The sequence below is a fragment of the Komagataeibacter xylinus NBRC 15237 genome (assembly GCF_001571345.1).
GTDB lineage: Bacteria > Pseudomonadota > Alphaproteobacteria > Acetobacterales > Acetobacteraceae > Komagataeibacter > Komagataeibacter xylinus.
On the sequence record NZ_BCTP01000013.1, the window covers coordinates 1 to 56500 of the forward strand.

51 protein-coding genes, 2 tRNA genes and 1 pseudogene are annotated in these 56500 nt (G+C 63.4%); 27 read left to right on the forward strand and 27 right to left on the reverse strand.

Going from position 1 to position 56500, the window contains the following annotated elements; all coding sequences use genetic code 11:
- The first annotated feature begins 266 nt into the window (after positions 1-266).
- Positions 267-2421, forward strand: a pseudogene (locus tag GXY01S_RS07210) (FUSC family protein).
- Here the strand turns inward: GXY01S_RS07210 and GXY01S_RS07215 are convergent.
- Positions 2402-2992, reverse strand: coding sequence for a preprotein translocase subunit YajC (locus GXY01S_RS07215; protein ID WP_061273590.1), 591 nt, complete (start codon positions 2990-2992; stop codon positions 2402-2404). The pseudogene GXY01S_RS07210 and the gene GXY01S_RS07215 overlap by 20 nt on opposite strands.
- 249 nt (positions 2993-3241) lie before the next feature.
- Between GXY01S_RS07215 and GXY01S_RS18510 the strand changes: the two genes are divergently transcribed.
- Entirely contained in the window at positions 3242-3418 is a 177-nt protein-coding gene (locus GXY01S_RS18510; RefSeq protein WP_165165649.1) for a hypothetical protein, read from the forward strand.
- Between the two features lie 266 nt (positions 3419-3684).
- Here the strand turns inward: GXY01S_RS18510 and GXY01S_RS07220 are convergent, their stop codons facing one another.
- A complete protein-coding gene (locus GXY01S_RS07220) occupies positions 3685-4959 on the reverse strand; it encodes a chloride channel protein (protein ID WP_061273592.1) in 1275 nt (424 codons plus the stop codon).
- Positions 4960-5356: 397 nt separating this feature from the next.
- On the opposite strand from GXY01S_RS07220, the gene GXY01S_RS07225 reads away from it, so the two are divergent.
- Entirely contained in the window at positions 5357-5695 is a 339-nt protein-coding gene (locus GXY01S_RS07225; RefSeq protein WP_061273594.1) for a P-II family nitrogen regulator, read from the forward strand.
- Complete coding sequence (locus GXY01S_RS07230; RefSeq protein ID WP_061273596.1) at positions 5692-7068, forward strand: ammonium transporter; 1377 nt, start codon at positions 5692-5694, stop codon at positions 7066-7068. The genes GXY01S_RS07225 and GXY01S_RS07230 overlap by 4 nt, the downstream gene beginning before the upstream one ends.
- Before the next feature lie 97 nt (positions 7069-7165).
- Here GXY01S_RS07230 and GXY01S_RS07235 read toward each other — a convergent pair whose 3' ends face one another.
- The 3 genes from GXY01S_RS07235 to GXY01S_RS07245 form a co-directional block, all read right to left on the reverse strand.
- Entirely contained in the window at positions 7166-7702 is a 537-nt protein-coding gene (locus tag GXY01S_RS07235; protein ID WP_061273601.1) for a GNAT family N-acetyltransferase, read from the reverse strand.
- Positions 7699-8715 (reverse strand): hypothetical protein, encoded by a 1017-nt coding sequence (locus tag GXY01S_RS07240; protein ID WP_061273604.1) that lies wholly within the window; start codon positions 8713-8715, stop codon positions 7699-7701. Before GXY01S_RS07240 ends, GXY01S_RS07235 begins: the two co-directional genes overlap by 4 nt.
- 297 nt (positions 8716-9012) lie before the next feature.
- Positions 9013-11229 carry a TonB-dependent receptor gene (locus GXY01S_RS07245; RefSeq protein WP_061273607.1) on the reverse strand — a complete coding sequence of 739 codons (2217 nt, stop codon included), beginning with the start codon at positions 11227-11229 and terminating at the stop codon, positions 9013-9015.
- A 399-nt stretch (positions 11230-11628) separates the two neighbouring features.
- On the opposite strand from GXY01S_RS07245, the gene GXY01S_RS07250 reads away from it, so the two are divergent.
- The gene (locus GXY01S_RS07250; RefSeq protein WP_061273611.1) at positions 11629-12681 is read left to right on the forward strand and encodes a DUF1963 domain-containing protein; all 1053 of its coding nucleotides are present in this window, start codon (positions 11629-11631) and stop codon (positions 12679-12681) included.
- A 468-nt stretch (positions 12682-13149) separates the two neighbouring features.
- Here the strand turns inward: GXY01S_RS07250 and GXY01S_RS07255 are convergent, their stop codons facing one another.
- The gene (locus GXY01S_RS07255) at positions 13150-13839 is read right to left on the reverse strand and encodes a TetR/AcrR family transcriptional regulator (RefSeq protein ID WP_082770768.1); all 690 of its coding nucleotides are present in this window, start codon (positions 13837-13839) and stop codon (positions 13150-13152) included.
- A 167-nt stretch (positions 13840-14006) separates the two neighbouring features.
- Between GXY01S_RS07255 and GXY01S_RS07260 the strand changes: the two genes are divergently transcribed.
- The 4 genes from GXY01S_RS07260 (at position 14007) to GXY01S_RS07275 (ending at position 17519) form a co-directional block, all read left to right on the forward strand.
- Positions 14007-15638 (forward strand): efflux transporter outer membrane subunit, encoded by a 1632-nt coding sequence (locus GXY01S_RS07260; protein WP_255210382.1) that lies wholly within the window; start codon positions 14007-14009, stop codon positions 15636-15638.
- Positions 15639-15750: 112 nt separating this feature from the next.
- Positions 15751-16164, forward strand: a complete 414-nt coding sequence (gene dksA, locus GXY01S_RS07265; protein ID WP_061273614.1) for an RNA polymerase-binding protein DksA — start codon at positions 15751-15753, stop codon at positions 16162-16164.
- Between the two features lie 97 nt (positions 16165-16261).
- Positions 16262-16336 (forward strand) — tRNA-Thr (locus GXY01S_RS07270).
- A gap of 589 nt (positions 16337-16925) precedes the next feature.
- Positions 16926-17519 carry a hypothetical protein gene (locus GXY01S_RS07275; protein ID WP_242501161.1) on the forward strand — a complete coding sequence of 198 codons (594 nt, stop codon included), beginning with the start codon at positions 16926-16928 and terminating at the stop codon, positions 17517-17519.
- An 83-nt stretch (positions 17520-17602) separates the two neighbouring features.
- Here the strand turns inward: GXY01S_RS07275 and GXY01S_RS07280 are convergent, their stop codons facing one another.
- The 4 genes from GXY01S_RS07280 to GXY01S_RS07295 all read right to left on the reverse strand — a co-directional run bounded on the left by GXY01S_RS07280 (position 17603) and on the right by GXY01S_RS07295 (position 23412).
- Positions 17603-18052: a hypothetical protein gene (locus GXY01S_RS07280; protein ID WP_061273616.1), complete on the reverse strand. Its 450-nt coding sequence runs from the start codon at positions 18050-18052 to the stop codon at positions 17603-17605.
- Positions 18049-19773 carry a putative bifunctional diguanylate cyclase/phosphodiesterase gene (locus tag GXY01S_RS07285; protein WP_061273618.1) on the reverse strand — a complete coding sequence of 575 codons (1725 nt, stop codon included), beginning with the start codon at positions 19771-19773 and terminating at the stop codon, positions 18049-18051. Before GXY01S_RS07285 ends, GXY01S_RS07280 begins: the two co-directional genes overlap by 4 nt.
- A gap of 108 nt (positions 19774-19881) precedes the next feature.
- Entirely contained in the window at positions 19882-22119 is a 2238-nt protein-coding gene (locus GXY01S_RS07290; RefSeq protein WP_061273620.1) for an EAL domain-containing protein, read from the reverse strand.
- A 171-nt stretch (positions 22120-22290) separates the two neighbouring features.
- Complete coding sequence (locus tag GXY01S_RS07295; RefSeq protein WP_242501162.1) at positions 22291-23412, reverse strand: lysophospholipid acyltransferase family protein; 1122 nt, start codon at positions 23410-23412, stop codon at positions 22291-22293.
- Positions 23413-23618: 206 nt separating this feature from the next.
- Between GXY01S_RS07295 and GXY01S_RS07300 the strand changes: the two genes are divergently transcribed.
- Positions 23619-24821 carry an ABC transporter substrate-binding protein gene (locus tag GXY01S_RS07300; protein ID WP_082770769.1) on the forward strand — a complete coding sequence of 401 codons (1203 nt, stop codon included), beginning with the start codon at positions 23619-23621 and terminating at the stop codon, positions 24819-24821.
- Here the strand turns inward: GXY01S_RS07300 and GXY01S_RS07305 are convergent.
- From GXY01S_RS07305 to GXY01S_RS07315, 3 genes are all read right to left on the reverse strand, one after another.
- Positions 24812-25543 carry a CbtA family protein gene (locus GXY01S_RS07305; RefSeq protein ID WP_061273704.1) on the reverse strand — a complete coding sequence of 244 codons (732 nt, stop codon included), beginning with the start codon at positions 25541-25543 and terminating at the stop codon, positions 24812-24814. The genes GXY01S_RS07300 and GXY01S_RS07305 overlap by 10 nt on opposite strands.
- Positions 25544-25907: 364 nt before the next feature.
- Positions 25908-26531: a peroxiredoxin gene (locus GXY01S_RS07310; RefSeq protein ID WP_061273622.1), complete on the reverse strand. Its 624-nt coding sequence runs from the start codon at positions 26529-26531 to the stop codon at positions 25908-25910.
- Positions 26532-26565: 34 nt separating this feature from the next.
- Positions 26566-27699 (reverse strand): lytic transglycosylase domain-containing protein, encoded by a 1134-nt coding sequence (locus GXY01S_RS07315; protein ID WP_061273624.1) that lies wholly within the window; start codon positions 27697-27699, stop codon positions 26566-26568.
- Positions 27700-27751: 52 nt separating this feature from the next.
- Here GXY01S_RS07315 and GXY01S_RS18895 point away from each other — a divergent pair, with 52 nt between their 5' ends.
- Complete coding sequence (locus GXY01S_RS18895) at positions 27752-27880, forward strand: hypothetical protein (RefSeq protein WP_255210383.1); 129 nt, start codon at positions 27752-27754, stop codon at positions 27878-27880.
- Here the strand turns inward: GXY01S_RS18895 and GXY01S_RS07320 are convergent.
- Positions 27865-28698: an aldo/keto reductase gene (locus GXY01S_RS07320; RefSeq protein WP_061273626.1), complete on the reverse strand. Its 834-nt coding sequence runs from the start codon at positions 28696-28698 to the stop codon at positions 27865-27867. The genes GXY01S_RS18895 and GXY01S_RS07320 overlap by 16 nt on opposite strands.
- A gap of 188 nt (positions 28699-28886) precedes the next feature.
- Here GXY01S_RS07320 and GXY01S_RS07325 point away from each other — a divergent pair, with 188 nt between their 5' ends.
- The 4 genes from GXY01S_RS07325 (at position 28887) to GXY01S_RS07340 (ending at position 32946) form a co-directional block, all read left to right on the forward strand.
- Positions 28887-29912 (forward strand): dipeptidase, encoded by a 1026-nt coding sequence (locus tag GXY01S_RS07325; RefSeq protein ID WP_061273628.1) that lies wholly within the window; start codon positions 28887-28889, stop codon positions 29910-29912.
- 79 nt (positions 29913-29991) lie between these two features.
- The gene (ahcY, locus tag GXY01S_RS07330) at positions 29992-31290 is read left to right on the forward strand and encodes an adenosylhomocysteinase (protein ID WP_061273630.1); all 1299 of its coding nucleotides are present in this window, start codon (positions 29992-29994) and stop codon (positions 31288-31290) included.
- 80 nt (positions 31291-31370) lie between these two features.
- On the forward strand, positions 31371-31766 hold the full coding sequence (locus GXY01S_RS07335; RefSeq protein WP_061273632.1) for a DUF3597 domain-containing protein: 396 nt from the start codon (positions 31371-31373) through the stop codon (positions 31764-31766).
- Between the two features lie 118 nt (positions 31767-31884).
- Positions 31885-32946 (forward strand): transporter, encoded by a 1062-nt coding sequence (locus tag GXY01S_RS07340; RefSeq protein WP_061273634.1) that lies wholly within the window; start codon positions 31885-31887, stop codon positions 32944-32946.
- Between the two features lie 14 nt (positions 32947-32960).
- Here the strand turns inward: GXY01S_RS07340 and GXY01S_RS07345 are convergent, their stop codons facing one another.
- The 3 genes from GXY01S_RS07345 to GXY01S_RS07350 all read right to left on the reverse strand — a co-directional run bounded on the left by GXY01S_RS07345 (position 32961) and on the right by GXY01S_RS07350 (position 33450).
- Complete coding sequence (locus GXY01S_RS07345) at positions 32961-33185, reverse strand: hypothetical protein (RefSeq protein WP_255210384.1); 225 nt, start codon at positions 33183-33185, stop codon at positions 32961-32963.
- Positions 33185-33403, reverse strand: a complete 219-nt coding sequence (locus GXY01S_RS18035; protein WP_129551437.1) for a hypothetical protein — start codon at positions 33401-33403, stop codon at positions 33185-33187. The genes GXY01S_RS07345 and GXY01S_RS18035 overlap by 1 nt, the downstream gene beginning before the upstream one ends.
- Positions 33376-33450 (reverse strand) — tRNA-Gly (locus GXY01S_RS07350). Before GXY01S_RS07350 ends, GXY01S_RS18035 begins: the two co-directional genes overlap by 28 nt.
- Before the next feature lie 212 nt (positions 33451-33662).
- Here GXY01S_RS07350 and GXY01S_RS07355 point away from each other — a divergent pair.
- Genes GXY01S_RS07355 through GXY01S_RS07365 form a run of 3 tightly spaced genes read left to right on the forward strand, consistent with a single transcriptional unit; the run spans position 33663 to position 35626 of the window.
- Positions 33663-34628 carry a tetratricopeptide repeat protein gene (locus GXY01S_RS07355; protein ID WP_061273710.1) on the forward strand — a complete coding sequence of 322 codons (966 nt, stop codon included), beginning with the start codon at positions 33663-33665 and terminating at the stop codon, positions 34626-34628.
- Entirely contained in the window at positions 34625-35395 is a 771-nt protein-coding gene (locus GXY01S_RS07360) for an LON peptidase substrate-binding domain-containing protein (protein WP_061273637.1), read from the forward strand. The genes GXY01S_RS07355 and GXY01S_RS07360 overlap by 4 nt, the downstream gene beginning before the upstream one ends.
- A 36-nt stretch (positions 35396-35431) precedes the next feature.
- Complete coding sequence (locus GXY01S_RS07365) at positions 35432-35626, forward strand: Trm112 family protein (protein WP_061273711.1); 195 nt, start codon at positions 35432-35434, stop codon at positions 35624-35626.
- 95 nt (positions 35627-35721) lie between these two features.
- On the opposite strand, the gene panC is transcribed toward GXY01S_RS07365, so the two are convergent.
- Complete coding sequence (panC, locus tag GXY01S_RS07370) at positions 35722-36579, reverse strand: pantoate--beta-alanine ligase (RefSeq protein ID WP_061273639.1); 858 nt, start codon at positions 36577-36579, stop codon at positions 35722-35724.
- A gap of 177 nt (positions 36580-36756) precedes the next feature.
- Here panC and GXY01S_RS18515 point away from each other — a divergent pair, with 177 nt between their 5' ends.
- The 5 genes from GXY01S_RS18515 to GXY01S_RS07390 all read left to right on the forward strand — a co-directional run bounded on the left by GXY01S_RS18515 (position 36757) and on the right by GXY01S_RS07390 (position 41715).
- Positions 36757-36906, forward strand: coding sequence for a hypothetical protein (locus tag GXY01S_RS18515; protein WP_165165651.1), 150 nt, complete (start codon positions 36757-36759; stop codon positions 36904-36906).
- 86 nt (positions 36907-36992) lie between these two features.
- Positions 36993-38390 (forward strand): siroheme synthase CysG, encoded by a 1398-nt coding sequence (gene cysG / locus GXY01S_RS07375; RefSeq protein ID WP_061273641.1) that lies wholly within the window; start codon positions 36993-36995, stop codon positions 38388-38390.
- 98 nt (positions 38391-38488) lie between these two features.
- On the forward strand, positions 38489-40558 hold the full coding sequence (locus GXY01S_RS07380) for an FUSC family protein (protein WP_061273642.1): 2070 nt from the start codon (positions 38489-38491) through the stop codon (positions 40556-40558).
- Entirely contained in the window at positions 40558-40752 is a 195-nt protein-coding gene (locus tag GXY01S_RS07385; protein ID WP_061273645.1) for a DUF1656 domain-containing protein, read from the forward strand. The genes GXY01S_RS07380 and GXY01S_RS07385 overlap by 1 nt, the downstream gene beginning before the upstream one ends.
- 12 nt (positions 40753-40764) lie before the next feature.
- A complete protein-coding gene (locus GXY01S_RS07390; protein ID WP_061273647.1) occupies positions 40765-41715 on the forward strand; it encodes an efflux RND transporter periplasmic adaptor subunit in 951 nt (316 codons plus the stop codon).
- A 241-nt stretch (positions 41716-41956) separates the two neighbouring features.
- Here GXY01S_RS07390 and GXY01S_RS07395 read toward each other — a convergent pair whose 3' ends face one another.
- Positions 41957-42226: a hypothetical protein gene (locus GXY01S_RS07395; RefSeq protein ID WP_255210385.1), complete on the reverse strand. Its 270-nt coding sequence runs from the start codon at positions 42224-42226 to the stop codon at positions 41957-41959.
- A 167-nt stretch (positions 42227-42393) separates the two neighbouring features.
- Between GXY01S_RS07395 and GXY01S_RS07400 the strand changes: the two genes are divergently transcribed.
- Positions 42394-42891, forward strand: coding sequence for a hypothetical protein (locus GXY01S_RS07400; RefSeq protein WP_255210386.1), 498 nt, complete (start codon positions 42394-42396; stop codon positions 42889-42891).
- Positions 42892-43119: 228 nt separating this feature from the next.
- Here GXY01S_RS07400 and GXY01S_RS07405 read toward each other — a convergent pair whose 3' ends face one another.
- The 5 genes from GXY01S_RS07405 to GXY01S_RS07425 form a co-directional block, all read right to left on the reverse strand.
- Complete coding sequence (locus GXY01S_RS07405) at positions 43120-45540, reverse strand: TonB-dependent receptor (protein WP_061273650.1); 2421 nt, start codon at positions 45538-45540, stop codon at positions 43120-43122.
- Between the two features lie 257 nt (positions 45541-45797).
- Positions 45798-47849 (reverse strand): M1 family metallopeptidase, encoded by a 2052-nt coding sequence (locus tag GXY01S_RS07410; protein WP_255210387.1) that lies wholly within the window; start codon positions 47847-47849, stop codon positions 45798-45800.
- A gap of 111 nt (positions 47850-47960) precedes the next feature.
- Complete coding sequence (locus GXY01S_RS07415) at positions 47961-50069, reverse strand: penicillin acylase family protein (protein ID WP_082770771.1); 2109 nt, start codon at positions 50067-50069, stop codon at positions 47961-47963.
- A gap of 207 nt (positions 50070-50276) precedes the next feature.
- Positions 50277-50789: a nucleoside deaminase gene (locus GXY01S_RS07420; protein ID WP_174520927.1), complete on the reverse strand. Its 513-nt coding sequence runs from the start codon at positions 50787-50789 to the stop codon at positions 50277-50279.
- Between the two features lie 63 nt (positions 50790-50852).
- Positions 50853-51104, reverse strand: coding sequence for a hypothetical protein (locus GXY01S_RS07425; RefSeq protein WP_061273654.1), 252 nt, complete (start codon positions 51102-51104; stop codon positions 50853-50855).
- Between the two features lie 118 nt (positions 51105-51222).
- Here GXY01S_RS07425 and GXY01S_RS07430 point away from each other — a divergent pair, with 118 nt between their 5' ends.
- Together GXY01S_RS07430 and GXY01S_RS07435 are read left to right on the forward strand one after the other, a co-directional pair.
- On the forward strand, positions 51223-51549 hold the full coding sequence (locus GXY01S_RS07430; protein ID WP_061273656.1) for a helix-turn-helix domain-containing protein: 327 nt from the start codon (positions 51223-51225) through the stop codon (positions 51547-51549).
- Between the two features lie 85 nt (positions 51550-51634).
- Positions 51635-51946, forward strand: coding sequence for a hypothetical protein (locus GXY01S_RS07435; RefSeq protein WP_061273659.1), 312 nt, complete (start codon positions 51635-51637; stop codon positions 51944-51946).
- A gap of 115 nt (positions 51947-52061) precedes the next feature.
- Here the strand turns inward: GXY01S_RS07435 and GXY01S_RS07440 are convergent, their stop codons facing one another.
- From GXY01S_RS07440 to GXY01S_RS07450, 3 genes are all read right to left on the reverse strand, one after another.
- Positions 52062-52772: a M15 family metallopeptidase gene (locus GXY01S_RS07440; RefSeq protein WP_061273662.1), complete on the reverse strand. Its 711-nt coding sequence runs from the start codon at positions 52770-52772 to the stop codon at positions 52062-52064.
- A 33-nt stretch (positions 52773-52805) separates the two neighbouring features.
- Complete coding sequence (locus GXY01S_RS07445) at positions 52806-53039, reverse strand: DUF2171 domain-containing protein (protein WP_061273716.1); 234 nt, start codon at positions 53037-53039, stop codon at positions 52806-52808.
- A 217-nt stretch (positions 53040-53256) separates the two neighbouring features.
- Positions 53257-53703 (reverse strand): hypothetical protein, encoded by a 447-nt coding sequence (locus GXY01S_RS07450; protein WP_061273664.1) that lies wholly within the window; start codon positions 53701-53703, stop codon positions 53257-53259.
- A gap of 227 nt (positions 53704-53930) precedes the next feature.
- On the opposite strand from GXY01S_RS07450, the gene GXY01S_RS07455 reads away from it, so the two are divergent.
- Entirely contained in the window at positions 53931-56471 is a 2541-nt protein-coding gene (locus tag GXY01S_RS07455) for an excinuclease ABC subunit UvrA (RefSeq protein ID WP_061273667.1), read from the forward strand.
- Positions 56472-56500 lie beyond the last annotated feature (29 nt).

Consider the following 56500-nt stretch of genomic DNA (forward strand, 5'->3'; position numbering starts at 1 on the left):
CGATATCGGGCAGTGGCGAACGGTCGGTCATGAGCATTCCCTGTGCTGGTTGGTCAGGCCACGGCGCCTGCCGCGCGATAGCACGCAGGGGGCGCGGAATCATGACCGTTTATGGAGATGGCTGCCCGGCGGCAGAACCGGTAGCATCAATATAATTGACATAGCACTAATTGTCATACAATAAATTCCGGCTTCGTACGCCTTTCTCTTCCCACCGCCGGGTTTATCAGGTAGCCCCTACGCCGCCGCCGGGAGTTTTTCGCCCAATGTTGTCCAGCCTGAAGCGCATTTTCTCCGATGATGCCCAATGGGCCGCCACCCGCACCACGGCGGCGTTCAGCGCGCGCGCTGCTTTCGGTGGGCATTGCGCTGTTCCTGGCCTTCTCGTTCCAGCTCCAGTCGCCCATGAGTTCGGTCACCACGGTCATGATCGTGGCCAACCCCACGGTGGGGGCGCTGGTTTCAAAAAGCGTGTGGCGCATCATCGGCACCATCATCGGGGCCACGATCAGCGTGGGGCTGATGGCGGTGTTCGTGCAGTCGCCGGTGCTGTATTTCATGGGGCTGTCGGTCGTGGTGGGGCTGGCCTGCATGGCCGCCACCTTCCTGCGGCTGTTCCGGGCCTATGCCGCGGTGCTGACGGGCTACACCATCGTCATCATTTCCGCCCCGGCGTTTGACAACCCCGATGGCATCTTCCTCTCCGCCATGTCGCGCCTTGCGGCCGTGGTGGTGGGCATCGTCACCACGGCGGCGGTGTTCATGGTCACCTCGCCACGCCGGTCGGACACGCTGTTCACCCAGATCCACGCCCTGTTCCGTGACACGGTCAGCTATATCCTGGCCTTCCACCAGGGCTACAGCAACGTGCCCGCGCAGAACCCCGATGCCCTGCCCGGCAGCACGTTCCGCGCGCTCCCCACCACGTTTCATGACAGCCGCGCCACCATGCTCACCCGCATCGCCCGCCTGTCGGACGCGGTGGAATACGCGGCAGCCGACAATTACGACATCAGCGTGCGCCAGCGCGAGATCAGGGCCGGGCTTGCGCGGCTTTCGGGCATCGTGGCCTCGTACCACCCCCACACCATCACCCCCGCCGATACCGGGCAGGACCGCGCCGTGCATGGCGAGATCGAGGCCATGCTGCACACCCTGCTCGACCTGACACAGGACCAGACGCTCGAAGCGGTGTGGACGCAGGGCTGCGCGCGCATCCAGCACACGCGGACCATCATGATCAATGAGGCGCGCGCCACCCATTCGCCCCGCTCGCTGCTGTTCCTTGATGACATCCAGGACCTGCTCGGCCAGATCGACACCGCCCTGCAGGATCTCTCGCGCCGGGGCAGTGCCGGGCGCAAACTGCGGCTGCAACCCTATCTGGAATGGCCCACCGCGCTGCGCAACGCCGCCCGCGGGTCACTGACCACGCTGCTGACAACCCTGATCTGGTACGTGCTGCACTGGACGGCGGGGCCGACCATGATGCTGTACGTGGTGGCGGCGGCGAGCCTGCTCTCCACCCTGCCCTCCGCCTCACGCGCGGCGGGGATGATGGCGGCGGGCACGGCGCTGGGCATACCGGCGGGGCTGTTGTGCCATATCTTCCTGCTGCCACAGATCGATGGCTACCCGCTGCTGTGGCTCTCGCTGTGCATCATGCTGCTACCCGGCGTGTGGTTGCAGTTCCACCCCAAATTCGGCGTGGGGGGGTTTGGTTACGGCGTGTTCGCCACCGTGATGCTGCAGGTCAACAACCCGATCCATTATTATAACGACATCAGCCTGTTCAATGGCTGGATGGCGCTGTTCATGGGGTGCATCATGCTGGTGCTGTCCTTCCGCGTGATCCTGCCGCCCAACCACCGGCTTGATGCCGCCCGCCTGGTCATGTCGCTCACGCGCAGCCTGCGCAGGCTGGCGCTGTCGGGCCGCAGGCAGGGCAAGGAATGGCTGGTATGGGAGAACCTGCAACTGCAGAAGGTCACCCGCCTGGCCATGCGGCTGTCATTTTTCGCCCGGCCCGCCAGCATGCATGAATATATCGATGCGGCACTGGCCACACTTTCACTGGGGCGGCTGATCGAGCGCATCCGCACCATCGCGGGCAGCCCCGACATCATGGGCGCGCAGCAGGCGGCGATCTATGATGCGCTGGGCACCTTTAGCGAACTGACGCACAACCCGCTGCTCACGGCGGCCAGCCTGCGGCGGGCGGCGACCATACTCTGCCCGCCCGATGCCCTGACCCTGCGCCCCGCAGCCCAGGTCGAGGCCATGGCCTGCCTTGAGCAGGCGGCGCGGATCATCGAGGACATACCCGGCTTCCTGGACCAGCGCGGCCCGCTGCAATGGGCGGAGGACTATCCCGCCGCCCACAGGCCGCCGCTGGCTGCCGTCAGGACGGAAGTCGGCTGAGCACCGAGAACGACACCGCATCCATCACCGTGGTGTCGACTTCATCGCCGGGCTTGAGGGTTTTGAGGAAGTCCTGCATCGCCTTCTGGCGCACCAGCACCACGCGGGTGATGTCATCGGGGTCGACAAACACGACCTGGTTGCGCGTGGTGTCCACGCCGGTCACCTTCACGCGCTCGCGCTTGAAGGACACCATCATGCCATGCGGGTGCGGGCCGGTGCGGGTGCCGGCGGCATTCTCGGTCGATTCCGGCAGCGGTGCGCCCGGCGGCGCGATGGCCGCGTCGATGGTGCGGACAATGCGCAGGCCGATCTTGTCACCGGGGTTGAGCACCGGCAGCTTGGCGCGCAGGTCGGGATCGACGCGCACGGTGTCGAGGTTGCCCGCCTTGTCGCGCAGCAGGATCATGCCCGCCTCGTGGTCCACGCTCTCGACCGTGGCGGTCGCCGTCTGGTTGCCCACGATGACCGGGGCCTGCGCCATGGCGGGCAGTGCGGCAGCGCACGCGCCCCCAACCACGCAGGCCAGCGCCAGCGCCACGCGGCGGGATGCAAACAGCTTCACGTTCATATGTGTCGTTCTTCCCTAAAATCTCTTGACGGATGTCAGTCCGGGCGGGCGGAAATGCGCCCGTGCCAGCGCCCTTATCCCATAACGCGCAGAGGCGGTCACGTATCCTACGATGTATGGCGCAAAGCGCATAATCGCCTCCAACACCTGCGCCCAGTGCATTACCCCCTTCCGCCATGCGGGGCTGCGGGGAGCAACCGCATGGTGTAAGCCTGCCACATTGCCAGGCACACAAGTCAGGAACCCGACATGACCGACCAGACCCCGCCCGACGCCTTTGCACAGGGCAAGGCAGCCGCCACCAGGGGCGAGCCGCTGATCGAAAACCCGTTTGATGAAACCCTGCCCGCCTATGAGGACTGGAACAAAGGCTGGTGGAGCGTGCGCGAGAACGATGGCGACTTCGACCCGTTTGCCGAGAAATAGGCCCGCAGGCCACGATGGCGTGAGATCAGCCAGACGTGAAGGCGTGCCAGTTGTGGCAGGCCCCCGCGCATGGAATGAAGGATGCTGACGGTTCGTTAAAACAGCGACTGTTCTCAGAAAAAGAAGGCGGCATCGGCAACGGTGCCGCCTTTTTTGCGGCCCTTGATGCAGTTAGAAATTTTTGGCGAAGCTTTTTTCAAAAAGCTTCGAAAGAAGCCGCCCTGTTGAAAAAAGACGGCGCCCGAAACTTTTCGTCCTTCCGTCTTTCACGACCGTGCCGACATGCTGCCCGGCGCACCGGGCTGGGTCTGGGCAACAGGCGGCTGGCCCATTTCAGCGCACACCCGGAAGGCCAGCAGCGCCCCTGCCAGCGTAAGGAAGGCCGGGATCCACATGTCATGCCCCACATGGGTGAACTCGAGGCCCAGCGCCAGCGCGGTGAGCGGCATGGACATGAACGTGCCCAGAAAGGCGATGCCACCCAGCAGCGCCACCGTGCCCACATCCACCATGGGCAGGCAGGCGTTCCACCCCCCCGCCAGCACGGTGGCCAGCAGCGCGCCCATGGTCAGGCTGGGCGTAAGCAGGCCGCCCGCGGCCCCGGCCCGCAACGCCCCCATGATGACCACGATCTTGAGCACCAGCACGGTGGCGGCAAGCTGCGTGCCCAGTTGCGCCGCCAGCGCAAGCTGCATTGGCCCGCGCCCGTTGCCCGGCAGTTGCGGGTAGAAGCATGACAGCACGCCCAGCAGCGGAAACACCACAAGGCACCACGCAATGCGCGCCCCGCCCCTTGCTGCGCGGTTCTGCACCACGGCCATCAGCCGCCTGGCCAGTTGCGCGCCCACGCCAATGACCGGCCCCGCGCACAGCGCCCACAGCACCACGGGGGCCGTGACCGCCATCGGCCCGATGTCATACTGGTGCAGGTTGCCCAGCACCGCCCACGGCACGAATGCCCCGATGGCCGAAGCACCCACCGCGCACAGCACCGCGCGCTGCCCCACCGTGCCCAGCAGCACCTCGAGTATGAACAGCGCGCCGCCCAGCGGCACGTTATAGACGGCGGAAAGCCCGGCCCCCGCCCCGCAGGCGATGATGATGCGCCGGTCCTCAGGTGCAAGGCCCAGCACGCGACCGGTGTCGGTGGCCAGCACCGCGCCGAGTTCACGCGGGGCAACCTCGCGGCCAAGCGGCGAGCCAAGGGCCACCGTCACGATCTGGAGCAGCACATGCACCGTGGTGGACAAAGCGGGCATGGGCCTGCCCGGCCCCGTCTTGCCCACGGCCGCCGCAATGCTGACCAGCGGCCTGCCAAAACGGCCCAGCGCCCACCAGCCCACGCCCGCCACCACGCCAGCAGCGCACAGGGCGGCCACCCGGCGCCACGGTGGCGCGGCACTCACGCCCTGCACGAAGGTATGCGGCCCGCCGGGCTGGCCATAGCCATAGGCGACATGCTGGATCATGTGCAGCAGCACGGACAGCACCGTGCCCCCCACACCCGACAGGAAACCGGTGGCAATGACCGCCATGGCCATGACCGGCCATGCGGTGGGCGCGCCACGGGGCGCTGGAGCGGAAGCAGGTTGGGTCATGATGGCATGGGATATGCCGGATAAGGCAGGGCGCGCCAAGCCGGTTTAACACGCACGCACGCCAGGGCCCGCGCGGTGGCGCAGGGCGGGATCATGCGCGCCGCCATGCTGCTGGCCTGTTGCCACGGGTTGGCCCAAGGTATTGACGGCCCTGTACCACCGCCTGTGCGCCACAGGTCAGAAATGGCGAACACGCCACACTGATAATGGCAACACCCACCCCCTGCACAACGATGCTGAAAGGCGCTAGCAACTGCACATTGCTTTGCGATATGGTTGCCTGTACGGAACAGTAGCCATAGCAGGTGGTGTTTCAGGGGCAAGCCAGGAAGGGGACGAGATGAAATTCGTTATTGCCATCATCAAGCCGTTCAAGCTCGATGAGGTACGCGAAGGGTTGCATTCCATCGGGGTCGATGCCCTGACCGCAACCGAGGTGAAGGGATATGGCCGCCAGAAAGGCCAGACCGAAATCTATCGCGGCGCCGAATACAACATCCAGTTCCTGCCCAAGATCAAGCTCGAAATCGCGGTACCCGACGCGCAGTGCGACAAGGTGGTGGAAGTCATCCAGTCCGCCTCGTGCACGGGCAAGATCGGTGATGGCAAGATTTTCGTTCTCGACCTGCAGCAGGCCATACGGATCAGGACACAGGAAACCGGAGAAAACGCGCTGTGATCACGAAGATTGGCAAAAGCGCCCGCCATGCCGGGCTGGCGGCGGCAGCTTTTGGCGCGTCGATGGCCAGCATGCCCGCCATGGCAGCCGATGCCCCGCCCGCCATCGATACGGGCGATACCGCCTGGATGCTGGTCAGCACCGCACTCGTGCTGATGATGACCATCCCCGGCCTTGCGCTGTTCTACGCGGGCATGGTGCGCAAGAAGAACGTGCTCGCCACCCTCATGCAGTCCTTTGCCATCTGCTGCATCATGACCGTGGTGTGGATGGTGCTGGGCTACAGCCTGACCTTCACCTCGGGCAACGCCTTCATTGGCGGGCTGTCGCGCGTCATGCTCAACGGGCTGGGCGCGGGCATCAGCAAGGGCAGTGACGTGGCCTTCACCATGGCCGCGGGCACGTCGGCCGCCACGACCATGACCATTCCCGAAAGTGTCTGGATGACCTTCCAGATGACCTTCGCCATCATTACGCCCGCGCTGATTACCGGCGCGTTTGCCGAACGCATGAAGTTCAGCGCGCTGTGCGTGTTCACCATCGTCTGGGGGCTGCTCGTTTACGTGCCCGTCGCCCACTGGGTGTGGGGGCCGGATGGCTGGGTGGCCAGCAAGATCGGCGCGATCGACTTCGCCGGTGGCACGGTGGTGCATATCAACGCGGGCATCGCGGGTCTGGTCGCGGCCCTGGTGATGGGACGGCGCAAGGGCTTTGGGGAGGAAGACCTCTCGCCCTACAACCTGACCTATGCCGTCATTGGCGCTTCCCTGCTGTGGGTGGGCTGGTTCGGCTTCAACGCAGGCTCCGCAGGCGGCGCCAACGGGCGCGCGGGCATGGCCATGGCCACAACCCAGATTGCCGCCGCCGCCGCTGGCGTGTCGTGGATGTGCGCTGAATGGATGAAGACCGGCAAGCCAACCGTGCTGGGCATCATCTCGGGTGCGGTGGGTGGCCTGGTGGCCATTACGCCCGCGGCAGGCTTCGTGCTGCCGGGCGGGGCGCTGGTCATCGGTCTGCTCGCGGGCGTGATCTGCTTCTGGGGCGCCACGGGGCTCAAGCACATGATGGGCTATGATGACAGCCTCGACGCCTTTGGCGTGCATGGCATTGGCGGCATCGTGGGCGCGCTGCTGACCGGCGTGTTCGCCTATGGCCCGCTTTCTGCCACCGATGCCAGCCCCGAGGGCGTGAGCGGGTCGTTCCACCAGTTCATCGCCCAGGCGGAATCGGTCGGCATTACCATCGTGTGGTGCGCGGTGCTGACCTTTATCCTGCTCAAGGCCATTGACCTGACCATCGGCCTGCGCGTGACGCGCGATGAGGAAATGGAAGGTCTCGACATGAGCCTGCATGGCGAGCGGATCAATTCCTGACCTGACTGCCTGCATGCAACATGACGGAAAAGGGCGGCCTTGTGGGGCCGCCCTTTTTTTCTGGTCCGTGCGCACGGCCAGTGCCCCAAACCGGTTTTCAGGTCCCGCCCGCAAGGATCACGTCACGCACCATGGCGCAGCGGGAACCAGGGGGAAAACCACCAGCTTCCTCATCACGCAACAGGCCTGCCAGACGTGCATCCTGTGCAGCAGGCGGGAGCAGCCGGAAGCCTGCCCGCGCATAAAAGGGCCCGTTCCATCCAACAGTGCGGAATGTGGTCAGTGTGATGCGGGCAAGACCCGGCAGGCGTGCCGCACCCTCATGGGCGGCCGCCAGCAGGCTGCGCCCCAGCCCCCTGCCCTGCGCCGGATGTGCGACCGATATTTCAAGCACATGCAGGTCAGCGCCATATTGCCGCGCGCTTAAGAAACCAACGGGCTGATCCCGACCATCCACTGCAACCCAGCACAGGCCGTGGGCAATGCAGCCTACATGCACGGCAGGAGGCAACCCGTCAGCCTGTGCCAACCAGGCCAGTGCGGGCACGGCCAGGAAGGCTTTTGCGGCAGAGCGCTCGATAGCGGGCAGGAGACCTGCCTCTTCAGGCCGGGCCGGGCGGATGGAAAAGGTCATGGCAAACTCCCCTCGATCATGATGCCCTGCGCATCAATCCGCACCCTTGCCATGGGCTGTGCCTTTATCTGGCGCAGGTAGTTTACAAACAGAAATACAATACTGAGAACGACACTACCCGCATTGATGCAGAGGGTCTGTGGATCAAGGCCAAGGAGCAGGCGTACCCTGTCAATCATGTCCGTTGCACCGAACAGAACTGTCCTGCGATCCGTTAGCGAGAACATTAAAACCAGATGCAGCATGAGCATCAGCCCCAAAGTCATGAGCGCGGCATAGGGAACAAGTTTTAAAAAGATAGAAAACCGCTCCCCCTTGGTGAGCGACAGGGGAACGGTCACTTCATCCCCTTCCGCATCCAACCGTGCCGGGAGGGCCGTGGTGCCAGCAGGGGGCCATGCGGCAACCGGGGCCGCCTTATGCATGCGCACCATGTGGACGAGCGCCTTCGCCCGGGGCACGTCCTGCGGGGCGAAACTGTTCCAGGTGATGACAAGCCGCTTGTTCCGGCCCCGCATGTGCAGGACCAGAAGGCGTCGTGTCGGACGTATTATCCTGAAATCATCCCACGCAATGTCGGCATATATTCCATTGGCATCCCGGGCTGAAATGCTCCTGGCAGAGAGGACGTAGATCGTACCACGCCGGACATTGCGCCGACAGTACAAAACAAGACACCGCCAGAACCACCCCGAGGCGACAAGAACAATAAACGTCAGCGCTGCAGGCTGGAGTGCGCCAAGGGCAATCAGTTCCATCACCACCCCCCATTCCGTCTGGCCTACGGCATGATCGAAAGGAGGATACTCATGCGCCTGCAAACTGATGGACCAGAGCAGGCCCAGCAATATTCCATTTGCCAGCAGTTGTTTCCAGCCCAGCAGGATTTCGGCCAGTACATCGAGTGGGGTTGCCCTGAGCCTGCCCGTGATGGGCTGCAAACCGGTCCCGGCCTGCGGTTCGGTTGTGGCATCATCCGTTACGGGGCCGGGCGGAGGCGCATCATCGTGCATGACGGCTTACACCCCTGCCTGCAGCGTGCATGGCAGGCGGAACGGGAAATGAAAAAAAGCGGTTCCAAACCCAAAAATACTGCAATTAATATTCAATAAAAATTCCCGGTCTTTAAAAATGAAACAGAAGATTCATTTTTATATCAAATACCTGAACCGGGAAAGGTAAATGGATTTTGCCTCATTGTTTCAGACAACAAATCTGACCCTGCCTGCGCGCATGAGAGTTTTTTCAACCGTTTTAAAGGAATGCCGCCTTTTTGAAAAAAGGCGACACTCAAAAACTTTTATTTTCTATTAGAAGTTCTGTGAAATACCGGTCAGGATCGTGCGCCGCAGCCCGTATTGCGGGGCGCCCACGCCAATGCCCGTGCCGCTGCGCAGCATGTAGGGGTGATCGAACAGGTTGGTCACGTCCAGCCGCAACTGCGTCGTGCGCAGGAAGCGCGAGTGGAACAGATCGCGGAAGGACTGCACCAGCGCCAGGTTGAACGTGGCATATTGCGGGATCACGCCGCCATTGGGCACAGTGTCGGTATCCTGCCGCAGGCCGCTGCCATAGACCATGGTAGCCGAGAGCAGCGTGGGGTGCCCGGTGTGGTGGAAGAAAGTGTAAGACCCACCGGCAGAGGCGGTCCAGCGCTGGTCGTGGTCGAGATGCACCCAGTGATTGCTGATATAGGCCAGGTCACCGGGGTCAAAATTGAACTGCGCGCTGGTAATATCCTTGCCGATGGCGCGCGACCACGCAAAATTGCCGTAAAGCGAAAGCGGCCCGCGGTCATAGGAGGTCGAGACCTCATAGCCGTTCACCTGCCCGCGCCGGTAGTTGAAGCCCGACAGGATGATGGGCGCGCCGAACTGCCCCTCGTCAATCAGGTTATGGGCCAGCTTGTAATAGGCATCGAACGACACGCGCCAGCCGGGCAGGATGACCTGCTCGATCCCGGCATCGAAGTAATGATCGCGCTCGGCCTTAACCGTGCTGCTGCCGGTGCCGGCTGCCGCACCCGAAGTACCCGCAAACTGCTGCAGGTCGGTACCCCCCACCACCTCGAAGGGCGGCGGCGTGAAGTAGCGCGAATAGCCCGCATGCAGGGTTGCACCCTTCCACGCGCGCCACACCACGTTGATGCGCGGGCTGAGCTGGTGCTCGTTGGTGTATTCGCCCACCCCATCAAAGCGCAGGCCGTAATTGACCGTGACATTGCGCAGCGGCCGCCATTCATCCTGCACGTACAGGCCATAGACATCGCCCGTGCGGCCATTGCCGGTATGGATGGACTGGAGCGCCCCCGTGTCGGTGTTCTGCACCAGTGAATCGGTCTTGGTGATGTTGCGCTCGGCAAAGACCTGAAAGCCGAAGCGCACGGTATGATCGGGCCGCACGCGCCAGGTCACGTCGCTCTGGGTGCCGGTTGACATGACCGAGCGCTCGGCATGCTGGCTTATGCCCATATAGGCCAGATCGCCCAGGTTGGGGTCGGGGCTGTAGCCGAGGCTGCTGTAGCGCGAGAACACCGATGTCTGGAGCGAGAAGGCCCCGATCTCCTTTTGCAGCGACAGGATGCCGAAATCGGTGATCTGCTTCTGGCGTTCATTGAGGTTGGACGCACCTGGCGCACCCGGCACCGACACGCAGGCCGAATCATCACCCGCGCAGGGAAAGGTCTGGCCGCCGATATTGGGCAGTTGGTACTCGGCGTTCGAGACACCCGCGATCAGGCTCAGCCGCGTGTTCTCATCCACCGTGTAGCGCAGGTGGCCGAGGAAATGGTACTGGTTGCTCAAATCATGCAGCGCGTTGAACGAGGGCGTGGTGTTCTCGATGCCCACCCGGTCATGCACGTAATCGGCGGTGAAGAAGTAATCCCACTTGCCATGCTGCCCCCCATACTGCGCGGAGGGGAAGAAGTAGTCACGCGCGCCACCATAGATGGACACGTTGCCACCCCTGTTGGTCGTACCGTTCTTGGTGGTGATGTCCACCACCGCAGCCTGCAGGAAGCCGTACTGCACCGGCAGCGCACCGGTGGAGAGCGACATGTTATCGGCAAACCGGGTCATGAGTGTCTGGCCGAACACGTTCATGCCTTCGGGCAGTTGCACGCCATCAAGGCGGAACTGCACCTCGTTATGGTCGCCGCGCACATGGATCTGGCCGTAGCTGTCCTGCGCCACACCGGGGGCCTGCAGCAGCACGCTGTTCAGCCCGGTATTGTCGCCACCGGGAATGGTCTCGATCGCCTTGCGGCTGAACGCATGCACCGTTGCCCCCGTGGAGGGCTGCAACTGCACGCGCGCACGGTCGAGGCGCGCGGTGACGGTCATGGTCTCGGGCGCGGAGGAGGTGCGGTCGAGCGCCTGCGCGGTTGTGGCGGCGTGCGGATCATCGGGCGTTGTGGCGGTGGCGGGCATGCCCTGCGCGAGGGCAGTGGTAACGGGGGTCAGCGCGGTTATGGCCGCCAGCATGGCACGGGAAAGGGGACGGGGAAAAAACCATAGGCGCGTCATGGCGGAAAGGCTCGCATCCGGTGAGGTGGTTTCGGGAGGCGCAGCTTTATTTGGTACAATATAACATAACAACATGAAAAAGCCGCGGCTTTCACCGGGGCTACCAAATGTTGTATTTATGCAACAGAACGCTTCGGCCCAAACGGTAGGCAACCTCTGTTACGTTACCTGCTGGTGGTTTATGATGGTGCGCGATCCTGCCTTAATACGATATTGTTAAAATATATCATCAATGCATATTTTATTTGTACTGAAAATTGCAAATACTTTTTATATAAATCATTGTTAAAAACATTTCAGGAGGCGCCTATTTTTTCATAAAAAGGCAGAATATAAAAACTTTTGTTAATTTTTATCAATTCGTTATTTTAAAATACTCTGTTGATCAAGGAAACCACCATGGCCGATACCCCGCTCCCCCCTGACCGCGAGACCCTGACGCACACGCTGCAGGCAACCGGGTTGCCTGCAGCCATTGTGGCCCATCTGGCCGCACAGGCGCGGCCTGCCGTGCTCATGCCCACCACGGCGGGGGATGAGGACGCCATTCCCGCAGGGGCCTCGAAACTCGGCGGGCGACCGGACCTGCCGCAGGGCATGGCATGGCCCCTGCGCCCACCCTACCCCGATGCCGACAGGCGGGCACAATATTACAACCGCAAGGCGGATGACCTGCTGGCCAATCCGCCCTCATGGGCACGCACCAAGGGCGTCGAATGGTTCAGCAACGAACACCGGGCCAAGGCGCAGGCGGTGGCGAAGGATTTCCCGCTGGCTTTCTTTGGTCAGTTCAATCTGGCCGAACTGGCGCAGGCACCGGGTTTTGACCCCGTCTTTCCCACCGAGGGCCGCCTGCTGGTGTTCTATGATTACTGGATAGAGCCGGAAGAATTCACCCCTGAAGCCGCCGTGGGGTGGCGCGTGATATGGGATCCGTCACCTGTGGCTGAACTGGTGCGCGCGCCGGTGCCGCAAGCCCTGCTGGCGATCTCGAACGATGAGTGGAGCTGCGTCTTTCCCCCCGCCCCCGTGACCACGCAGCACTCCGTCATCACGCCCATGCCGTTCAATGACAAGGGATGGGATGCCTTCCCTTTGGAGGATAATGCAGAATTCACAGCCTATGACGCGTGGTTCTGCGCTTTCGGCACACCTGACGAGAAGAACCGTGACAACCACCAGTTTGGTGGTTTTCCGCAGCCTTTGCAAAATGGCCTTCAGGCCCGCAGCCAGCTTGCCGCCAATGGCCTGAACTGCGGGGGCAACATATGGCACACGGCTCAGGCCAAGGCGCTGCTTGAATCCGCGGCACAGTGGCGGCTTGTCGTGCAGATCGGGGCGGACCCGCATGCGCGGTTTGCCGATGTCGGGGCCTATTACGTGATGATGCGCGAGGCCGATATCGTGGCCCGCCGGTTTGACCAGGCGCGTGTGGTCTATCAGTGCGATTAAAGGCGGAAAAGACAGGGCTTGATCCCTGCATGGGCTGGGCAGAGACTGTTGCATCAATAAAAAGGACGTGCAGGATGCACATTCTTTTTGAAATATTTCATGATGCGCACTGGCACGCGGCGACACGGTGATATTCTGCTGGCCGTAGCACCGCCTTCATGGCGGTCGCGCATTGGAGGGTTCCCGTAGCAGGCCCTCCCCGCGTGCCGCCAATCTGGTTTGCCGGTTATTGTGTTCAGGCAGCCATTCGCCCCTGCCGCGCCCTGCCTGGGTGGGGAACACTCTTCGTGGAACCCATTGATTCCACAGCCTTATTTTACTGTCAAAGAAACTACCAACCAAAGCGCCCTTCTTACCTAATCCCTTTTCCTGCCCTCGGGAAAGGATCATCGTCAGGGGTCGCGCCACAGCGCAGGCAGGCAACATCGGGGTGCGGCTTTTTTCAAACGGCTTTGCCGGAATGCGCCCTTACCCCTGCATCACCAGCGGCGGCAGGCGCGGCCCTTCGCGCAGATAGGCGTTGAGAAAGGTATGCACTGCCGAGCGGGCGATGAAGTCGATATGCGCCTGGTCGGTGCTGACCGGCAGTTGCAGCCGCGAACGCGCGGTAATGCGGGTCTGGCACAGGGCATAGAACTGCTCGGCGGCAAAAACCGGGTCGGGAATGTTCAGCACGCCGGAATCATTATGCTGCATCAGCCATGCCGAGAGGATGTTGATGGCCTTCTGCGGACCGTGCTTCCAGAAGGTCTCGGCCAGTTCGGGAAAATTGCCTGCCTCGGAAATGATGATGCGGTTGAGCATGAGCGACAGCGGCGAGGTCAGCAGCCGGATCATGGCCACGGCCAGGTGCTCGAGCGATTCCGTCAGGTTCGCCCCTTCATCAATGCGGCTGAACAGGAGCGGCATCTTCTCGCACGCGCACTGCTCCACAAAGGCGGAGAACAGCGTGGCCTTGCTGTCAAAGTAATTATACAGCGTACCCTTCGACACCCCGGCATCGCGCGCGATGCCCGACATGCTGGCCCCCTCGTAGCCGTTCTGGGCAAAGACACGCGCCGCCCCCGCCAGGATCTGCTGGCGCTTGGCGGCGGAGGCACCCGGGGGCAGACTCTCGGCCGCCTGCATTTTGCCTGAATGGCCTGGCGTGGTGCCCATTGAAATCATCCTGCTCCCGCGGTTGGCGCGTACTTTCGATTGACCCCGTGAGGAAAGCCGATAGGCTAGGGGACTGACCGAACTGATCGGTCATTCATGCCATGGTTTAAAAACCATGCCAAGAATGCAGAATTTACATCAGCTGTTTCAGGTACAACAGGGGGGCCATGTTGGTGGGTAGGGGAATTTCATGGCGCACGGCCGTGGTCGGGTTGTCGGTCATGACCGCCGGGTGTGCGGTTGGCCCTAATTTCCATAAGCCCAAGCCATGGGTTCCCAACCAGTATGGCGGCCCGGACCGCATCGCGGCCGCAACCGACAAAAACGGCAAACCCGCCGATGTGGCCAGCCAGACCACGCCTGATGACCCCGATACCGCCTGGTGGTCCCTGTTCCACGATCCCGAGCTGACCAGGCTTGAACAGCGCGTGGCCACCGACAACCTTGATGTGCGCGCCTACGCCTACCGCATGGCCCAGAGCCGGGCGGAACTGCGCATTGCCGGTGCCGAGCGCTACCCTGCCATGTCGGCCACCGGCTCCTACGCCCGCCAGCAGTACAGCACCAAGATGCTGCAGCGCATCGTGACCGATGTGGAGAGTGAACACCCCGAACTTGGCCAGGCGGCAGGCACGCCGGGCAAGGCCAAGATTCCGCTGTTCAACCAGTGGCGCGACAGCGTGGACGCCACATGGGAGCTCGACCTGTGGGGCCGCGTGCGCCGTGAATACGAGGCCGCGGCCGCAAGCTCGCAGGCGGTCAACGAATCCCGCCGTGGCATGCTCATCTCACGCCAGTCGGAAGTGGCGCGAGACTACATGGAGCTGCGCAACACGCAGCAGCAGCTTCGCATCGTGCTGGAAAACCGCGACGTGGCGCAATCCATGCTGGACCTGAACCAGCAGCGCTACACCAAGGGCCTGGCCAGCAACCTCGAGGTGGAGCAGGCCCGCGCGCAGTACGAAAACACGCTGGCCCAGATCCCGCAGCTTGAGCAGCAGCTGGCCATGCAGGTCAATGCGCTGAGCCTGCTCATGGGCGCGCCGCCACGCGCGCTGTCCGATGAACTGCTCACCGCCGCCGCCATTCCGCCCGTGCCGCCACGCGTGCCGGTGGGCGTGCCCTCCGAACTGGCCCGCCGCCGCCCCGATATCCGCCGCGCGGAGGCCAACCTGCACGCCGCCACCGCCCAGGTGGGCGAGGCCGTGGCCGAGTTCTACCCGCGCGTGACCATCAATGCAGGCTTCGGCTTCGAATCCCTCTCCTTCCGTGACCTTGGCTTCTGGAACGCCAAGGCGTGGAATGTCGGCCCCTCCATCACGCTGCCCCTGTTCCAGGGCGGGCGCCTGCGCGGCCAGCTTGAACTGCGCAAGGCCGCCCAGAAGGAAGCCGCCATCACCTACCAGAAAACCGTGCTCGGCGCCTGGCATGACGTGGATAACGCGCTCACCGCCTACACCGACGAACAGCGCCGCCATGACAGCCTCGAGCAGCGCATGCAGGCCAGCCACCACGCGCTGGAACTGGCACAGAACCAGTACCGTAACGGCATGGTGACCTACCTTAACGTGCTCGATGCCCAGCGCCAGTATCTCGGCGCCGAGTCCGACCTCACCACCAGCACCGCCACCATATCGGGCAATCTGGTGCGGCTGTACAACGCGCTTGGCGGCGGGTGGGAGACAACCTACCCCGACACGCCACGCCACAAACAGGCCACCGCCACGACCCGCCCCGCAGCCACGGGCGGCACGCCTGCCACCTCTGCTCCTTCCACCACGCCGGGCCAGCCTGCCTGATGGCCTGCGTTAAAAGCTTGGCGCGCGCGCGCCTTGCTAGTATAAGCCGCCCCGTTCCCGACTGGCAGGCCAGTAACTGCCACACGGAAGCATGGCGCAGGGACCTGTTCGTATGATTACATTGCCCCCCGACTATCGCCCCTCGGATGATGAGGAATTCATGAATCCGCAGCAGGTGGAATATTTCCGCCTCAAGTTGCTGAAATGGCGGGCGGACCTTCTCAAGGAAGCGGATGAAACGCTTGCCAGCCTGTCGGAAGGCGGCATCCATGAAGCCGACATTACCGACCGCGCCAGCGTCGAGACCGACCGCGCGCTCGAACTGCGCACCCGTGACCGCGCGCGCAAGCTGATCTCCAAGATCAACCAGGCCCTGCTGCGCGTTGAAGCGGGCACCTATGGCTTTTGCGAGGAAACCGGCGAGCCGATCGGGCTCAAGCGCCTTGAGGCCCGCCCCATTGCCACCCTGTCGATCGAGGCGCAGGAGCGCCACGAACGCATGGAACGCATCCACCGCGACGACTGACCCCGTCCCCGCCCGGCTGGAAGGCCCCAATTTGCCAAAAGGTGATAAAAGGGGGTTGCCAGCCGGTGCAGGAAAAGTTAGGAAGCCCGCATACCGTGCTGCTGTAGCTCAGTGGTAGAGCACTCCCTTGGTAAGGGAGAGGTCGACAGTTCAATCCTGTCCAGCAGCACCATTATTTTCCTACCTTTTCTGTCAGATTGATTCTTTCTGTTCTGGTCCACATGGTCCAGGAAATACCGATAGAATGTCTGCGGCTTCTTTTGGCCAGTCAGGGTCATGGTACCCATAAACGCGCGCGATCGTCTCGACGCCATTCCCAAAAAACCTGGTGCCCTTTTCAATAGCACTCCGGTCATTGCCACCCTCGTCGCACGGATATGACGAAGCGCATGCCACAATATGCAGGGCCGTCCAGATCGCCTGCCCGCACCGCGAGAACTCCCCCCGCCCTGCCGCGTTATTGTTTCGATACACAAGACGGTTTTGAAGCAACGCACTGATAAAAAAATAAGAGACTGTTTGAAAAGTCAGCCCGGAAAACATCCAGGAATCACAAGGACGTTTTGGGTGTCGCTTTTTGTTAAAAGGCGGCGCGCGTTAAAGCTTTTTGAAAAAATATTCACCACAAACATCCTGCAGTTTGCAGGGAGTCTTGGGCGTACGCTTTTCAGGCCGCTTTCACAAACCGGTTTGTTCCGCCATCACGCACCCGCTCACGCCGCACAGGGCCTGCACGGGTCCAGATATTTGACAGAGGCCATATGACTGCACCCATACCCGCCCGTTTGACCGCCCTGCGGCCCTGCCTGCGCCTGTGGCAGGCTATAGCGCTTGTGGCGGGGCTCAGCGGCCTTTCAGGGTGTGGTTATACGGATTCGCGCGCTGCCCATCGTGCGCAGATGACCATGATCGGCATGGACAGCACGGATGTGCAGTCCTGCGTGGGCATTCCCGACAAGACCAAGAAAATCAGCGATGCGGTACAGATTTTTGAATATTCGCGCACCCTGAACATTCCCTCCACCAATGATTCGACGCTGATCCCGCTCCAGTCGGTCGTCAACCTGACCGAAACGACACTCGGCGGCGCAGGCAAGACCTGCATTGCCGATATCCGCTTTGAAAACGACCGGGTCACCCAGGTGCACTACAGCGGCGATGATGATGAAATGATGGGCACGGACGGTGTGTGTTCCATCGTCACCCGTGGCTGCGTGCGCCAGCCGGTCCCGTCCATGCGGCATGTGAAGAAAGGGGTTTTCAGCCCCGTCTCGGCCTTTCACTCGCCCAGGCTCGAGGCACAGCCCGCTACGCCGCCGACACCAAACACACCAGCGCCGGCAAGCGCAAAATAAAAGTTTTTGGGCACCGCCTTTTTTCAAAAAGGCGGCATTACCTGAAGCTTTTTGAAAAAAGCTTCACCAAAAACTTTCTATAGTTAAGGAGCGGACTCGAGCGGCAGTGCCGCAATATCCGCAGGCGGTCCGGCCAGCATGCAGGCGACACCGGTCGTGCGGTCAACAAGCATGCGGATCTCGACCGGCCCTTCCGCCCCGAACAGGTCGGATGTGACATCATAGACCGGGCGCAGCGGCGCGTCCTGCCCCGCATCATGGCGCACCACCTCGGTCATGATGCGGCCAAGGGCGCGCTCCAGCCCATCCATGACGCGCGAGGGCACGAGGCGGGGCTGGTCACCGTCGCCCATGCAATGCAGTTCCAGCAACCGCGCCCATGAGGGCGTGGGAATGAACATGGGCATGCGCGAGCCATCATTATGCCGCTCCGCATGCATGATGCGCCGCGTATTGGCCAGGCCAATCACGTCCACGCGCGGCAGGTCATCGCCAATGCGTGCGGCCACAGTGCGGGGCGCGTCGTCGCTCACAACGTTACCCCTTCAAAACGCGCGGGCAGCTTGAGGATATCCTGCGAGGACAGCGCCGAGGAAACAAAGAAGCCCTGGATGCGCTCGGGCCTGAGCGCCTTGACGAGTTCAAACTGCTCGCGGTTTTCAACACCCTCGACCGTGACTTCCATGTTGAAGCCCTGCCCCATGTCGATCAGGCTGGACAGGACCATGCAGGCATCGGGGTCGCCCACGATGTTCGTCACCATGCTCTGGTCGATCTTGACCTGCGAGAACGGCAGCTCGCGCAGGTGGTTCAGTACCGTGATGCCCTTGCCGAAATTATCGAGCGCGATCCGGAAACCCGCCCGCGCCAGTTCACGCAGGTTGCGGATGCCCTGCTCGGCCCGGCGGCCATGCAGCATGGTTTCCGTCACTTCCAGCACAAAGCTGTCGGGCGACATGTTGAAGCGCCGCAGCGATTCCTCAAGCTCGCGCTGGTAGTCATCGCGGATCAGGTCCATGCGCGAAAGGTTGATGGCAAGCTGGCGCGGCGGCTGGCCCTTCTCGTTCCACATGCACACATCGCGCCGGAAGGCCTCGATCATGCGCGGCCCCATCGCCTGGGCCAGACCGGCATCGGTAAACACGTCGGAGAAGTCTTCCGCCGCGAGCAGCCCGCGCTCAGGGTGCTGCCAGCGCAGCAGCGCCTCGATCTGGTCCACCTCCATGGTCTGGCAGTTCACGATCGGCTGGTAATAGACCTCGAACTGGTTGCGCTCGACCCCGCACCGCGCCTCGCTCAGGATCGAGACACGCGCCTGTGCGCGCTCGCGCAGGTTCCTGGTGAACATCTGCGACTGCTTGCCGCCCGCGCGCTTGGCGGCGTACATCGCCATGTCGGCGTTTTTCTGCACGTCTTCCATCGTGTCGGTGCCATCAAGCAGCACCGCGCCAATGCTGCCCGCAACGCTCACCGTTACCGTCTCGATATCGATGGGGCGTTCAAGGATGGCCTGCAGGCGGTCCATGTAGCGCTCAAGCGATACATCCTCGAGCGTGCGGTGCAGGATGACGGCAAACTCGTCGCCACCAAGCCGGCTGACCGGGTCATCGGGGTGGGTCAGTTCGATCAGCCGCGAGGCAATGGCACGCAGCACGATGTCACCCGCATGGTGGCCGTGCACGTCATTGATCTGCTTGAAGCCATCAAGGTCGAACATGGCAAGTGCCGGGTGGGCGGTCATGCCCGGCTCGCGGCAGCGCGCGATCTCATCGGCCAGCGCCGTGTTGAAGCCGCCCCGGTTGAGCAGGCCGGTCAGGGTATCGGTCTCGGCCAGTTCACACAGCCGGTCGCGCGTGTTCATGAGTTCGGTAATCTCGAACCGGCTGGCCACATATCCCGTAACCCTGCCCTGCCGGTCGGTCTTGGGGATGATGGTGGTGGCCACCCAGTACAGCGACCCATCCTTGGCGCGGTTGCAGATATTGCCGCGCCACAACTGCCCCGCCTTGATGGTGCGGTACAGATCCCGGAAGAAATCGGCATCATGATAACCGGAATTGACGATCCGGTGCGTCGAGCCCACCAGTTCCTCGCGCGAGTACTGGCTTATCTCGCAAAAGCGGTCATTCACGTAGGTGATGACCCCCTCGCTATCCGTAATCGCGACAATGAGGACATTATCAACCAGATCAGCCCAGAAATCCGCATCCTGATGCGTCAGGGCCCGCAGCCGATCATCGTGTTGCAATGCCATATTCCCGCCTGGAATCCGTAATGAAAAACAAACTGTTATGCGTCATGAACTCAAACCGGCCCCCGCATGCCCCTGAAACACCGGTGCCAGCGCGGGGCACCACATGCTCTATGCCGTCGTTGGAATAAGGAAGGAGCCACGCTCCTGCCGCTCTCGGAACCATTTTTCCAGTTCCGTTGGGGGTAATGGCCGGGAGAAAAGATAGCCCTGCATCACATCGCAATGCAATTCCTCCAGAAGGCGCCACTGCTGCTCGGTTTCCACGCCTTCGGTCACGACCGTCATGCCCAGCCGCGAGCCGATGCCGATCACCGCCATGGTCACGGCCTGGGCGTTGGTGTCATGCTCGAAGTCGTTGATGAAGCTGCGGTCGATCTTGATCTCGGTCAGCGGCAGGCGGGTCAACCGCGAGAGCGATGAATACCCCGTGCCGAAATCATCCATCGACAGCCCGACATCGAGCCTGCGGATGGCATGCAGCACCTCCTCGGTCTCGCTGCTGCTGTCCATCATCACGCTCTCGGTTATTTCCACCGTCAGGCGGTCCGGCGTCAGGCCATGGTGCTTGAGCAGGTTGGCAATGTGCTCGGGCAGCCCGCGATTGCGGAAATGCACGGCGGAGAGGTTGACCGCCACGGTCGGCACCCGCACGCCGTCGCGGTCCCACTTCACCATCTGGCTGCACGCTTCCTCAAGCGACCAGCGGCCGATGGCCTCGATCTGGCCCGTCTCCTCCGCCACGGCAATGAAGCGGGAGGGATAGATGTTGCCCAGCGTGGGATGATGCCAGCGCGAGAGCGCCTCCACCCCGTAAAGGCCGCCGGTCATGGTCTCGACCTGCGGCTGGTAATGCAGGTTGAGCATGCCCTTGGAGAGCGAATCGCGCAGCGCCGAGCCCAGCACCAGCCGGTCCTGCGCCACCTGGTTCTTTTCCTGGCCTGCAAAGCGGAACAGGCCGCGCCCGTCCTCCTTGGCCTGCCGGGTGGCGGCATCGGCATGGCTGAGCAGGGATTCGCTATCCGGCCCGTTGGCGGGGAAGGTGCTGATGCCAACGCAGCACGAGATGCTGAGCGTGTTCTCGCCCACCTGCAGCGGCTTGGCGATGGCGTTGATCAGGTTCTCGGCAAATTTCTCTGCGCGTTCATGCGAGCATTCGGGCACGACGATGATGAACTCGTCACCGCCGGAGCGGCTGACAATATATTCATCCTTGACCAGATGGCGGATGCGGCGACCGATCTCGATGAGAAAGCGGTCGGCATTCACATGGCCAAGCGCGTCGTTGATATCGCGGAAGCGGTCGATATCAACCATGAACAGCGAGAACTGGCTATCGCCGCCGCGCATGATCAGGCGCTCGATGATGTTGTGCAGCGAAGTGCGGTTGAGCAGCCCGGTCAGGCTGTCGAAATTGGAAAGCTGGGCAATATGCTGCCGCGTCTCGCTCTGCTCGATGGCCAGCGCGCAGAACGGCATGCTGGTCGAGACCACGCGCTGCGCCCAGGCCAGATCGGCCTCATCGCCGCGCATGTACAGCGCGAACACGCCCATGACCTGCCCCGTGCGCGAGACGATGGTAGACGAACAGCACCGCTCCAGCCCCAGCGAACGGGCCAGCGAGGCGTAGCCATCCCACACCACGGTGTTGCTGGCAGCGGGGTTGGCGCGCAGCGTTTCAAGCTGCTCGGGGGTGAGTTCCATGCTGTCGAGTGCTGTGCGGTACCGCTTGGGCATGGAGGGCGAGGCATTGACCGAAAGCCTGCGCGAGCGGTCGATCAGCATGAGTGCGCCGACCGCGCCGGGCACGAAGCTGTCCACCCGGCGGCACAGGAGGTCGCCCACTTCCGCTATGTTCATGTCGGATGCGAGGGCCTGGAGCACGTCATTCTGCAGCACGAGGATCTTGCGCTGGCGGCTTTGCTCGGTCACGTCCTTCATGACGGCGATGTAGTAGATCTTGCCGCAGTCACTCACCTGCACGCGCGAGATGGACAGCTCGCCACAGACATACTCGCCATTGGCGCGACGGAATTCGACCTCGCGCGAGGTGCCGACAATCCGGCCGATTCCTGTATCGCGGTTGCGGTTGATGTAGTCGTCATGGCGGTCGCGCTCGGGTTCGGGCACGAGGCAGCTCACATTGCGGCCCATGACCTCCGCACGCGGGCGGCCCCATATCTTCTCGGCCGCCGCGTTGAAGAAGATGATGAGGTTATGCTCATCAATCACGACCATGGGATCAATGGCCTGCTCCATCGCAGAAAGCAGGACATCGGCGCTAATCTTCGGCTGATCCACCGTAAACTCCAGAACATCGGCACGACCAACCGCGCCATGTGAGATCATTTTCCTGAGCTGGGCACGCATCCGCCCGGCGCGGCATCACGCGGCCAGACTCGATCATGGCCATGCGGCAACAGGCACCGGACCACTCGGCACAGGCATCATACTATGGTTTGTGCCCATGCGAAAACATGACATGCCTCAATCTTGACACAAAGCCGCCAGCGCCGCGCCTTACCCGCGGTGGCGTTCAAGATCCTGCGGCAGCATGCCCGCAAGCGGGCGGCAGGCATAGGCGCTGTCCTGCTCGGGCTGGGCCTGGTTCTGGCGCAACTGTGCCGCACCCGCCGCCACCGCGCGCCACGCCGCCTGCGCCAGCGCCTTGCGGCTGGGAAAGTCGTCGGGGTCGAGTGCGGGGTGCAGCAGCACGGTCGCGCGCATGGAGCGCCATTTGAGCAACTGCCACACATGCGGCCCGAGTTCCATGTCGCCATACCACGCAAAGACCGGGCGGCGGGCATGGTTGACCGGCAGGCCCTCAAGCTCGTCATACACCACCGAGACCGGCTGGATCAGCGGCGTCATGCCGGGACGCGCGGCAATGGCGGCGGCCTCGCTGTCGGGCTCGACCGGCCCCTTGCCCCTGGGCAGGCGCGGCGGCTTGGCAATGGCGAAAAAGGCCGACAGGAAGGGCAGCACCCTTGAGCCGTCCGATGACGTGCCTTCAGGGAAGAGGATCAGGTTGTCGCCCTCCACCATCAGGCGGTGCAGCATCTCGTCGCGCTCGCGCCCCGTGGTGCTGCGCTGGCGGCTGACGAAAATGGTGCGGCCAATGCGCGAGACCAGCCCCATGATGGGCCAGCCCTCGATATCGCCCTTGGCCACGAAGTTGGATGGCAGCACCGTGCCGAGCACCGGCACGTCAAGCCATGTGGAATGGTTGGAGACGTAAATGACAGGCCGCTCGCCGTTCTGGCGCGCCCTGCGCCCGCCCACGCCACCGGCCCTGCGCCCCACCACCCGGATGCGCAGCGACAGAAGCAGGCACAGCCCGCCCCAGACCATGCGCGTCCAGCGGATCTTGGCGGTGCCGGGCACGAGCAGCAGCACGGCCTCGAACCCGACCGAGAGCGGCACCCACACCGTAATGGCCGCAAGCCGCCCCACGCCGCGCGCTGTGCGGGCATATTCACGCAGGCGGCCCGAAGGCATGACCGTGGTGGTGGCAATGGCCCGCGCCGCCTCCGAGCCCGGAGCGGGCGCGATCACCTGCCGCGAAGCCCGCGCGGCGGATCGGGACATGGCGGGGGAGGCGGAACGACGCCGGGCAAGGCGGCGGATGAAATCGGCGATCATGCGGCTATCCATAGCCCGCCATCATGGCGCACGACAATATGGGGCAAACCGGCGGGCAGCCCGGCGTGTCCTGCACGCCACGCCTGTCATGACACGCGCCAGCACCCGTTGGGCGTACGGAACGACCGCGCGAAACGCTACCTGTACACTGGACCTCACTGCCCGACGCGTTCATGCTGGGGGTTGATCCTGGAGGAGAATTTCCCATGTCCGCACGCAGCCGTCGCAGCGCCCTCGCTGCCGCGACCGCCTTCTCGCTCCTTGCCGCCATGGCGCCTGCACCGCTACGGGCGGCTGACGAGGTTCTGAACGTGCTGACATGGTGCGACCATGAGGACCCCGAACTGCTCGGCCCGTTCGAGCAGGCCAACAGCGTGCGCATCCATTTCAAGGATATTGACGGCACCGGGGCCGTGCGCGGCATCCTGCGCCAGGCCCGGCCCGGTGACTGGGACGTGGTGATCATGGAGGAGACGGCCGCCCCGCAACTTGCGGCAGCCGGGCTGCTGGCCCCGCTCGACCCGGCGGATTTCCCGAACACCGACATTCCGCCCGCCATCGCCAGCCCCGCAAGCGGGTCGTATCAGGGCCAGCTTTATTCCGTGCCGGAAAAATACGGCTTTCATGCCGTAGCCTTCAACCAGGCCCGCGTGCCCGCCGCCGAGATGGACGACATCAACGCCCCGTGGCAGCCAAGCCATAACGGGCACATTGCCATCTATGACAGCTACCTGCCCATCCTGTCCTACGTGGCGCTCGCACTCGGCCTTGACCCTGCCCATCTGACCGAGGCCGACCTGCCCGCCCTGCACGACAAGCTGGCGGCCCTGCGCGCCAATGCCACGCTGGTGGGCGATACGGCGAGCGTGCAGCAGGCCTTGGCCGACGGGCAGGTGGATATTGTGGTGGGCGGTGGCGGCTGGACCACGGCAGGCGTGGATGAAGGCGGCACCGTGACCACGGCCGATGCCCATGCCCCCCAGCCCAGGCCGGACCTGACCTTTACCCTGCCCCGGCAGGGCGGCATCCGCTGGCAGCATGGCATCTCTATCGTCGAGGCCTCGCAGCGCAAGGCGCTGGCGCTGGCCTTTGCAAAATACCTGCGCACGCCCGCGGCCCAGGCGCGGCTGGCCACCTCATCATGCTACTGGGGCATGCCCGCCAACACGCGCGCCCCGCTTGATGACACGACACGCGCCGCCCTGCACTGGGCGCAGCAGCCCGCCTATATCGCGGCAAGCCACACCTTCCCCATCGTGGATGACGCAATGGATGCCAAACTGCGCGCGCTATGGGCCGACGTGATGAAGGATACCGAGACGGCCAGCCCGCCTACGCCCGCCAGCATGGCCACACCGCGCCCCGCGGGCGATGCAGCCACGACGGATGCGCCGACTTCTCAGCCGTAATGGCGCAGGGCGTTCGGGCGGCCCAGCACGCGCTCGGCCAGCAGGCCGAAGCCAAAGCCGAGGCTGCCCCACAGCACCAGTTGCATGCCCAGCGCCGCCTCGCGGAAGTGCCACAGCACCTGGGCCGGGAAGTTGTCGGGCACTTCATTAATGCCCGGCAACGCCCATTGCAGCAGGCCGACCAGCACCACGAACGCCGCTGCGCCGCACAGGCTGGCATTCCAGTTGCCCAGCCTTGCCGCAAGCCACCGCCCGGCCAGCACCGCCATGATCAGGGCGCAGATGGAAAAGACCACCATCTCGAAATAGGCCACCGTGCGCAGGCCGATGGTCTCGTGGTTGCCCACGCCGGGCGGGTTGGCCGGGTATTTGAGGTCAGGCACCAGCACCACGGCCAGAAAACCCGCCGCCGCCAGCAGCATGGCCAGCATGCGCGGCGAAAAACGGCCAATGCGGCCATAGGCGGTGGCGAATACCAGCGCGAACACCCCGCCATAGGCCGCGCCATACATGACCGCCGCCGTCAGCAGCCCCGCCGTGGCCTGCACCGCGCGGCTGACAAGTTCCACCTCCGGCGGCTCGCCCGCCGCGGCATCCATCGCGGCTTCATAGCCGATGGCAAGATTGACCTGGGGCTCGCCAAACACGCGGGCGAAGATAAAGGCAAGGCAGGCGGCCACAATACCGGCCAGCATGCCACGCAGAAGCAGGCGACCGGCCATCAGGCCACGCCCCGGCATGAACGGAAGGAAAGGAAAGTCATGATGGCTATGCTCCTGTCGGGAAAGCGCGTCCCGTATCGGAAATGATGCTTGAGAACTGTCGGGGAGGTCTGACTTCCGCATGGTCCATGCGGTGTACAGTGGCGCGACCGTGCCGGAATCCCACCGGCTTCCCCCCGATGCAGGGTGAGCGTCCAGTCAATAGCGCGCATGCCCGGCAAGTCAATGTCGGGACAACCGCACGCGCTGCCGGCCACCACAACAGGCCGGGGCCGGCAGGCGGCGATTTGAGGGACTGTTTTTTGCCACACCCCTGCACAAACGCCGCCTTTTTGAAAAAAGGCGGCGCCCAAAAACTTTTATATCATCGGGCCGTGGGGGCCGCGGGCAACGCCACCTTGGTAGCCTGGCCCTGTGCGGCCTGCCACTGCCTGAGCGCAGCAAGCGTCTTGCTCACATGCCCCGAAGGCGAAAGCGCGCTGTAGGCGTAGATCACCTTGCCATCAGGCGCGATGACATAGGAGGTGCGACTCGCGCGGTTGAGCAGCGGCAGGCGGCTGTCATACTTGCGGGCAATCTCGCCATTCGGGTCGGCCGCCACGGGAAAGCGGCCATGGCCCTCACTGACCGAAAAACGGTCCAGCGTGGGCATGTCATCGGTAGAAACGCCAATGACCGTGGCGCCGAGCGCCTTGTACTGGTCCATGGCATCAGCGAAGTCATGCGCTTCTATGGTGCAGCCACGGGTGAAGGCGGCGGGGTAGAAATACAGCACCACCGGCCCCTGCCTGAGCGCATCAGCGAGGCGAAAACTGAACTCGCTGCCATTGCGCGTGGCCTGGGCATCGAACAGCGGCGCCTCGCTGCCCACCGGCAGGGCTGCCCGCGCGGGCGAGAAGCAGATGAACCCGGCAAAGGCCATGAGGCCCACCAGCGGCAGGCACAACCCCGGCAATGCCCCACGCGGACGCCTGTAAAAATACCTCATGTTTCCTCACACCCCGTTACAGAGGCCAATGTCATCATGTGGCAGGCGGCAAAATCTGACACCCGGAACCACCAAGCCTCTGGCACAACTGCTGCGCAGCACCGTGCGAAAGGCCGGTCAGTCTTGCACGATAGACATGACCATGCCCGGATGCAACGCTTGCAACCTGGGTATGCACGCCGCTGAGCGAAACCTTGGCCCTTGCCTGCCCCGCCGCCTGCTCCGCCTGCCCTGCCGAGCCATAGGCGCCTACCTGCACGCCCCAGTCATGCCCGCCCGCCATGCTGATCACGCCCGGGTGCTCGCCCGCAGCCACCATGGGGGTCATGCCGTCCTGCGCGCGCGCACGCCATGCCGCCCGCACGGCGGAGGCCTCGGGCGAGGGGGTCTCGAGCGCGGTTCCACCCGGCACGGAGGCCAGCATCCGCTGCCCCCGGCTGCGGCTGCTCTGGCTGTTCTGGGCGGCCTGCGCGCGGGCCATGGCACGCGCCTCGACCAGCAGGTCGGCCTGCGAGCGGTTGACGGGCGAACTCCCCGCGATGCGCGGCCCGATGGCCGCCACGTAGTTGCGCGTCTCCCTGGGCAGGGTGTGATAGTGATCGACAAAATCATCCAGCCGCCCCGGCCCGCTGTTATAGGCGGCCAGGAAGCCGGGCGAGCCGTAGATGTCATACATCTCGCGGATATAGGCGGTGCCCGCCATGATGTTGTCATGTGGCTCGAAGGCGTCGGGGCCAAGGTTGTAGCGCGCGCGCATCGCATCATAGGTGGGGGGCATGAGCTGCATCAGGCCCATGGCGCCGGGCAGCGAGGTCACGAACTGCCCGTTGCGATAAAGCTGGCCACCCGATTCGCGGTGCATCACCTCGCGTACCCACACCGCGGGCACGTCAAAGCGCTGCGAAGCCTCGGTAATGTAGGGGCCCCACGGGTCATCGGCCGGGCCGGGAGGGGTATAGCTGCTATGGGCACGGGCGCGGTAGGTGTCGGCCTCGTGGACCATCTGCTCTTCGCTCATGGTGCCCGCAGTGTTGTGGGCGCAGGCAGCCAGCGCACCTGCGAACCCAAGCGCCAGCCAGCGCAGAAGGCGGCGGGGCGAAGGACGAAATGGCCAGCCAACCCGATTGTCCGCTTCACCGGATGGTGCGTATGCCTGCGCTACTGCCATGTCGTGCCGTAATCCTGCTTATGCCCGCACACCCAATGAAGGACGTGCCGACATGGCCCGCCCGGCATGGAACGGGCGCCGCACCATAACAGCGTGGGTCCGGCTTGTGCAATCCTGCCCTGCCGCCCCCGTGGCCACGGGGGCGGCAGGGCAGTTCCGGCGTGGTTACTCCTCGATATAGGTGGCCGGGTCGCCGCCGGTGCGGTGGGCCGGGGCATCGAGGGTGGCGAGGTCGCGCATGTCCTCATCGGTCAGTTGAAAATCGAACACCCGCAGGTTGGCGCGCATGCGCTCGGGGTGGGCACTTTTGGGAATGGGCACCGAGCCTGTCTGCACCACCCAGCGCAGCATGACCTGCGCGGGCGTGCGGCCATGACGCTCGGCCACGCGTGCCAGCGTGGGGTCCTTGAGGATGTCGCCACGCCCCAGCGGGCTCCATGCCTGCGTGAGAATGCCGAGCTTGCCGTCAACTTCACGCTGTGCGGCCTGCGCGAAATCGACGTGCATCTCGATCTGGTTGACCGCGGGCGTAACACCCGTTTCATCCACAAGGCGCTGCAGGTGCTCGGGCAGGAAGTTGGACACGCCGATGGAGCGCACCCGCCCTTCTTTTTGCAGGCGGATCATTGCCTTCCAGCTCTCCACGTACAGATCCTTGCTCGGCAGCGGCCAGTGGATGAGATACATGTCGATATAGCTCATCTTGAGCCGCTCGAGGCTGGCCTCGAAGGCGCGCAGCGTGCTGTCAAAGCCCTGCTCGGCCCCACGCAGCTTGGTGGTGACAAAGATGTCTTCCCGCCCCACATCAAAACTGAGCAGGCCGGTGCCGACCCCGCTTTCGTTGCCGTAGCGCGCTGCCGTGTCGAACAGGCGGTAGCCTGCGGTAAGCGCCTCGCGCACGGCGGCTTCGGCCTGTGGGTTGTCGAGAGGGTAGGTGCCAAACCCGATCGCGGGGATCTTGCGTCCATCATTGAGGGTCAGCAGGGGGATGGTGGTCATGGTCGTTCCTTCGCCTGGCGCCCCGGCGTTGCATGGTGCCCCGGCGCAAGGGCGGCAGGGTGGCGACCAGGCCGGGGCAGGACGTGTCGCCGTCTGTTACCCTAACGACATCACGCGGCTTTTGTTTTATGCCCAGTTTTCAGGACTGGGCTGCATGTGGTTCATTATCAGCACCAGACGAGGACCGAATGACCGATACATCCGCCGACCTGCACCACACCATCCTGACCCTCGATACCCACGTCGATATTCCGTGGCCCGACCGGGGCGACTTCGCCACAGGCAGCCCCTCGCGCCGGGTGGACCTGCCGCGCATGCGCGCAGGCGGCCTGCGGGCGGCCTGCCTCGTGGCCTATGTGGGCCAGGGCGCGCGTGACGCGGCGGCGCATGCCGCAGCCTCCGCCCGCGCGCTGGCCATGCTGCGCGTGATCAACGATGCGGGCCGGATCGGGGGCGTGCGCGTGTGCGATACGGCGGCAGGCGTGCGCGCGGCGTATGAAGCCGGTGACATCGCCATCGTGCCCGCCGTGGAGAACGGCTACGCGATGGGCGACAACCTCTCGCTGATCGGGCAGTTCCGCGCCCTTGGCGCGCGGTACATGACGCTGACCCATAACGGCCATAACGCCCTGGCCGACTCGGCACGCCCCATGCACCACCTCAACGACCCCGAAAGCCTGCATGGCGGCCTGTCGGCGCTGGGGCGGGCCGCAATTGCGGAAATGAACCGCACCGGCATGCTCATCGATGTATCGCACACCGCGCGCGACACCATGATGCAGGCGGTCGAACTCGCGCGCGCGCCGGTCTTTGCCAGCCATTCCTGCGTGCGCGCGCTGTGCGATCACCCCCGCAACCTCGATGATGGCCAGCTTGATGCGCTGCGCGCGTGTGGCGGCGTGATCCACATCACCGCGATGGACGCCTTCCTGCGCCCGCGCGACGTGCGCGACATCCGCCCCGTCACGGTGGCGGATTTCGTGGACCATATCGATTACGCCGTGCAGCGAATCGGCATCAAGCATGTCGGCATCTCATCGGATTTCGATGGCGGCGGCGGCATTCGCGGCTGGGCCGATGCATCGGAATCAGGCAACCTCACCGCCGAACTGCTGCGCCGGGGCTACGACCACGCCCAGATCGCGGCCCTGTGGGGCGAAAACTTCCTGCGCCTGCTCGACCAGGCCGACGCGGTTGCCCGCACGATCGCGTGAATACAAATCCCGCCCGCTCTGGATCAGTCGCGCCCAAACGGGTATATCCTGTGCCGAATTAACGAACACAGGATAAAACATGACCACCAGCACCGACTACAAGGTCAAGGACATCTCGCTCGCCGAGTGGGGCCGCAAGGAAATCTCGATCGCCGAAGGTGAAATGCCGGGCCTGATGGCGCTGCGTGCCGAGCACGGCGGGGAAAAGCCGCTCAAGGGCGCGCGGATCGCAGGCTGCCTGCACATGACGATCCAGACCGCCGTGCTGATCGAGACCCTGACCGCGCTCGGCGCCGAGGTGCGCTGGTCGTCATGCAACATCTTCTCGACGCAGGACCAGGCCGCCGCCGCCATTGCCGCGACCGGCGTGCCCGTGTTCGCGTGGAAGGGCCTGACGGAAGACGAGTTCAACTGGTGCATCGAGCAGACCATCCACGGGCCGGATGGCTGGACGCCCAACATGATCCTCGATGATGGCGGCGACCTGACCGTCATGATGCACGACAAGTATCCCGAACTACTGGAAAACGTGCGCGGCCTGTCCGAGGAGACCACCACCGGCGTGCACCGCCTGTGGGAGATGGCAAAGAAGGGCACGCTTAAGGTTCCGGCCATCAACGTCAATGACAGCGTGACCAAGTCGAAGTTCGACAACCTGTATGGCTGCCGCGAGAGCCTTGTCGATGCCATCCGCCGTGGCACGGACGTGATGATGGCAGGCAAGGTGGCCGTGGTGGCCGGTTATGGCGACGTGGGCAAGGGTTCGGCCGCATCGCTGCGCAACGCGGGCTGCCGCGTGCTGGTAACCGAGGTTGACCCCATCTGCGCGCTGCAGGCCGCAATGGAAGGCTACGAGGTCGTGACGATGGAAGAAGCTGCTCCGCGCGGCGACATCTTCGTAACCGCCACGGGCAACATCGACATCATCACCATCGAGCACATGCGCGAGATGAAGCACCGCGCGATCGTGTGCAACATCGGGCACTTCGATTCCGAGATCCAGATCAATGCCCTGCGCAACTACACGTGGGACAACATCAAGCCGCAGGTTGACGAGGTCGTCTTCCCTGACGGCAAGCGCCTGATCGTGCTGTCCGAAGGGCGGCTGGTGAACCTTGGCAACGCCACGGGCCACCCCTCGTTCGTCATGTCCGCGTCGTTCACCAACCAGACGCTGGCGCAGCTTGAGCTGTGGCAGGCGCCCAAGGGCAAATACGAAAACAAGGTCTATACCCTGCCCAAGCACCTTGATGAGAAGGTCGCCTTCCTGCACCTGGCCAAGGTGGGGGCGCACCTGTCCAAGATGACCAGGGAACAGGCAGACTACATTGACGTGCCGGTCAACGGTCCCTTCAAGAATGAAGAGTACCGTTACTGAGCGCTGCCAGGCGAACCTGACGACGCATGTGAACGGCCTGGCACCCGCCAGGCCGGATACACGATGAAGAAAGAGAGATCATGAGCATTTTCGGTTCAATCCTGTCCAAGATTTTTGGCAGCCATGCTGCTGCCGCCACCCCGGCCGCAACCCCCGCAGCCGGTACGGCCGCCCCTGCCGCCGCGGCTCCCGCAGCAGCCCCTGCGGCCCCGGCCCAGCCGGTGGACGTGAATGCCGTGCTGAGCGCGCTGGCGGCGAAGTATCCCCAGAAGCTGAACTGGCAGGTCTCGATCGTTGACCTGATGACGCTGCTCGGGCTGGACAGCTCGCTTGCCGCGCGCCGCGAACTGGCCACCGAACTGCACTACACCGGTGACATGAACGATACCGCCCCCATGAACATCTGGCTGATCAAGCAGGTCATGCAGAAGCTGGCGGAAAATGGCGGCAAGGTCTCCCCTGACCTGATGAAATAAAGCCCAACTGCGTGACAGCGGGCGGACGCGTGGCCTGTGGCCGCCGCCCGCCCGTTTTCATGTCAGCCACCGCCCGGACACGACAGCCGCAGCAGGCGGCATGATGGAGGGACAAGCGATGGAAACCGTTCCCGACTTTCCCGCAGCCGACGCCGCCATGCCGATGGAAGGCAGGCTGGCCGCCACGTCCATCTCGAACGGGCTGGTCTGGGCCATTGGCTGCCAGTCCGGCCACCGCCCCGTGCGGCTCAATGACGAGCAAATTACGCGGGCACTTGAAGGCGGCTCGCCCGCCAGCCCCGATTCATGGGTCTGGCTGCATTACGATATCGTCCACACCGCCAGCCGCGCCCATATCCAGGCCATACCCTGCCTGCCCGAGGAAGTGCGCCTCGCACTTGGCAGCACCGACCGCGGCACCAATGTGGAGGCGGAAGGCGACATCGTGTATGGCGCCCTGCCCGGCTTTGATGATGCCATGTCGGAGGATGACAAGAACCTCTCTGCCTGGCGCTTTGCCGTGCTGCCCGACCTGCTCATCACCACGCGCCGCCAGCCGGTGCCGGCACTTGGGGTGGTGTACCGCGCGCTGCAACGCAATGAGTCCTTTGATTCCCCCGCCGAGGTCGTGGACCATACGCTGCTGGAATTCGCCGATACCGTGCGGCGCAACATCGCCATGCTCGATGACCAGCTCGACCGCGCCGAGGACCTGCTGCTGACGCTGGACCAGCACACCGATTTCGGGCGCATCAGCGGGCTGATCGGCCGCGTGCGCCGCCGCTCGACCGAATTACGGCGCGTGATCTCGCCCGTGGACCGCATCTTCCACAACGAAGACCTTGAACTGCCCGAATGGGCGGAAGATGACATACGCGACCGCTCGCAGCGCCAGATCCACGCGGCCCTCGATGACCTTCTGGCGCTGCAGGACCGCTCGCGCTCGCTGCAGGATGAACTGGCATCAGGCCAGGCGGAAGAAACCAACCGCCGCCTTTACACCGTCTCCATCGTGACCACGCTCATGCTGCCCGCCACCTTCGTAACCGGTTTCTTTGGCATGAATACCGGTGGCATGTTCCTGGCATCGGGCGGCATGGGCACGATGGAAGCCGGCGGCATCTGCTTCATCTTCATGATGATCACGTGGTTCCTGCTCAAGATCATGAAGCTGCTCTAGCCCTGCGCCCCGCTTCAGCCTGCGGTATCTTCCTCGCCATCATGCTGCGGCAGGGTGAGCGGATCAGGCAGGTCGGTGGGAACGGGCTCGGGGCGGGGCTTTTTGCTGGCATCCGGATCAGGCCGGGCCTCGGGCGGCGAACTGACGCCGGGGGCCGGATAGCGCCTGCCTTCGCCATCGCCGGGGCCAGATTTTTCAGGGTCATCATGCGTCATGGCCTGATCCTTCCCATCATCCATCACCAAGCCAACGCCTGTAGCACCAGTGGGTTGCCCCGCCGGGCAGGACGGTAGGGGAGAAAACAGCCTGCAAAACTGAAGAAAGTTTTTGGTGAAGCTTTTTGAAAAAAGCTGCAAAAAAGAAAATGCCCGTAAACGACGAAAGCCGCCTTGCGGCGGCTTTCTCGTAACCAACTGATTTTTAACAATCTGGAGCGGGCGATGGGATTCGAACCCACGACCCCAACCTTGGCAAGGTTGTGCTCTACCCCTGAGCTACGCCCGCGCTCCGTGTCGGTGAAGCGGTTTTTACGGTAAACCCGTGGGAGCCGCAAGGGGGAAAAATGCGTTTCCCGAAGTTTTTTTTCATCCCGCCACAAGGCGGTTGCGACGGTCGCGGGGAATGCCAATCTATTGCACAAGAACGAACCGGCAGGACGGGCCATGCGCAAGCAACCCGCCTACGCCTGCCGCCAGACCGACAGGATATGCGACCATATGGACTACATCATCGGCCAGACCCCCCGCCCTGACAGTTCCGGCCCCGCAGGCGCAGTGCCCGGCGGCGGCCCCGACCCGGTCATGGACGGCACGCAGAACACCTTCATGCGCGACGTGGTGGATGCAAGCCGCGACATGCCGGTGCTGGTCGATTTCTGGGCCACGTGGTGCAACCCGTGCAAGCAGCTCACCCCGGTGCTGGAAAAAGTGGTGCGCGCGGCGCGCGGGCGCGTGCGGCTGGTCAAGGTTGATGTCGATGCCAACCGCGCGCTGGTGCAGCAGCTTGGCCAGATCGGCCTGCCGGTGCAGTCGATCCCGCTCGTGGCCGTGTTCTGGCAGGGCCAGATTCTGGACATGATGCAGGGCGCCAAACCCGAGAGCGAAGTGCGGCACTTTGTCGAGAATGCCCTCAAGGCCGCAGGCGGCGGCGCCCTGCCCGCAGCCGAACTGATCGAGGCGGCGCGCAAGGACATGGCCGAGGGCCGCGCGGAGGCAGCGGCCGGCCTGTTCTCGCAGGTGCTGGAAATCGAGCCGGAAAATCCCGCCGCATGGGGTGGCCTGGCCCGCGCGCTGATCGAGATGGGCGATGAGGAAGGCGCCGAGACCGCGCTCAATGACGCCCCGCCCGCCATTGCCAGCCATGCCGAGATAACAGGCGCGCGGGCGGCCCTCGAACTCAAGCGCGAGGGCCGCAAGGCTGCGGAGGAAGCAGAAGGAATCCGCGCCCGCATTGCCGCCAACCCCAAGGATTATGCCGCCCGCTTCGAGCTGTCAGCCGCGCTGAACGCTGCGGGCAAGCGGGCCGAGGCCGCCGATGAGCTGCTGACCATCATGAAGGCGGACCGGCAGTGGAACGATGATGCCGCCCGCCTGCAGCTCATCCGCCTGTTCGAGGCCTGGGGCCAGACCGACCCCGACACCGTGGCCGCGCGGCGGCGCATGTCCTCGCTGCTGTTTTCGTGACGCGGCATGACGAAAGCGGGGTGGTCGTCATTCATGATGACATCCCCCGCCGCATCCCGCTGGTAAGCGAAATGACGCTGGCGGACTTCCCCGCCGAGCTGGGGCTTTTCCCGCTTGATGAGGCCCTGCTGCTGCCGCAGGGGCGACTGCCGCTCAATGTGTTCGAGCCGCGCTACATCGCGCTGGTGGAGGACGCACTGGCCAGCAACCGGCTGATCGGCATGATCCAGCCCCGCCTGCTCAATGGCATGGATGACACGCCGCTTGATGATGAGGCCGATGACCCCGGCATGGATGATGGCTACAGCCACACCCCGCCGCTGTACAACATTGGCTGCGTGGGCCGCATCACCGCCATGACCGAGCGGGCTGATGGCACCTACGCCATCACGCTGACCGGCATCGCGCGCTTCCGCCTGCTGCGCGAGACGGGGCTGCGCCGTGGCTACCGGGTGGCGCGGGTCGATACCTCGTCCTTCGTGTCCGACCTGACCGATGTGGAAGATGACATCCCCTTCGACCGCGAGGGGCTGCTCAACGCACTGCATGATTTCTGCGAGGCGCAGGGGGTCAGCACCCAGTGGGACGCGCTGCACCAGATGGATGACGCCGCCCTGCTCGTCACCCTGCCCATGATCTGCCCCTTTGGCACGGCGCCGCGCCAGAAGATGCTCGAGGCCCCGACCCCTGCCGACCGCGCGCGCATCCTGCGTGATCTGCTGGAAGGGTCTGGACAGGAACCCGATGAGGGTGCATCCCCCGCATAACCATTACCCACCGCAACCTGCATGGAACCCGCCACCATGACCGAAAAGCCCCTCGCGCCGCCTCTCGACCCCCGGCTGCTGTCCATTCTCGTCTGCCCCGTGACCAAGGGGCCGCTGGTCTATGATCGCGAGGCGGGTGAACTGATCAGCAAGCGCGCCGGTCTGGCTTTTCCCGTGCGCGACGGCATTCCCATCATGCTGCCCGATGAAGCCCGCAGGCTTGATGCCTGAATATAATGAACGTTTCTGGTGAAGCTTTTTTCAAAAAGCTTCAGGGAACGCCGCCTTTTTGAAAAAAGGCGGCACCCGGAAACTTTTGTCTTTATTCAGCCTGCTACCGTGGGCACGGCCATGCCATCAATCAGCCGCACATCGCCCAGCCATGCCGCCGCCAGCACGCGCGCGGGCGTGCCCGGCGGGCAGGTGGCCAGCGGTTGCAGGCTGTCTGCGTGGCGCAGTTCCACATAATCCACCGGGCCGAAGCCTGCCGCGCGCACCTGCTGCACAACGCGCTCCAGCGCCGTGGCCACGTCCGCGCCGGTGGCGATCTCGTCCGCGCAGGCCGCGAGCGCACGGGGCAGCGCCACCGCCACCTGCCGCTGTGCCGCGTTCAGCCGCCGGTTGCGTGAGGAAAGCGCCAGCCCGTCCGCCTCGCGCAGGGTAGGGCAGGAAATGATCTCGATGGGCAGGTCGAGGTCGGCCACCATGCGGCGCACGACCTGCACCTGCTGGAAATCCTTCTCGCCAAAAAAAGCGCACTCGGCCAGCGTCTGCATGAACAGCTTGCACACGACCGTGGCCACGCCATCAAAATGACCGGGGCGGGCACCCCCGCACAGCCCCTCCGACACGCCCGATACGCTGATGCGCGTGGCGAAGCCGGGCGGGTACATCTGCGCCACGGTGGGCACATACAACAGGTCCACCCCGGCCGCGGCCAAAAGCCGCCCGTCTTCCGCCAGCGTGCGGGGGTAGGTTTCCAGGTCATCGGCATTGTCGAACTGGATGGGGTTGACGAACACCGTGGCGATCACCCGGTCCGCCTGCGCGCGCGCGGCCTGTACCAGCGAAAGGTGGCCCTCATGCAGCGCCCCCATGGTCGGCACCACGCCCACGCGTGCGCCTGCCTTCTTCCATGCACGGACATGCTGGCGCAGTTCAGCCACGGTGCTTACGGTTTCCATCAGCGGCAATCCCCCTGTTCGTGCCCCGGCATGCCATGGGCTTTCATGCCTGTGCGGCTTACCATCTTTTGGCCGTGGCAGGCGAGAGGCGGGGCGCATGCACATCCTTTCACACGAGGCGTGGTGATGGCGGGGCTTTTCTGCTAGGCTGGCGGCTGCGTCGTGCAGGAGGTTTTTTTGGTCCGTTTTCTTCCCGTTCTTGGCATCTGTGCCATCGTGCTGTCACTGGCCGCCTGCGCCACCAACACGCCGGGATCGGTCAAGGACCGCTCGACATGGGCACGCTGGGGCTATGCCGACGGCGTCAAGAACGTCGCCTCCCACTAAACCCGCCCCACGCCCCTGCCCGGCGCGGAAACCGATAAGCCTCCCCCAGTTGACAGGACGCCGGCACGCCCGGCGACTTTAAGCGCATGACCAATATTTCCGAACCCGCATGGTTTCCCATCGCGCTGCGGCTGGACGGTGTCCGGGTGCTGGTGGTGGGGGGCGGCATGATCGCCGCCAACAAGGTGCGCCTGCTGCTCGCCCACCGCGCCCGGGTTGAGGTGATCGCAGGCCGCCTCGATGCCGAGATGCAGCGTTGGGAAGATGAGGGCAGCATTACCTGCATCGCATCCACGGCGGACGAGGCCACGCTGCGCGCCGCCATGCCCGGCTGCCGGCTGGTCTATGCCGCGACCGATGACCGTGATGTGAACCGTGCGGCCGCCTCGATCGCGCGCGCCATGAACATTCCCGTCTGCGCGGTTGATGACCCGCAGCCTTCCACCTTCATCACGCCCGCGCAAATCCATCGCGGGCTGGTACGCATCGCCATTTCCACCGGGGGGGCAGCCCCCGTCCTGGCGCGCCGCCTGCGCGAGCAGGTGGAAAGCACCATACCCGAAGGCACGGGCGCGCTGGCCGTGTTCATGCAGCAGCAGCGCGAGCATGTGGGCACCGCCTGCCCCGACATTTCGCGGCGCAGGCAGGTATGGGAAACCTTTCTTGATGGCGCGGGCGCGCAGGCCGCCCGCAATGGCGATGCCTCCCGCGCACGCGCGATACTTGATGACATCATCGCCACCACCGCCACCCGGGGCGAGGTCTGGCTGGTGGGGGCAGGCCCCGGCGACCCGGACCTGCTCACGCTGCGCGCCCTGCACCTGATGCAGAATGCCGATTGCGTGCTGTATGACCAGCTTCTCTCCCCCGCCCTGCTCGACCGCGTACGCCGCGATGCGGAGCTGGTGTTCGTGGGCAAGCGACGCAACAACCACACCATGCCGCAGGAAGAGATCAACGCCGAACTGATCCGCCGCGCGCAGGCGGGCCAGCGCGTGCTGCGGCTCAAGGGTGGCGACCCGTTCGTGTTCGGGCGCGGCGGGGAAGAAATCGAGGCGCTGCTTGAATGCGCCATCCCGTTTCAGGTCGTGCCGGGCATTACGGCGGCCAATGGCTGTGCTGCCTATGCGGGCATTCCGCTCACCCACCGCGACTGCGCCCAGGCCTGCCTGTTCGTAACCGGCCATGCCCGCGCCGATGGCACGCTGCACCTGCCGTGGGACAGCATGGCCCGCCCCGGCCAGACGGTGGTGATCTACATGGGTGTTTCCGCCCTGCCCGCACTATGCGCAAAACTGGTTGAACACGGCCTGCCCGCTGAATGGCCTGCCGCCATTGTCGAGCGCGGCACGCGGGCCGACCAGCGCGTGCTGACCGGCACGCTGGGCAACCTGCCCGCGCAGGCAGCACGCGCGGGCGTGGCCAGCCCGGCGCTGATCATTGTGGGCGAAGTGGTGCGCCACCGGGTCATCTCGCCTGCGTAAAACCTGCTGCGAGGCAGAACGCCGTACATCATTTGTTATGAATGTACTGCAACTTCCGTTGTATGGAATGCCAAGACCACCGAACGGTCAGGGAGGCCATGTCCGACACATCGGCTGCAAACGCAGGCCAGCGCCTGCGCGACATGGCACGTCTTTACCTTCCCTGGGCCGACAGACTGCCCGCGGGGTGGCTGGGCTTCAGCCTGCGCACGTGGTGCTCGCTCGTCATCGGGCTGGCCACGGCGTTCTGGGTCCAGATCGACAATCCGCTTCTGGTGGGCGTGACCGTGATGATCCTGGCGCAGCCGCTACGCGGGCAGGCGCTCTCCAAGGCATTTTACCGCATTATTGGCACGGTGGTGGGCATGGGCGTGTCCATCGTGCTCGTGGCGGTGTGGAACCAGCAGCGCGGGCCGTTTCTGGGTGGGGTTGCGCTGTGGCTGGCAGCGTGTGCGTTCGTGGGGTCGCTTGAGCGTGACTTCCGCTCCTATGGGGCGCTGCTGTCGGGCTATACGGTGGCACTCGTGGCGGTCAACTGCATCGACACGCCGCAGAATGTCTTCAACATTGCCGTCTCGCGGGCTTCGGCCATCACCATTGGCGTGTTCGCGGTAGCGGTGGTCAATATCCTTTCCGGCTCGCCCGAGGCCACGCATGGACTGGCTAACGGGCTGAAGCAGCTTACCCGCCCCATCAGCGAGACCGCGCGCGCGGCCCTGCAACACCTGTATGACCGGGGTGCGCAGGCCGACATCAAGCTGGCCGGGGGCATTCTGGCGCTGACCACGCGCCTGTCCTATGCCCGCACGGAATTCGAGCGTGGCGGCATGCGGGCCAACGGGGCGCGGCTGGCCATGGTGTCCATGCTGACGGTGCTCGACTGCGCGCGCGGCCTTGGCCGCCACACAGGCCACGGCAACATCGCCCCCGCTGTTGAGGAGGCCATTGCCCGCATCGCGCGCCAGACCGACCTGCGGCTGGACCAGGCGGGGTTTACGCTGCGCATTCTCGCAGCCATCCGTGAAGCGCTTCCTGCCCATGTGCCCAATGCCGATGAAGCCTTTGCCATCGAGCGCGCGGCCCGCATGCTCACCGCGCGCGTGCGGCTGCATGCAGGCCAGCAGATGCTGGTGGACGGCACCGGCAGCGCTGCTGACAGCAAGACCATTGCCATCGCAACGCAACCCAACATCCTGCTTGCCTTCATCGGGGCGCTGCGGGTGCTGGTGGGCTTCTCGTTCGCGGCGGCGGTGTGCGTGATCACCGGCCTGCCGGGTGCGACCGTGGCCCTGGCCCAGACCGCGCTGACCCTGACGCTGGCGGCCACCAATGTCGATACGGCCCGCTTTGGCATGGGGGCGGTCATCGGCATTCCGTGCAGCGTGCTGGCGGCGGCGGCGCTGAACTTCTTCGTGCTGCTGCACGGGGCGGACATGCCCTTCCTCGCCCTGGCGCTTCTGCCGCAGACCTTCCTGGCCTGCCTTTTGCTCATGCGGCCGGGCACGGCGGCGATCGGGTTCAATTACGGGGTGTTCTTCTTCGCCATGCTGGGGCTGGACAACCACCAGAGCTACAACCCCACCGAATTCCTCAACCGCAACATCTTCTACCTGCTGGCCGCGCTGCTGGCTTTCATCATCCTCGTACTGCTGTTTCCGCCCTCGGCCCGCAGGCAGCGCTTCTGGATGGCATCGACCATCGTGCGCGCGCTTGAACGCCAGATGGCAGGCAGGGGCGAGGCCGATGGCCCGACCCGCCTCACCCGCGCCTATGACCGGCTGGCCCAGATGCAGTTCTGGAATGACCGCCTGCCGCCCAGCCCCAGCGGCGCCCGGCAGCTTGAAAGCTTTACCGCCTTTACCGAACTCGATGGCGCGCTGGCGCGCGCACGCGCCTATGCCAGCCAGGCCCAAAGCCATGCCCTGCTGCGGCCCGCGGCTGAACTGGCCGCACGCGAACTGCGCCTGCATGCGCCCTGGGGCGACCTTGACGCGCGCCTGCAACACGCCTGTGCCGCAGTCCCTGCCCCCTCCCCCTACCTGCCACAACCCGAGCAGGTGGCGGCGATCAACCTGCTGGCCGGTCTGGACGGGGTGCTGCACGCATGGCGCGCGGCACAGCCCCGGCTGCGCCATTACGGCATCATCAAGACAGGGAAGGCAGGCTGATGCGGCAGGTCGTGGATGTGGAAGGCGTGCTGGTCTCGGCCTTTGTCATGAACCTCGGGCTGGCGCTGTGCACGCTGCTCGTGCTGCGGGCCGCACTCTCGTGGTTCAACCTGTGGCGCTTTGTGTGGAACCCGCCACTGGCCCAGTTCGGCCTGCTGATCTGCCTTGTCGGCCTTTATACCCTGATGTTGTGAAAGACTGCTGACGTGTTCGCATATGCAAACCGCTTCGTGCGCCTGGCCATTACCGCGACCATTCTTTTTGTCGCGGCCATCGTGGTGATCGTGCTGTGGGATTACTATACCGCCTCGCCGTGGACACGGAACGGGCAGGTCCGCGCGCAGGTGGCCAATATCGCGCCGCGCATTTCGGGCCAGATCAATGAAGTGCGCGTGCATGACAACCAGTTCGTGCACAAGGGCGACGTGCTGTACGTGATCGACCCGTTCGACTTCCGCGTGAAGGTGGATGTTGCCGAGGCGGCGGTCAACGAACACCGCGCGGACCTCGAGTTCAAGACATCGCAATACGAACGCCGCCAGAAGATTTCCGGCGTGGCGGTATCGGGCGAGGAAAAGCAGCAGTTCGAGGCCGTGGCCCAGCAGGCGGAAGCCCAGTATGCCTCGGCCCTGGCCGACCTGCGGCAGGCGCGCATCGACCTTGAACGCACCGAGGTGCGCAGTTCGCTCAACGGTTATGTCACCAACCTGACCATGCGCGCGGGCGACTATGCCAGCGCGGGGCATGTGAACATCCAGATCATCGATGCGGAGTCCTACTGGGTGGACGGATATTTCGAGGAGACGAAAATCCATTCCATCCGTGAAGGCGAACCCGTGCGGCTAGACCTGATGGGATTTCATGAACCCCTGTTCGGCCATGTGGAAAGCATTACGCGCGGCATTGCCAGCAACAACGCCGCCACCTCCATACAGGGGCTGCCGGCGGTGGACCCGGTCTATACTTGGGTGCGGCTGGCGCAGCGCATTCCCGTGCGGGTGCATATCGATAGCGTGCCGCCCGACCTCGTGCTGGCAGCCGGCATGACGGCCACCGTCACGGTCGTGTCAGAGGCTGGAAACCGCCGCCACATGTCGGTGCGTGACGCGCTGCGCCATGTGGGCGATGACATGCAGCACCTTGCGGGGCACCGTTGAGGCCAAGTGAATTCTGGTGAAGCTGTTTTCAAAACGCTTCAGAAGACGTCGCCTTTTTGAAAAAAGGCGACACCCAAAAACTTTTCTTCTTTTTCAACAGCTCTGTAGGCACCTGTTTATCCCCAGATTCGGGGGAAGGATGTTCTGGCAACCCTGTGGAAAGACCTGTCAGAAACAGGGGAAAACGGGCACGTTTGTCACGAATCCTTCACATAACAGGCACGATGGCGACCGCCCGGCTTCAGCCTTCGCTCGCGCGTGAAGGCGTGGCGTAAGGGTCCGCCACCGGAGCGGCGGGGGCCGCCCCCAGCCGGTGAGCGCGGTACAGCAGGCCGTGACCGAGCTTTTCAATCAGCATGCCCCGGCGCTGCAGGCGTTCATGGCTGATGGCATAACCGGTTTCGCGCACGATCTGGCCCCACAGCACCTGCAACCAGCCCCGCAGGGCAAGCTTCATCCGTGTCATATCGCGCGCACTCCCGTTCACCGCCACGTCAGTTATTATACTCATGGCAGATAAGCCTTATGTGCATGACATTCAAGTCAACACATATGGCCTGAACGGTTATTTTTATTTAATTCCTGTCATGACATGAGGGCTGCCCACCATCGGGCGCGCCATCATGCCCGCCCATCCATGACAGGGATGAACCGATCTAGTCCGCCATGGGGGATATCTTGCGCCATCTGTTCGTGTTTCTTGCCCTGCTGGGGTGGGGGTGTGCCACCGCTGCCGCCCAGACACCGGCCTCACAGGTCATCAGCACCCTGTTTTCTGACAAGCTGACCATGATGGACCTTGGCCTGATCCGCGCCGAACGCGCCATGCAGCACGAAATCGACAGCCTGCCCGACACCTATGACAGCGACATGGTGCCGGTTGCCGATTTCGACCCGAGGCGCAACAGCATCCTGGTGGGCATATGGTACCAGAACCATGACAGCTTCAGCCGCCCGCAATGCGACAAGCTGCTTGATACGATCCGCAAATCATTTGGCAACCAGCCCACCACCATCATCGCCGCATGGTTCCGCCATCATGGCTATACCTCGCTGCGCGATGCGGGGCAGTTCTATACCGGGCTGCGCAACATCATCTGGCTGGTGGTTACCGATGGCGACCGCGCCTGCTCGTATTCCATGGCGACAGGGCAGACAACGGTGAACGGGTTCTAGGGCCTGTCAGACCTTGCCCGCATGGCATGTGGAAATTTTGTATCCCTCTTCGTTAAGGGACTGTTTGAAAAATTAGCCTGGAAAATATTCAGCAATCATCAGAAAGCCTTTGGTGAAGCTTTTTGAAAAAAGCTTCGAAGAACACCGCCTTCTTGCAAAAGGACTTTACGTATTGCTGCCAAGGCCCCGGTGCCGTGATGCCACCGGGGCCTTGGCAAGCAGGCTGGGCTAGAAGCTTGCGCCAACCGTCAGGAAGAACATGCGCGGCGCCATGGGGTAGGCCGTATACTGCCCGCTTGCCTGCGAGGTACTGAGCGTGGACCAGGCACGGGTATTGGTCAGGTTTGTGATGTTGCCCTGCACCTTGAGCCCCTGCACATGCGGAATGCCCTTGATGGTATAACCGGCATTGATGCTGAACAGCGCATAGGACCCGACCGAAAGGTCGTTGGTATAGGTCGTGTAACGCCGGCCAATGACATCACCGATGAACTGGCCATAGAAACGGCCCCAGTTGGTGGAGGCCACGAATTTTTCGGTCCAGTCAGGCAGGCCGACAACATTCTTGCCTGCCGTATGCACCTGTGTGGTACCTGAGAAATAATCATCATTATAAACGGACTTGTTATAAGACAGCGCATTATAGAAGGAGAAATGCGGTCCGAACTGTGCCGTGAACGAGAAATCCATACCATCGGTCGAGACAGAACCGACATTGGTCAGGATGGTGGATGAACCGATAATATAGGAAACATTGCTGTTGTACGCCGATGAAGCTACGGCAAGCAGGCGGTTGGAGAAATGGACATGATAGTATTCAAGCTGCCCGCTGATATGGGTCAGCGGGCCGAGCTTGACGTTGCGGTTGGTACGCAGGCCGGTTTCATAGGTCCATGAGGTTTCGGGCTTGCCGTTTTTCTTGAAGTTCTCGAATGCCTCCTGGCTGGTCATGCCCCAGGGGCTGGCATTGCCGTAGCCCGTATCCTGGAACGAACGCATGTTCTCCTGAATATTGGCAAACCACTGCTCATGCGGCGTGAAATTCCACAAGGCGCCAAAGGAAGGCAGGAACGGCCTGACCGTGGCAATCCGGCCACCGGGAATGGTTTCAGCCGTTTTGGGTGAGAGCGACCCCGGCAGGGCGGCAACCGGCAGGGTGCCGTTTGTATAGACCAGCTCGGACTTGAAGCCCGCATTCAGCATGAAGTTCTTGGTAATCTGCCAGCTATCCTGCAGGTGCGTGGTCCAGGTATTGGTATAGAAATAGTTTGTGTACTGGTGGATCAGCGGGTTCTGCTGGCGGTCATAGGGGGTTGTGGGGTTGTTGATGTCAAAGGCATACCAGCGCCGGGCCTGGGTGTTGTTGTTGCGCTCGTACCAGCCGCCAAGTTCAATATGGTGGTGGCCAACCTCATAGCGCAGGGTGGACATCAGGCCACCGCGATTATCCCAGTATTCGGTCGTGCGCGTTGCCATGCCCGAGCCGCCAAACACGTTGGACAGGTCGCCAGAAGATGCATTGGGGTAATAGGCCCCGAAAAGGGTCGGCAGGCCGGCAGCACTGATCGGGCCGGCCACCACGCCCTCGCCCATGTCATGATGGTAGTAGATCTGGTTGGTCCAGTGCAGGTGCGCGCTGAAATCATGCGTCCATTTTGTATAGGCCAGGAAATCTTCACGCTGGGCATCGGAGTAATAATTACGGTAATTATTACCTGCGATATTGGCCGCATTCTTGTAATAGTTCACGGCTTCGTTCAGGTTGGGGTACAGGAACGGGCGCACGTACATGCTCCCGCCTGATGGCTCGACAATCCCGTCTTCATTGGGTTCCACCTTGTCGGACCAGTCAAAGAAAGTCGTGATCTTGTCGTGCGACCCGTCATGCACGAACTTGGCGTTGACCTGATTGCCACCCTGATGGCCCGCAAAGTCCCATGCCCGCGCATCCTGCCGCGCCCATGAAACATAGGCCGAGTTGTTATGGCCAAAATCGCCCGTATCAACCCGGGCAAAGGTGCGGAAGGTGGACCAACTGCCGAAGGTCTGGGAAAGCTGGCCACCGGCCTTGTGCAGCGGGTCCTGTGTCGTGAATTCCAGCGAGCCGCCAAGGTTGCTGGTCGAGGCCGTGCCAAGCGCGCCCGCACCCGTTGCAACGGTAGCGGAGCCGATGTTCTCGCTTATGGCCGCGCGCTGGGGCGAGAGGCCGTTGTAATTGCCATAGGACTGGTCGCCCAAAGGCACGCCATCAAGCGTAAAGCCGAGCTGGTTCTGGTTGAAGCCGTGGATGTAAAGCGATGAATTCTGTTCGTTATTGCCCCACGGGTCAGCATTTTCAAACACGACGCCCGGCAGGATCTCGAGTGCCTTGACCGGGTTGATGCCGGGCAGGATGCGCTGCAACTGGGTGCGGTTGACGGTCTGCTCGGAGCGTGTGCGGCGGGCCGTTGCCATGATCTGCTCGGCATTGGTGGATGAGAACCGCGCATCATCCTTATGGACCCCGGCCGCCTTTTTATATGGCGCCCGCTCAGGATTCTTCTCCCCGGAGGCAGGCTGGACCGTCTGTGCATGCGCCGTGGAAAGCGCAAGGGCAGAACAGAACAGGCCAAAGGCAACATGACCATTACGTAGTAACTTGATCGACACCTGAAGGTCTCCGCGATGAGAAGGCGGTCCACCGTCTATCAGCGCGGTTACTCTTTTTAATGTGAAGGTTTCATGACGGTGCGACAATGCCACACCGTTGAAACAACATTGGTTTACTTGTGTGAAGTTTTTATGACAGTGCCCGGATCGCTCTGACTATACTGCCGCGCCCGTTGTTTTGTTTCTTACAAGTCATTCTATATATTACCCCGATAGCCCCTTGTTTTCTACCACCTGCCCCGGTTCGTGGCTGTCTGTCACGGCATTATGTTGCGCCGCGCCACGACCATGCCCATGCCGGCTGCCACTGGTGCTACGGACGTGCTTTCATTGTTGCTGCGGTCGATATCGGGAATGGCGTGGTCGGGGTCGAGACTGGCGGAGCGGACCAGCCTGCCGCCGGGCAGGGTCACGACAGCCTCGTTGCCTTTCGTCCATATCTCGGTCGGCAGGATGCGCCGGGTGGTCGTGCCATCGGCCCAGGTTACCTGCAACGTGACCGGCAGCGGCAGGGTGCCCTTGTTCCGCACCGTCACCCGCACGCCTTTTTCCGGGTCGTTCCCGACATATTCCAGCCCCGCCAGCGCGTAATCAGGTGCGGCATTGGTAAAATACCAGCCGCGCCAGAACCATGACAGATCCTCGCCCGCGTCACTTTCCATCAGGCGGAAGAAGTCGGACGGCGTCGGATGGCGATAGGCCCAGGCGGCGATGTAGTGGCGAAACGCCGGGTCAAAGCGCGCAGGACCAAGGATCTGGCTGCGCAGCAGTTCAAGCCCGTAAGCCGCCTTGAAATAGGGGAGGGCATGCCGGTCGCCCCTGCCGGGAATATAGGAGGGCGCCATGAGGGGCCGGTAGACCGGGTCCCTGAGCACCTTGACGATGTCATCAGCGGGCCTGCCGGTATCGGGCGCGTATTCGCCATCATGCTTGGGCGCGAACTCGCCATTGTTGAAATGCAGCGAGGCCAGTGAATCGATAAACGTGTTGAAGCCTTCATCCATGAAGCCGTTGCGGCGCTCGTTGGAGCCAACAATCATGGGGAACCACGTGTGGCCGAGTTCGTGGGTGGTGATCCAGAACAGCTTGGCATCGCGGTCGTGCATGCCATCAAACACGATGCCCGGATATTCCATGCCCGCGCCGTGCCCGCCCACATTGATCGCGGTGGGCCACGGGTAGGGATACCAGTCGTGTGAGAAATAGGCGATCGTGTGCCTGACATATTCGGTCGAGCGGTCCCATGCCTGCGGCCCCACCCCTTCCACGGGGTAGACCGACATGCCAAGCCGGGCCTCGGGCTTCATGCCCGGCGCGGGGGCCATGGGCGGCAGGTCCAGCTTCGCCGCATCCCACAGCAGGGCGGGCGAGGCGACGAAGGCCACGTCGCGCGTGTTGTCCATATGGAAGCGCCATGTGCGGCTGCCTGCGGGTGGCGCGTGGGCTGCCGCCTCCACATCCGCCAGATCGCGGATCATGACGCGCGTGTCGCTGCGCCGGGCCTGGGCCAGGCGCAGCTGCTGCGCAGGCGAGAGCACCTGTGCCGGGTTGACCAGCGCGCCGGAACCCACGACCAGAAAACTGGCGGGAACCGTGACCGCATAATCGAAACTGCCATAATCGAGATAAAACTCATCGCCCACATAGGGCAGCGTGTCCCACCCGCGCACATCATCAAACACCGCCATGCGGGGATAGAACTGCGCGATTTCATAAATATCGCCGTTTTTCGAGGGGCTGACCGCCGTGCGCCCGCCCCATGCGCCCGGCATGGTGTAATGCCACCGCACCCGGAACACCTGCATCCTGCCCGGCGCCAGCGGGTGTGGCAGGGTGATCTGCATGCGGGTATCGGAGATCAGCGGGGTGACCTCCTGCGTGGCGGTGCCCTCCATCAGGGTCACTGACCCGATCTGCATCCCATCCGTATGCGGCGCGCCAGCGGGGCCGGACATGGCGGCACGCCTGCTGTCGGCGCGATACATGTTCTGGTCAAGCTGCACCCACAGCACCGGCAGGCTGCTCGGGCTGTTATTGTGGTAGGTGACCGTTTCCTCGCCCGTGAGTTCATGGGTAGCGGGGTCGAGGGTGACGGCAATGCGGTAATCGGCCTGGTTTTTCCATGCCATCGGCCCCGGCGTGCCATCACCCGAGCGATAGGCGCTGACCGGGGTTGGCATCGCGACCGGACTGAAAATCTGGTTGGGGTCAGGCACCACACCCTGCGCCCGAACTGGCCGGGCCGACAGGCTGACAAGCACGCCACAAGCCATGAGGTAACAAAGCCGCATCGTGTAAGGGGCTGACATTATGGGGCATCTCCTTGGCACCCCAGAACGGGGAGCAGCATGCATTGCGGCGTTATGCGAAGCTTTTTGAAAAAAGCTTCGCCAAAAACTTCTTTCATGACCGGCAGCCCCTCAGTCAGGCAACGGATCAACCGATTCTACATGCTGCTCAACCACATCGCGGCGCAGCCACAGGTCACGCAGGGTCTTGCTGCTCAGATAGGAGAGCTGGTCAGAATGGTGAGGCGAGCCGGGCTGGCTGGAATTGCCGTAGCTCAACAGTCCCTTCGCCTGCATGGGCGTGGAAAAACTGACAAGTGACACCCATGTCTCGCCATGCAGCGGGGTGCGCTCGCCATTTTTCATGGCCCCCCACGTAATGGTGCGAAAAATGCCGGTATTGCCAAAGCCGCCATTGCCCGGCAGGTCGACATCATTGATGTGAAAGCGTGATACATCGCCAAACGGTCGGTCGATTGCACCGTACAGCTTTCTGGTCTCGGCTGCCGCCTGCGCCAGCAGGTTGACTGCGTGGGCAGGATCACCGAGCCCCGAGGGCGTGCCGATCGGGTCATCAAGCGACCATTGCCGGGCAAATCCATCCGAGCCTGCGAATTTGGGGCCCATGAACAGCCGCGCCCATGTCTCGAACAGCAGGGTGCCCCGGCTGGTGGCGTCATCGGCGCCATCCCAGTTTTGCAATACCTTCACGGCCGCCTTTACATCGGTGCGGCGGTCCTTGCGCGCGGCGGCGAGGAGTTCGGGCAGGATCCGCTCGGCCAGCAGCGAATGGGTGTTGAGCTTGCGGGCTATGATATCGTCAAACGACATTTTCACATCGCCCGCCAGCATGCGGGTCGACATCTGGGCGCGCAGCGTCATCGGGCCGGTCTGCGCCACATAGGCGGGATAGGCCTTGGGGTCGAGCAGGCGCGGATAGGTGGCAAGCCATGGCGGATCATTGGCATTCTGCACAAAGCCCGATGGCGGGTCGATCACCTTGGGCAGGCTGTCATAGGACACGACGCCCCTGGGTATGTTATCCGAGCGGTCACCGGGCACAGTATTGTTCCAGTAATCGAAATCGCCACTATCATGTTTGGGCAAGATCCCATTGTCGAGATACATGACGTGCCCGTCATGATCGGCATAGACAATGTTGAACATGGGCACCTGCAGCGTTTTGAGCGCTGCCTGGAACTCGTTAAAATTATGGGATCGCGCCATATCCCAATACTGCCGGAGCATGCCGGGGCGATCGAGGCCCGCCACATACAGCGCAATGGGCGTGCCATCCGCCTCGTTAAAGACCGGCCCCTGTCTTGCATAACGCTGCACGAAGCTGTGGGTGGCCAGCGTGCCGTCCGGCTGCTTTACCTTGTAGGACAGGGTGCGGGTGGTGAATTTCCGCTTCCGGCCATCCAGCCTGTAGCCATCGCCATCAGGAGTGAGCCTGTAGCGCACGGCGCCCAGAATGGTGTTGACGGTATTGGTAAAGGCGACATCGGGCGTAAAGGCAAAGCGCAGCACCGGCAGGCCCACATGGGTTGCGCCGTAAATGCTGAAGCCGGGGCCATTAAGCTGCGCTTCGTAATAGGTATAGAACGGCGTGCTCCACGGCAGGTGCGGGTTGGCCAGCAGCACGGCATGCCCGTCGGTCGTGCGCGAGGGCGCAATGGCCCAGGCATTCGACCCGCCCGCCCTGCGCTCGGGCGCATCGCCGAGCATTTTGCGCTCCTCGGCAATATAGACATAATTCATCAGCCGCAGGCCGTGGGCCACGACATCAACGCCACTGACCGGCAGGACGGCACGCATGTCATCGGCAATATCCGCCGGGTGGCGGGCCGCATAATCGTTTATGCCGCGTGCGAACGCATCGAGATCCCTGCGAAAGCCCGGCGTCTGGCGGGCATAGAAGGTTCTGGCGCGTTCATACACGCCATTGCCCCGCACCCAGCGATCCGACTCTTCTTCCGCCGCACCCCAGTATTCGGCGGCCCGCCCGCGTGCGGTGCCATAAAGCTTCAGCACGATATTGCCGTGACTATGCGCCTGCGCCCAGCCAAAGCCGTAGAAGGCACCGGCCTCGGTCGTGGCATAGATATGGGGCACGCCAAACGTATCCCACAGGATTTCATCCTGACTGGCCCCCGTGGCCCTGGCCACGTGGCTGCCCCCCGCCATGGCCAGACCCGCACCAAGGCAGAGCCCCAACCGCCACTTCCGTGCCAATCCCATATGCCTCTCCCTTAACCGCCGTGGCATTACGCTTGATTTTGTCCGTCATTATAGATTGAACCCGAAACGATTTGCCAGAAGCGCGCGTGGAAGAGGGGCAAGGTCCGGCTGACGGCATGCAGAACAATAAACGTTTTTGGGTGCCGCCTTTTTGAAAACAGGCGGCGTTCTTCTGAAGCTTTTTGAAAAAAGCTTCGCCTGAAAATTTTATGGCCGGGCAGCCTTGTTTTCGTTCCAGAAAGCCTGCTGCAAGGCGGCGGCCTCGGCTTCAAGCAGTGGCCCGATCACCGCCACCGGGCGCTGGCCTGCGGCAAACACCGCGCGGCAGGGCAGGTCGAGGGTCGGGTTCTCGGGGTGATTGCCTGTCATTTCCTTCAGGCTGTGTTCGCTCTGGCCAAAAACCACACGGCCAATGCCGCTCCAGTACACCGCACCCGCACACATCGCACACGGCTCGGCTGATGTGTACATGGTGTGCGACGCCAGCACGGCGGGCGGGAAGCGCTTCGAGGCCCGCGTGGCCAGCAGGCGTTCGGCATGGGCGGTCATGTCCCCGCCTTCGGCGGTATAGCCATTGCCCTGCTCCAGCACGACCTGACCCTGCGCATCGACGAGAATGCAGCCAAAAGGATGGTCGCCCCCCTGCCGCGCCCGCTCGGCCACCGCAAAGGCGCGACGCAGGAAATGCACGTGATCGAGATCGGGCAGCAGGTCGGTCATGAAACATCCCTCATCATGCACAATGGGCCTTGTCCGGGCGGCCCCGTTCACCCCCCGACCGGCCTATTCCGGCAGGGGGTGCGCCATGTGCTGGCGCAGCGTCTGCATCTCATCATCAAGGTAGCCCACGATGTCGGTGCTGTCATAGGCGCCATCAAACCGGGTGGCGGCGAGTTCGGCCCGCATGGCGGCAATCCGCTCGAACTGACGGGCAAGCTGGGTGGTGTAGCGGGCGACCCATGCGGGCTCGTCTGGTGCGAATCGGGCATCGATATCAGCCTGCGTGCACCCGGCGGGCAGGTAGGAACTTTGCATCTGTTTTCGCTCCATGTGTGCCAATAAAATACACAATGGATTGGAAGGCAGCGATGTGGGCACAAATGTTCTCATAAAGTTCTTGCTGTATGTGTGATTTTTCAGCACATACTCGTGTATGAAAAATATGCACAACATCACCTCCGCAGCATCCTCCCCTGCCCCGCCACGCCGCACGCGCCCGCCGCGCGTTGACTGGGCCAGCCTTGCCCCGCGCGTGGCCACCCTGCGGGCACAGGGCTGCTCCACGCGCGAGACCGCGCGCAGGCTGGACATGAACATCAAGACACTCGAAGCCCATCTGCGCCGCCACCGCATCCGCCATGCCATACCGATGGACCGCCCCGACCAGGTGCGCCGCACCTGCCTGAACTGTGACACCGCCTTTGTGGCCGATGGCCGCTTTTTGCGGCTGTGCCCGGAATGCCGGACCATGTTCAGCTAACATCGCTCACATTCCCGTGATGCAGGAACCGGAACGGGGATTGCCCACTTAAGGCTGCATATGACATCGCAACAGGATATCGGGCATGGATAGCGCCTTACGCAACCGCACGCACACCCCCTCCGGCACGGAGCCAGCCCGCCTCCAGTTCCGCATTGCCCTGCACCATTGCGCGCGTGCACCTGCCGCACCACGGCGGCGCCTGCGCTCCGTCGCCGCCCTTGGCCTGGCCCTGATGGTGGCAGCCACGGGGTTGAGCGGATGCAAGCGCCACCACGAAACAACGGGCGAGAAAATCGATCATTTTGGCGACAAGATGCAGGACACCTTTGACCCGCCCAAAGGCCCCGGTGAAAAGGCAGGCCGCACGATCGACCGCACCCTGCATGATGACTGATATTTTTTAGAACAATAAAAATGCCGCCTTTCATTTCAAAAGGCGGCATTTTTATTGTCATACAGGCAAAAGTTTTTGGTAAAGCTTTTTGAAAAAAGGCGGCACCCAGAAACTTTTACGCCTTTTCAACCTGCGCCACCGCATCAAACGAAAGATCAAGCACCGGGTAATCCGCCCAGTCCGCGAAGTCGAAATGCCACCATTCCTCCGCCAGCGGCACAAAGCCGCTGGCCTGCATGATGCGCGCAAGCAGGTCGCGCCGCAGCCGTGCCTGAGCATCACCCCCCGCATAGTCAACATGGGCGCGCGGCGTCATTTCATCAAAACCCGATGGCATGGGCACAACACGGCGCGTTGCCAGCTCCCACAGGGTCAGGTCAACCGCGCAGCCCCGGTTATGGCGTGAGCCAGTAGCCGGATCACCCACGAACTCATGCAAGGACTCCGGCACGGCAGCCCGGAACAGCGCCGTGACATGCCAGGGCCGATACGCATCATATACCAGCAGGCCATAGCCATGCTGCCCAGCCAGCCTACGCGCGTGCGACAGGGCGAGCGCGGCCGGGCGCTGCAGGAACGCCCGCGCCGCCGGATAAACCGGAAAGCCCAGAAAATTCCGGCTGCAGGCATACCGGATATCAAGCGCTATCGCCGGATCAACCCGTGTTATGTCAACAAGGTCCGCAGCCCTGGGCGCTGGCGCAAAGGCGGGCATGACCGCCTGCCCGGCCAGAGCCTGCAATGCACCAGGCGCAAGGCGCGCGGGCACGCGAAACAGGTCATCGGCCTCCAGCACAGGGCCGGGCGGGCAACCGGGTGCGTGCATTACCGCACCCCGGTCAGGGGCAGCGCAGGCCCTTCAGTTCGTGGGGGGTGTGTAGGCCTGTACATCTTCCACCGTATGGCTGAGCAGGATCTTGTTATTATCGGCAGACTGCACCCATGCTGCGGGAATGGTAAAGGCGCTCTCGGCCGGGCCATCAACAGTAACCTGAATCGTGCCATCCGTATTGACTGCCGTGAGCGTGCCCATGCGGCCCGTGCCTGCCGCAATCACGTCCTGACCCAGCATGGCCTGCGTTACATCCGTCATGAATTCCCTTTCCTTGCCGGGCATGCGGGCTGGCACCTGCGTGCCGCCCCATGCCCTGTTTCTCACATGGCAAGCCCTGTCGGCCGCCTTCTGTGCGCCGGAGTTCTTTATAGTCCAACCGCTCCGGACTTTCCCCCCATGCCGCGTATGCCCGGCACAGGTCGCTGCGGGCGCACCTGCACGTTCAACGCCCGGCATGGGCTGAAGTTGTCCTGGCCTAGTTCACGCCAAACTGGCTGCGCTGGGCCATGACCTGATTAAGCTGCTCGTTGTAATGGTGATAGGTGCCCTTTGGCACGCAGCCCATTTCCTCAAGGTCTTCGAGCTTGATGCTGTCATTGAGCCAGGAATTGACCTCATTGAACTGGATCTTCGCCGGAACCGGGCGCCCGCTGAAAATGACCGGGTCATCCTGGCCCTGCACATAGCCGAATTTCTTATACACCCCATCGGCGGGCGGGTTGTGTTCCGCCATCTCGCCACACACGACGGCTGCGCCATCCATGGCATGCACCGTGGCATTGCGGAAGGTCGCGGCATGCGGGTCGGGCAGGGTGGCGGCCACATGGCGCTCGGCTTCGGTAATGACGGCGGAACCATTCGCCGCATGGGCCACCCCGGAACACAGGCAGAGCGACACGCCCAGTATAATAACTCGTTTCATGCTTCCACCGCCTGATTACTCATATTGTCATAGCTTGCTTTTATTGTGATGCGCTGCCCGCCTGCATCGGTCAAGCCGGAGGCGACATACATCTACCACCAGCAATTCTTTCATGAGCGATAATATACAAGCGCGCGAGAGAGGGCGCACAGACCCGGCCAGTCGGGTTATAACAGGGCACCCTGCCGGCCCCGTGGCCGCCCATTGCATCAAAGGCCCGTTTTGCCATGTCACAGCGCCCCGTTCCTGCTCCCGCAGATGATCCGTCCACCCGGCCCGACTTCGTGCATGTGCGCGGCGCGCGCGAGCACAACCTCAAGGATGTCAGCGTGGACATTCCGCGTGACCGGCTGGTCGTGTTCACCGGGGTGTCGGGCTCGGGCAAATCCTCGCTGGCCTTCGGCACGCTGTATGCGGAGGCGCAGCGGCGCTACCTTGAATCAGTCTCGCCCTACGCCCGCAGGCTGTTCCGGCAGATGCCGGTGCCCGATGTCACGTCCATCGAGGGGCTGCCGCCTGCCATTGCGCTCCAGCAGCAGCGCGGCACGGGCACCGGGCGCTCCACCGTGGGCAGCATCACCACGCTGTCGAACCTGCTGCGCATGCTCTATTCCCGCGCGGGGCATTACCCCGCGGGCATGAAGCTGCTGGAGGCGGAATCATTCTCCACCAACACGCCAGAAGGAGCCTGTCCGCAATGCCACGGCCAGGGCCGCATCATGGACACGACCACCGACCTGCTGGTGCCTGATGACAGCCTCTCCATCCGCGAGCGCGCGGTGGCGGCCTGGCCTACGGCATGGCAGGGGCAGAACCTGCGCGATATCCTGATCACCAAGGGCGTGGACGTGGACTGCCCCTGGCGCGACCTGCCGGAAGAAACCCGCAACTGGATCCTCTACACCGAGGAAACGCCCACCTACCCCGTCTATCCCGGCCTTGACCACGCAGCCGTGCAGCGCGCGCTGCGCGACAAGGTGCCCCCCGCCTATAACGGCACCTTTGCCGGCGCGCGGCGCTACGTGCTGCATACCTTCGCCACATCGCAGAGTGCGAACATGCGCAGGCGGGCCGAGCGCTTCCTCACCGCAACCCCGTGCCCCACCTGCCATGGTGCGCGGCTCAACCCCGATGCGCTGCGTGTCACCATCGCGGGGCTGAACATTGCCCAGCTCACGCGCCAGCCGCTGGCCACCATCGCCCGCACGCTGGCCCCGCTGGCTGACGGCACGCAGGCACCCGAGCACGCCCCGCAGGCGGGCGACGCCACCGCCATTGCCGCGCGCCGCATGGCCACCGACCTGCTCGGCCGCATTGCGGTGCTGGAGCATCTGGGCCTTGGCTATTTGCAGGCCGACCGCTCGGTCACCACCCTTTCGCCGGGCGAATATCAACGCCTGCGACTGGGCACGCAGATCCGCTCCAGCCTGTTTGGCGTGGTGTATGTGCTTGATGAACCTTCAAGCGGGCTGCACCCCGCCGACGCCCACAACCTGCTCGATGCGCTGGAAGGGCTGAAGCGGGCGGGCAACTCGCTGTTCATTGTCGAGCATAACCTCTACCTCATCCGCCGGGCGGACTGGATTGTCGATGTCGGCCCCGATGCGGGCACGCGCGGGGGCGAAGTGCTGTATAGCGGCCTGCCCGATGGCCTGCGGGGGGTCAAAAGCTCCCGCACCGCGCCCTACCTGTTTGGCAGTGACGCCCCGATTGCGGGCGTGCCGCGCCCGGCCAAAGGGTGGCTGAAGCTTGCGGGTATCACATGGAACAACCTGCGCGCACTGCATGTGGAGATTCCACTGGGCACGTTCGTAACCGTGACCGGGCTGTCAGGCTCGGGCAAGTCCAGCCTTGTCAGCCAGGCGCTGCCCGCCATCATGGCACACGCGCTGGGGCAGAAACTGCCCGATACGGCAGATGCCGATACCATCGAGGACATGCCCGAAGGCACGCCGCAGGGCCATGTGGCGTCGGGTGCCAGACAGATCAGCCGGCTGGTCATGATCGACCAGAAACCCATCGGCCGCACCCCGCGCTCCAACCTTGCCACCTATACCGGCCTGTTCGACATGATCCGCCAGATCTATGCCGCAACCGACCTGGCCAGGTCGCGCGGTTATGACGCGGGTCGTTTTTCGTTCAACCTGCCCAAAGGCCGTTGCCCCACCTGCGAGGGCGCAGGCTCGGTGATGGTGGAACTGCTGTTCCTGCCCAGCGTGTATTCCCCCTGCCCCACCTGCCACGGCACGCGCTACCGGCCCGAGGTGCTGGAAGTGACCATAGGCGGCAAGTCCATTGCCGATGTGCTGGCCATGACGGTGGATGAAGCCGCCGCCTTCTTTGCGCACAACCCAGCCCTGTCCACCACGCTCGCCACATTGCAGCAGGGCGGGCTTGGCTACCTGCGGCTGGGGCAGCCCGCCACCGAGCTTTCCGGCGGCGAGGCGCAGCGCATCAAGCTTGCCACCGAACTGCGCAAGCAGCGCCGGGGCCATACGCTCTATATTCTCGATGAACCCACCACCGGCCTGCACCCTGCCGATGTGGACCGGCTGCAGACGCACCTGCAATCGCTGGTGGATGGCGGCCACACCGTGGTGGTGGCCGAGCACGACATGCGGGTGGCGGCCCGAAGCGACTGGATTATCGACATGGGGCCGGGCGCGGGCGACGGGGGCGGCACGATCGTGGCCGCTGGCACGCCGCATGACGTGGCCCGCGCAAAGGGCAGCGCCACCGCGCCTTTCCTGCTGCCGCTGACCGGCTGATTTGCAGAGTAAAGGTTTTTGGTGAAGCC

Bases quoted from the DNA above. Each gene is read 5' to 3' on its own strand.
- cysG (WP_061273641.1), top strand. From the start codon at position 36,993: ATGACCAATATTTCCGAACCCGCATGGTTTCCCATCGCGCTGCGGCTG.
- GXY01S_RS07250 (WP_061273611.1), top strand. From the start codon at position 11,629: ATGGCCGATACCCCGCTCCCCCCTGACCGCGAGACCCTGACGCACACG.
- GXY01S_RS07340 (WP_061273634.1), top strand. From the start codon at position 31,885: ATGGAAACCGTTCCCGACTTTCCCGCAGCCGACGCCGCCATGCCGATG.
- GXY01S_RS07355 (WP_061273710.1), top strand. From the start codon at position 33,663: ATGGACTACATCATCGGCCAGACCCCCCGCCCTGACAGTTCCGGCCCC.
- GXY01S_RS07450 (WP_061273664.1), bottom strand. From the start codon at position 53,703: ATGAAACGAGTTATTATACTGGGCGTGTCGCTCTGCCTGTGTTCCGGG.
- GXY01S_RS07255 (WP_082770768.1), bottom strand. From the start codon at position 13,839: ATGGGCACCACGCCAGGCCATTCAGGCAAAATGCAGGCGGCCGAGAGT.
- GXY01S_RS07365 (WP_061273711.1), top strand. From the start codon at position 35,432: ATGACCGAAAAGCCCCTCGCGCCGCCTCTCGACCCCCGGCTGCTGTCC.
- GXY01S_RS07380 (WP_061273642.1), top strand. From the start codon at position 38,489: ATGTCCGACACATCGGCTGCAAACGCAGGCCAGCGCCTGCGCGACATG.
- GXY01S_RS07440 (WP_061273662.1), bottom strand. From the start codon at position 52,772: ATGCACGCACCCGGTTGCCCGCCCGGCCCTGTGCTGGAGGCCGATGAC.
- GXY01S_RS07320 (WP_061273626.1), bottom strand. From the start codon at position 28,698: ATGACCACCATCCCCCTGCTGACCCTCAATGATGGACGCAAGATCCCC.
- panC (WP_061273639.1), bottom strand. From the start codon at position 36,579: ATGGAAACCGTAAGCACCGTGGCTGAACTGCGCCAGCATGTCCGTGCA.
- GXY01S_RS07300 (WP_082770769.1), top strand. From the start codon at position 23,619: ATGTCCGCACGCAGCCGTCGCAGCGCCCTCGCTGCCGCGACCGCCTTC.
- GXY01S_RS07275 (WP_242501161.1), top strand. From the start codon at position 16,926: ATGACTGCACCCATACCCGCCCGTTTGACCGCCCTGCGGCCCTGCCTG.
- GXY01S_RS18895 (WP_255210383.1), top strand. From the start codon at position 27,752: ATGGCCCGCCCGGCATGGAACGGGCGCCGCACCATAACAGCGTGGGTC.
- GXY01S_RS07395 (WP_255210385.1), bottom strand. From the start codon at position 42,226: ATGAGTATAATAACTGACGTGGCGGTGAACGGGAGTGCGCGCGATATG.
- GXY01S_RS07295 (WP_242501162.1), bottom strand. From the start codon at position 23,412: ATGATCGCCGATTTCATCCGCCGCCTTGCCCGGCGTCGTTCCGCCTCC.
- GXY01S_RS07420 (WP_174520927.1), bottom strand. From the start codon at position 50,789: ATGACCGACCTGCTGCCCGATCTCGATCACGTGCATTTCCTGCGTCGC.
- GXY01S_RS07425 (WP_061273654.1), bottom strand. From the start codon at position 51,104: ATGCAAAGTTCCTACCTGCCCGCCGGGTGCACGCAGGCTGATATCGAT.
- dksA (WP_061273614.1), top strand. From the start codon at position 15,751: ATGATTACATTGCCCCCCGACTATCGCCCCTCGGATGATGAGGAATTC.
- GXY01S_RS07305 (WP_061273704.1), bottom strand. From the start codon at position 25,543: ATGGCCGGTCGCCTGCTTCTGCGTGGCATGCTGGCCGGTATTGTGGCC.
- GXY01S_RS07435 (WP_061273659.1), top strand. From the start codon at position 51,635: ATGGATAGCGCCTTACGCAACCGCACGCACACCCCCTCCGGCACGGAG.
- GXY01S_RS07315 (WP_061273624.1), bottom strand. From the start codon at position 27,699: ATGGCAGTAGCGCAGGCATACGCACCATCCGGTGAAGCGGACAATCGG.
- GXY01S_RS18510 (WP_165165649.1), top strand. From the start codon at position 3,242: ATGACCGACCAGACCCCGCCCGACGCCTTTGCACAGGGCAAGGCAGCC.
- GXY01S_RS07225 (WP_061273594.1), top strand. From the start codon at position 5,357: ATGAAATTCGTTATTGCCATCATCAAGCCGTTCAAGCTCGATGAGGTA.
- GXY01S_RS07335 (WP_061273632.1), top strand. From the start codon at position 31,371: ATGAGCATTTTCGGTTCAATCCTGTCCAAGATTTTTGGCAGCCATGCT.
- GXY01S_RS07385 (WP_061273645.1), top strand. From the start codon at position 40,558: ATGCGGCAGGTCGTGGATGTGGAAGGCGTGCTGGTCTCGGCCTTTGTC.
- ahcY (WP_061273630.1), top strand. From the start codon at position 29,992: ATGACCACCAGCACCGACTACAAGGTCAAGGACATCTCGCTCGCCGAG.
- GXY01S_RS07410 (WP_255210387.1), bottom strand. From the start codon at position 47,849: ATGTCAGCCCCTTACACGATGCGGCTTTGTTACCTCATGGCTTGTGGC.
- GXY01S_RS07455 (WP_061273667.1), top strand. From the start codon at position 53,931: ATGTCACAGCGCCCCGTTCCTGCTCCCGCAGATGATCCGTCCACCCGG.
- GXY01S_RS07240 (WP_061273604.1), bottom strand. From the start codon at position 8,715: ATGCACGATGATGCGCCTCCGCCCGGCCCCGTAACGGATGATGCCACA.
- GXY01S_RS07415 (WP_082770771.1), bottom strand. From the start codon at position 50,069: ATGGGATTGGCACGGAAGTGGCGGTTGGGGCTCTGCCTTGGTGCGGGT.
- GXY01S_RS07235 (WP_061273601.1), bottom strand. From the start codon at position 7,702: ATGACCTTTTCCATCCGCCCGGCCCGGCCTGAAGAGGCAGGTCTCCTG.
- GXY01S_RS07245 (WP_061273607.1), bottom strand. From the start codon at position 11,229: ATGACGCGCCTATGGTTTTTTCCCCGTCCCCTTTCCCGTGCCATGCTG.
- GXY01S_RS07310 (WP_061273622.1), bottom strand. From the start codon at position 26,531: ATGAGGTATTTTTACAGGCGTCCGCGTGGGGCATTGCCGGGGTTGTGC.
- GXY01S_RS07290 (WP_061273620.1), bottom strand. From the start codon at position 22,119: ATGATCTCACATGGCGCGGTTGGTCGTGCCGATGTTCTGGAGTTTACG.
- GXY01S_RS07260 (WP_255210382.1), top strand. From the start codon at position 14,007: ATGTTGGTGGGTAGGGGAATTTCATGGCGCACGGCCGTGGTCGGGTTG.
- GXY01S_RS07345 (WP_255210384.1), bottom strand. From the start codon at position 33,185: ATGGATGATGGGAAGGATCAGGCCATGACGCATGATGACCCTGAAAAA.
- GXY01S_RS07285 (WP_061273618.1), bottom strand. From the start codon at position 19,773: ATGGCATTGCAACACGATGATCGGCTGCGGGCCCTGACGCATCAGGAT.
- GXY01S_RS07445 (WP_061273716.1), bottom strand. From the start codon at position 53,039: ATGACGGATGTAACGCAGGCCATGCTGGGTCAGGACGTGATTGCGGCA.
- GXY01S_RS07325 (WP_061273628.1), top strand. From the start codon at position 28,887: ATGACCGATACATCCGCCGACCTGCACCACACCATCCTGACCCTCGAT.
- GXY01S_RS07220 (WP_061273592.1), bottom strand. From the start codon at position 4,959: ATGGCCATGGCGGTCATTGCCACCGGTTTCCTGTCGGGTGTGGGGGGC.
- GXY01S_RS07430 (WP_061273656.1), top strand. From the start codon at position 51,223: ATGAAAAATATGCACAACATCACCTCCGCAGCATCCTCCCCTGCCCCG.
- GXY01S_RS07215 (WP_061273590.1), bottom strand. From the start codon at position 2,992: ATGAACGTGAAGCTGTTTGCATCCCGCCGCGTGGCGCTGGCGCTGGCC.